51 protein-coding genes and 2 tRNA genes (1 of these 53 running past the window's edge) are annotated in these 55784 nt (G+C 70.8%); 30 read left to right on the forward strand and 23 right to left on the reverse strand.

The annotated features are described in order from the left end of the window. Nucleotides 1-348: 348 nt before the first annotated feature. The 5 genes from ASG59_RS13780 to ASG59_RS13800 all read right to left on the reverse strand — a co-directional run bounded on the left by ASG59_RS13780 (nt 349) and on the right by ASG59_RS13800 (nt 4278). Nucleotides 349-423, reverse strand: a tRNA-Thr gene (locus ASG59_RS13780). A 140-nt stretch (nt 424-563) separates the two neighbouring features. Further along, on the reverse strand, nt 564-1019 hold the full coding sequence (locus tag ASG59_RS13785; protein WP_056281373.1) for an NUDIX hydrolase: 456 nt from the start codon (nt 1017-1019) through the stop codon (nt 564-566). Between the two features lie 322 nt (nt 1020-1341). Then, entirely contained in the window at nt 1342-1818 is a 477-nt protein-coding gene (locus tag ASG59_RS13790) for a MarR family transcriptional regulator (protein WP_055880326.1), read from the reverse strand. A 216-nt stretch (nt 1819-2034) separates the two neighbouring features. After that, entirely contained in the window at nt 2035-2934 is a 900-nt protein-coding gene (locus ASG59_RS13795) for a metallophosphoesterase (protein ID WP_056281374.1), read from the reverse strand. 180 nt (nt 2935-3114) lie between these two features. Continuing rightward, nucleotides 3115-4278: a tetratricopeptide repeat protein gene (locus ASG59_RS13800; protein ID WP_082528765.1), complete on the reverse strand. Its 1164-nt coding sequence runs from the start codon at nt 4276-4278 to the stop codon at nt 3115-3117. Nucleotides 4279-4808: 530 nt separating this feature from the next. Between ASG59_RS13800 and ASG59_RS13805 the strand changes: the two genes are divergently transcribed. Genes ASG59_RS13805 through lpxK form a run of 3 tightly spaced genes read left to right on the forward strand, consistent with a single transcriptional unit; the run spans nt 4809 to nt 7868 of the window. Next, entirely contained in the window at nt 4809-5531 is a 723-nt protein-coding gene (locus ASG59_RS13805) for a lysophospholipid acyltransferase family protein (RefSeq protein WP_056409415.1), read from the forward strand. Nucleotides 5532-5563: 32 nt separating this feature from the next. Next, the gene (locus ASG59_RS13810; protein WP_056409657.1) at nt 5564-6868 is read left to right on the forward strand and encodes a 3-deoxy-D-manno-octulosonic acid transferase; all 1305 of its coding nucleotides are present in this window, start codon (nt 5564-5566) and stop codon (nt 6866-6868) included. A gap of 16 nt (nt 6869-6884) precedes the next feature. Then, nucleotides 6885-7868, forward strand: coding sequence for a tetraacyldisaccharide 4'-kinase (gene lpxK, locus ASG59_RS13815; protein WP_056409417.1), 984 nt, complete (start codon nt 6885-6887; stop codon nt 7866-7868). A 217-nt stretch (nt 7869-8085) separates the two neighbouring features. Here lpxK and ASG59_RS13820 read toward each other — a convergent pair whose 3' ends face one another. Then, nucleotides 8086-8307 (reverse strand): DUF2093 domain-containing protein, encoded by a 222-nt coding sequence (locus ASG59_RS13820; protein WP_055880341.1) that lies wholly within the window; start codon nt 8305-8307, stop codon nt 8086-8088. A 148-nt stretch (nt 8308-8455) separates the two neighbouring features. Between ASG59_RS13820 and ASG59_RS13825 the strand changes: the two genes are divergently transcribed. From ASG59_RS13825 to deoA, 4 genes are read left to right on the forward strand one after another with little or no spacing between them, the layout of a single operon-like run. After that, a complete protein-coding gene (locus tag ASG59_RS13825) occupies nt 8456-8866 on the forward strand; it encodes a cytidine deaminase (protein ID WP_055881239.1) in 411 nt (136 codons plus the stop codon). Nucleotides 8867-8883: 17 nt separating this feature from the next. Beyond that, entirely contained in the window at nt 8884-9687 is an 804-nt protein-coding gene (locus tag ASG59_RS13830) for a purine-nucleoside phosphorylase (RefSeq protein WP_082528783.1), read from the forward strand. Nucleotides 9688-9725: 38 nt separating this feature from the next. Further along, a complete protein-coding gene (deoC, locus tag ASG59_RS13835; protein WP_056409661.1) occupies nt 9726-10430 on the forward strand; it encodes a deoxyribose-phosphate aldolase in 705 nt (234 codons plus the stop codon). After that, nucleotides 10427-11737 (forward strand): thymidine phosphorylase, encoded by a 1311-nt coding sequence (deoA, locus tag ASG59_RS13840; protein ID WP_056409418.1) that lies wholly within the window; start codon nt 10427-10429, stop codon nt 11735-11737. Before deoC ends, deoA begins: the two co-directional genes overlap by 4 nt. A gap of 35 nt (nt 11738-11772) precedes the next feature. Here the strand turns inward: deoA and ASG59_RS13845 are convergent, their stop codons facing one another. Genes ASG59_RS13845 through ASG59_RS13855 form a run of 3 tightly spaced genes read right to left on the reverse strand, consistent with a single transcriptional unit; the run spans nt 11773 to nt 13108 of the window. After that, a complete protein-coding gene (locus ASG59_RS13845) occupies nt 11773-12210 on the reverse strand; it encodes a YeeE/YedE family protein (RefSeq protein WP_055880351.1) in 438 nt (145 codons plus the stop codon). Continuing rightward, complete coding sequence (locus ASG59_RS13850; RefSeq protein WP_347379714.1) at nt 12207-12632, reverse strand: YeeE/YedE family protein; 426 nt, start codon at nt 12630-12632, stop codon at nt 12207-12209. The genes ASG59_RS13845 and ASG59_RS13850 overlap by 4 nt, the downstream gene beginning before the upstream one ends. Continuing rightward, entirely contained in the window at nt 12629-13108 is a 480-nt protein-coding gene (locus ASG59_RS13855; protein ID WP_056409423.1) for a TIGR01244 family sulfur transferase, read from the reverse strand. The genes ASG59_RS13850 and ASG59_RS13855 overlap by 4 nt, the downstream gene beginning before the upstream one ends. Nucleotides 13109-13374: 266 nt before the next feature. Here ASG59_RS13855 and ASG59_RS13860 point away from each other — a divergent pair, with 266 nt between their 5' ends. The 6 genes from ASG59_RS13860 (at nt 13375) to ASG59_RS20950 (ending at nt 19628) form a co-directional block, all read left to right on the forward strand. Next, entirely contained in the window at nt 13375-13566 is a 192-nt protein-coding gene (locus tag ASG59_RS13860; RefSeq protein WP_055880358.1) for a hypothetical protein, read from the forward strand. A gap of 136 nt (nt 13567-13702) precedes the next feature. Beyond that, nucleotides 13703-14464 carry a serine O-acetyltransferase gene (gene cysE, locus ASG59_RS13865; protein WP_244475723.1) on the forward strand — a complete coding sequence of 254 codons (762 nt, stop codon included), beginning with the start codon at nt 13703-13705 and terminating at the stop codon, nt 14462-14464. A 374-nt stretch (nt 14465-14838) separates the two neighbouring features. Next, nucleotides 14839-16230 carry a family 2B encapsulin nanocompartment shell protein gene (locus tag ASG59_RS21455; RefSeq protein WP_056409428.1) on the forward strand — a complete coding sequence of 464 codons (1392 nt, stop codon included), beginning with the start codon at nt 14839-14841 and terminating at the stop codon, nt 16228-16230. Then, nucleotides 16217-18115, forward strand: coding sequence for a cysteine desulfurase (locus ASG59_RS13875; protein WP_056409430.1), 1899 nt, complete (start codon nt 16217-16219; stop codon nt 18113-18115). The genes ASG59_RS21455 and ASG59_RS13875 overlap by 14 nt, the downstream gene beginning before the upstream one ends. Before the next feature lie 562 nt (nt 18116-18677). Next, on the forward strand, nt 18678-19355 hold the full coding sequence (locus tag ASG59_RS13880) for a recombinase family protein (RefSeq protein ID WP_056409432.1): 678 nt from the start codon (nt 18678-18680) through the stop codon (nt 19353-19355). Between the two features lie 96 nt (nt 19356-19451). After that, nucleotides 19452-19628, forward strand: a complete 177-nt coding sequence (locus ASG59_RS20950) for a hypothetical protein (RefSeq protein ID WP_200945962.1) — start codon at nt 19452-19454, stop codon at nt 19626-19628. Between the two features lie 34 nt (nt 19629-19662). Here the strand turns inward: ASG59_RS20950 and ASG59_RS20955 are convergent, their stop codons facing one another. After that, on the reverse strand, nt 19663-19806 hold the full coding sequence (locus tag ASG59_RS20955; protein ID WP_200945963.1) for a hypothetical protein: 144 nt from the start codon (nt 19804-19806) through the stop codon (nt 19663-19665). 523 nt (nt 19807-20329) lie between these two features. Here ASG59_RS20955 and ASG59_RS13885 point away from each other — a divergent pair. The 5 genes from ASG59_RS13885 (at nt 20330) to ASG59_RS13905 (ending at nt 28463) form a co-directional block, all read left to right on the forward strand. Beyond that, nucleotides 20330-20710 (forward strand): hypothetical protein, encoded by a 381-nt coding sequence (locus tag ASG59_RS13885; protein WP_056409434.1) that lies wholly within the window; start codon nt 20330-20332, stop codon nt 20708-20710. 509 nt (nt 20711-21219) lie between these two features. Further along, entirely contained in the window at nt 21220-21345 is a 126-nt protein-coding gene (locus ASG59_RS21460) for a hypothetical protein (RefSeq protein WP_277996117.1), read from the forward strand. 987 nt (nt 21346-22332) lie between these two features. Then, on the forward strand, nt 22333-22956 hold the full coding sequence (locus tag ASG59_RS13895; protein WP_156399244.1) for a hypothetical protein: 624 nt from the start codon (nt 22333-22335) through the stop codon (nt 22954-22956). A gap of 781 nt (nt 22957-23737) precedes the next feature. Next, complete coding sequence (locus ASG59_RS13900; protein ID WP_156399245.1) at nt 23738-24439, forward strand: hypothetical protein; 702 nt, start codon at nt 23738-23740, stop codon at nt 24437-24439. A 229-nt stretch (nt 24440-24668) separates the two neighbouring features. Next, nucleotides 24669-28463 (forward strand): hypothetical protein, encoded by a 3795-nt coding sequence (locus ASG59_RS13905; RefSeq protein WP_056409444.1) that lies wholly within the window; start codon nt 24669-24671, stop codon nt 28461-28463. Here the strand turns inward: ASG59_RS13905 and ASG59_RS13910 are convergent. The 3 genes from ASG59_RS13910 to ASG59_RS20660 all read right to left on the reverse strand — a co-directional run bounded on the left by ASG59_RS13910 (nt 28419) and on the right by ASG59_RS20660 (nt 31562). Continuing rightward, nucleotides 28419-28727, reverse strand: a complete 309-nt coding sequence (locus tag ASG59_RS13910) for a Rha family transcriptional regulator (RefSeq protein WP_056409446.1) — start codon at nt 28725-28727, stop codon at nt 28419-28421. The genes ASG59_RS13905 and ASG59_RS13910 overlap by 45 nt on opposite strands. Before the next feature lie 878 nt (nt 28728-29605). Further along, nucleotides 29606-31387 carry a site-specific integrase gene (locus ASG59_RS13920; RefSeq protein WP_056409447.1) on the reverse strand — a complete coding sequence of 594 codons (1782 nt, stop codon included), beginning with the start codon at nt 31385-31387 and terminating at the stop codon, nt 29606-29608. Between the two features lie 98 nt (nt 31388-31485). After that, nucleotides 31486-31562, reverse strand: a tRNA-OTHER gene (locus tag ASG59_RS20660). 476 nt (nt 31563-32038) lie between these two features. On the opposite strand from ASG59_RS20660, the gene ASG59_RS13925 reads away from it, so the two are divergent. Together ASG59_RS13925 and ASG59_RS13930 are read left to right on the forward strand one after the other, a co-directional pair. Further along, complete coding sequence (locus ASG59_RS13925) at nt 32039-32818, forward strand: DNA-binding protein (protein ID WP_244475714.1); 780 nt, start codon at nt 32039-32041, stop codon at nt 32816-32818. Nucleotides 32819-32826: 8 nt separating this feature from the next. Further along, a complete protein-coding gene (locus tag ASG59_RS13930; RefSeq protein ID WP_056409451.1) occupies nt 32827-34317 on the forward strand; it encodes a M48 family metalloprotease in 1491 nt (496 codons plus the stop codon). 32 nt (nt 34318-34349) lie between these two features. On the opposite strand, the gene ASG59_RS13935 is transcribed toward ASG59_RS13930, so the two are convergent. Together ASG59_RS13935 and ASG59_RS13940 are read right to left on the reverse strand one after the other, a co-directional pair. After that, nucleotides 34350-34691: a hypothetical protein gene (locus ASG59_RS13935; protein ID WP_244475715.1), complete on the reverse strand. Its 342-nt coding sequence runs from the start codon at nt 34689-34691 to the stop codon at nt 34350-34352. Between the two features lie 437 nt (nt 34692-35128). After that, the gene (locus ASG59_RS13940) at nt 35129-36148 is read right to left on the reverse strand and encodes a gamma carbonic anhydrase family protein (RefSeq protein WP_055880410.1); all 1020 of its coding nucleotides are present in this window, start codon (nt 36146-36148) and stop codon (nt 35129-35131) included. 212 nt (nt 36149-36360) lie between these two features. Between ASG59_RS13940 and ASG59_RS13945 the strand changes: the two genes are divergently transcribed. Next, nucleotides 36361-36822: a molybdenum cofactor biosynthesis protein MoaE gene (locus ASG59_RS13945; RefSeq protein ID WP_056409453.1), complete on the forward strand. Its 462-nt coding sequence runs from the start codon at nt 36361-36363 to the stop codon at nt 36820-36822. Between the two features lie 166 nt (nt 36823-36988). On the opposite strand, the gene ASG59_RS20665 is transcribed toward ASG59_RS13945, so the two are convergent. The 4 genes from ASG59_RS20665 to ASG59_RS13960 all read right to left on the reverse strand — a co-directional run bounded on the left by ASG59_RS20665 (nt 36989) and on the right by ASG59_RS13960 (nt 41415). After that, entirely contained in the window at nt 36989-37429 is a 441-nt protein-coding gene (locus ASG59_RS20665) for a hypothetical protein (protein ID WP_156399246.1), read from the reverse strand. A 187-nt stretch (nt 37430-37616) separates the two neighbouring features. Next, nucleotides 37617-38921, reverse strand: coding sequence for a GNAT family N-acetyltransferase (locus ASG59_RS13950; RefSeq protein ID WP_244475716.1), 1305 nt, complete (start codon nt 38919-38921; stop codon nt 37617-37619). Then, complete coding sequence (locus tag ASG59_RS13955; protein ID WP_156399247.1) at nt 38912-40267, reverse strand: hypothetical protein; 1356 nt, start codon at nt 40265-40267, stop codon at nt 38912-38914. Before ASG59_RS13955 ends, ASG59_RS13950 begins: the two co-directional genes overlap by 10 nt. After that, nucleotides 40264-41415, reverse strand: coding sequence for a glycosyltransferase (locus tag ASG59_RS13960; RefSeq protein ID WP_056409457.1), 1152 nt, complete (start codon nt 41413-41415; stop codon nt 40264-40266). Before ASG59_RS13960 ends, ASG59_RS13955 begins: the two co-directional genes overlap by 4 nt. A 213-nt stretch (nt 41416-41628) precedes the next feature. Here ASG59_RS13960 and ASG59_RS13965 point away from each other — a divergent pair, with 213 nt between their 5' ends. Beyond that, complete coding sequence (locus ASG59_RS13965) at nt 41629-42822, forward strand: DUF1972 domain-containing protein (RefSeq protein ID WP_056281427.1); 1194 nt, start codon at nt 41629-41631, stop codon at nt 42820-42822. Further along, the gene (locus tag ASG59_RS13970; protein WP_056409458.1) at nt 42819-44093 is read left to right on the forward strand and encodes a cellulase family glycosylhydrolase; all 1275 of its coding nucleotides are present in this window, start codon (nt 42819-42821) and stop codon (nt 44091-44093) included. The genes ASG59_RS13965 and ASG59_RS13970 overlap by 4 nt, the downstream gene beginning before the upstream one ends. Here ASG59_RS13970 and ASG59_RS13975 read toward each other — a convergent pair. Further along, on the reverse strand, nt 44090-45436 hold the full coding sequence (locus tag ASG59_RS13975) for a VpsF family polysaccharide biosynthesis protein (protein WP_210168511.1): 1347 nt from the start codon (nt 45434-45436) through the stop codon (nt 44090-44092). The two genes, ASG59_RS13970 and ASG59_RS13975, sit on opposite strands and share 4 nt — an antisense overlap. Before the next feature lie 7 nt (nt 45437-45443). Then, a complete protein-coding gene (locus ASG59_RS13980; RefSeq protein WP_056281431.1) occupies nt 45444-47573 on the reverse strand; it encodes an exopolysaccharide transport family protein in 2130 nt (709 codons plus the stop codon). Nucleotides 47574-47894: 321 nt separating this feature from the next. On the opposite strand from ASG59_RS13980, the gene ASG59_RS13985 reads away from it, so the two are divergent. The 6 genes from ASG59_RS13985 (at nt 47895) to ASG59_RS14010 (ending at nt 53394) form a co-directional block, all read left to right on the forward strand. Then, nucleotides 47895-48812 (forward strand): branched-chain amino acid ABC transporter permease, encoded by a 918-nt coding sequence (locus tag ASG59_RS13985; protein WP_055880433.1) that lies wholly within the window; start codon nt 47895-47897, stop codon nt 48810-48812. 91 nt (nt 48813-48903) lie between these two features. After that, nucleotides 48904-50208 (forward strand): high-affinity branched-chain amino acid ABC transporter permease LivM, encoded by a 1305-nt coding sequence (gene livM, locus ASG59_RS13990; protein WP_156387550.1) that lies wholly within the window; start codon nt 48904-48906, stop codon nt 50206-50208. Beyond that, nucleotides 50205-51062 carry an ABC transporter ATP-binding protein gene (locus tag ASG59_RS13995; protein WP_056409462.1) on the forward strand — a complete coding sequence of 286 codons (858 nt, stop codon included), beginning with the start codon at nt 50205-50207 and terminating at the stop codon, nt 51060-51062. Before livM ends, ASG59_RS13995 begins: the two co-directional genes overlap by 4 nt. A 10-nt stretch (nt 51063-51072) precedes the next feature. Beyond that, nucleotides 51073-51855, forward strand: coding sequence for an ABC transporter ATP-binding protein (locus ASG59_RS14000; RefSeq protein ID WP_055880443.1), 783 nt, complete (start codon nt 51073-51075; stop codon nt 51853-51855). Then, nucleotides 51852-52199 (forward strand): DUF6867 family protein, encoded by a 348-nt coding sequence (locus ASG59_RS14005; RefSeq protein ID WP_056409465.1) that lies wholly within the window; start codon nt 51852-51854, stop codon nt 52197-52199. Before ASG59_RS14000 ends, ASG59_RS14005 begins: the two co-directional genes overlap by 4 nt. A gap of 73 nt (nt 52200-52272) precedes the next feature. Then, entirely contained in the window at nt 52273-53394 is a 1122-nt protein-coding gene (locus ASG59_RS14010; RefSeq protein ID WP_156399248.1) for a branched-chain amino acid ABC transporter substrate-binding protein, read from the forward strand. A 49-nt stretch (nt 53395-53443) separates the two neighbouring features. On the opposite strand, the gene ASG59_RS14015 is transcribed toward ASG59_RS14010, so the two are convergent. Then, a complete protein-coding gene (locus ASG59_RS14015; RefSeq protein ID WP_200945964.1) occupies nt 53444-54784 on the reverse strand; it encodes an NAD(P)/FAD-dependent oxidoreductase in 1341 nt (446 codons plus the stop codon). Between the two features lie 150 nt (nt 54785-54934). Between ASG59_RS14015 and ASG59_RS14020 the strand changes: the two genes are divergently transcribed. Then, nucleotides 54935-55651, forward strand: a complete 717-nt coding sequence (locus tag ASG59_RS14020; protein WP_055881266.1) for a sulfate transporter family protein — start codon at nt 54935-54937, stop codon at nt 55649-55651. A gap of 9 nt (nt 55652-55660) precedes the next feature. Here ASG59_RS14020 and ASG59_RS14025 read toward each other — a convergent pair whose 3' ends face one another. Next, on the reverse strand, nt 55661-55784 hold the final stretch of the coding sequence (locus tag ASG59_RS14025) for a complex I NDUFA9 subunit family protein (protein WP_056409467.1). The gene runs 1022 nt beyond the window's last position; only the last 124 of its 1146 coding nucleotides appear in the window; the start codon falls outside the window, past its right edge — the gene reads right to left on this strand; the stop codon is at nt 55661-55663.

Genomic DNA, 55784 nt, shown 5'->3' on the forward strand with positions numbered 1-55784 from the left:
CCCGCTTCGCCGGGCTGATCAGGGGCGCCCCGCCATACCCATCCGGGGGGTCAAAGTTCGACGCCGATCCAGGGTCAATGTTCAACGCTGTTTGACACCCGAGAACAGGCACGCATCGAGCGTCGAGCGAGACGGGGCGGTGAGGATCGCTTCTGGAGCCGGGTCGCTGTCGAGATTGCTCGACGCGAGGGGCGGGCAGGAGAGATCGGCTTGAAGTGAGCGGATCGGTTTCAGGAGCCGCCCTAAGAGGGCTGGGGTGCATTACTCCGCGCTGCACCCCCACTGCACCCCCAAATGAAATGCTGGGGTGCAGATCGGTCTGAAGTGGAGGCTAAGTCATTGATTTAATGGTGCTGCTGGACAGGATTGAACTGTCGACCTCCTCATTACCAATGAGGTGCTCTACCACTGAGCTACAGCAGCGTCCGAACCGGGTGGCGCGAGGCGTCCTTCCCGAACGGGTTGGGCATTAGCGGATCACACCGGGCTTGGCAATCGCCGCGACGCCCCGGTCTCGCCGATTGTCCCGCCGGCCCGTGCGGGCGGCCGCGATGCCGGGCGGTTTATCCCTTCTTGCGCGTCTCGCCCTTGAAGGCCGAGCGGATGATCGCGGCCAGACCCGCCTCCGCCACCGCCTCGGCGGCCTCGGCGGGGGTGAACCAGCGATCCTCGCGCTGGTCCTGCTCGGGCCACGATTTCAGCTGCTTGCGCACCTCGAGGGGGAAGACCTTGACCTGGCACAGCACCGCGTCGCGGTTCTTGAGGCGCTTCTCGTAGAGGTAGAACCCGAGCGGGCGCTTCCCGACCTGGCCGATCAGCCCGGCCTCCTCGTAGGCCTCGCGGGCGGCGGCGTCGTAGGGCTTGCGGCCCTTCATCGGCCAGCCCTTCGGGATCACCCAGCGCCGGCTTTCCCGCGAGGTGATGAGCAGCACGCACAGCCCCCGTTCGGGCAGGCGCTGGAACGGCAGCGCGCCGACCTGGTTCCGGGTCTCGCGCTCCACATCGGCGTAGGTCGTCATGATGGGGCAACGCCGGGATCGCGGCCCCGTTCACCGCGCGACACGAACGGCGTGGCCGGTGCGCGCCGGATCGGTCCGGTCCCGCACGCTCGGTCGGGTGCGACGGACGCCCGGACGGGGCGTCCGCGATCAGTGGCAGGCACGATGCGGGTGTCTCATGATGATGGAGGACGGAGGCGGCGGACGGCCATCGAGGAATAGACGACAACCGACCGGCTTGACCAGCGTCGCTTAGCCGGCAACGCATGATCCGCGGCCGAGGTTCCGGCCGATGCGGCGCCCGGCGCCGTCGTCGCACCGGGGCCGACCGGGCGCGGGGCCGTCAGTCCGCCGCGCTGAGGTTCTCGATGAGGGCGTTGAGATCGGCCCGCAGCGCCTGCACCTCGGGCTCGGAGAGGTTGAGCTGGCACATCACGGCCTTGCGCACCGCTCCCGCCTCCGCCCGCAGGCCGCGCCCGCGGGCGGTGAGGGTGATCTCGACCTCGCGCTCGTCGGTCAGGCGCCGGCTGCGGGTGACGAAGCCCGCGGTCTCCAGGCGCTTGAGCACCGGCGTCAGCGTCCCGGAATCGAGGCGCAGCCGGCGTCCGATCTCGGAAACGGTGACGCCGTCGGTCTCCCACAGCACGAGCAGGACGAGATACTGCGGATAGGTCAGGCCCATCCGCTCCAGCATCGGGCGATAGCTCTTGGTCATGCGGTGGGCGGCGGCATAGAGCGCGTAGCAGAGCTGGTTGTCCAACAGCAGGGGATCGACGAGGGTCGCCTTCTCCTCCCTCGGCGCATCTACCGTACAGGTCATGCCATCCGTCCTCGACACCGACGCCCCTTATGACCCCGACCGGCCGTGGTGGCGACATCCTCACCGGCCCGGAGGGGAAAAACCTGCACGATGCGTTCGGTTGGGCCCGGCACATTGCGAAATCGTCCCGACTGGGCAGAGACATAGTGCCGAACACTTGTCCCAGCGTATAGGGCCTTTGCGCCGCGACGGCCGCCGGCGTCCACGGCGTCGCGCCTACGGCAGGGTCAGGGGCACCGGCCCGAGGTCGGCGATGGCGCCCTCCGGCGTGAGGCCACGCTCGCTGGCGGCGATGGAGAAGCCGTCGCCGTCCCGGGCGATAGCGTAGAGGCGATAGCTCGCCCGGTGGTGGCGGGCGTTGACGCCGGCTGAGGCGGAGGGCGCCCCCACCACCGGCACCCGCCGTCCGCCCGGCCCGGCGACGACGGCGAGGCTGCCGACGTGGTTGTGCCCGTGCAGGATCATCTCGGCGCCCGCCCGCCCGATCATCGCCGTGAAGGCGGCCGCATCGGTGAGCTCGCGCCCGGGCCTGGCGCCGCCGGGATGGGGCGGATGGTGGATCATCACCACCCGGCACGGCGGCTCGGCCTCGGCGGCGAGCGCCGTCAGCACCGCCTCGGCCGCGGCGATCTGCGCCGCCCCGAGCCGGCCGCTGGCGACGAAGGGTTTCGTGGGGATCGCCGAGGACAGCCCGACGAGGGCGACCGGCCCGCGCCGGCGCAGGTAGGGGAACCCGGCGCGGGCCTCGCCGTCGCCGGTGGCCCAGTCGCCGCAGGCCCCGAGCAGCCCCTCGAGGGAGCCGCGCACGTAGGCGTCGTGGTTGCCCGGCACGAAGCTCACCGCCCCGGGCGGGCCCAGGGCCTCGAGGAAGACGCGCGAGGTCGCCCATTCGCTGGGAAGGCCGATGTTGCACAGGTCGCCGGTGCAGGCGATGTGGTCCTGCCCCTGGGCGTGCAGGTCGGCCACCAGGGCGGCGAGCACGTCCATGTCGTGGCCCTGGCCCCGCCCGCGACGCCAGTTGACGTAGCCGGTGGCGCGCTTGCTCAGGAGCTGGCGCAGGCGGGGTCGCGGCAAAGGCCCCACGTGCGGGTCGGTGAGATGGGCGAGACGGAACATCGCGACCTAGGGCATGATGCGGAAACGCGGGGTCGGGTCTTTCCGACATCGTCATGCCGGACCGGCATGACGGCACGTCGAGGCCCCGCCTTCGCGGCAACCCGCCGTCGCGTCAAGCGCGGCCGGTCACCCGCTTCCCGTCACTTGCCGGCTCACTCGCCGGCCCTCGGTTGCCGGCCGTCACTTGCCGATCGTGAAGGGCTGCTCGACGCGGACCGTGCGGTCGCCGCCGTCCTCGCGCAGGGTGTAGGCGAGCACGTAGGCGCCGGCGGGCGCGCCGTCGAGGCTCATGGTGCTGTTGAGGAAGAACTCCTGGTTCTTGAAATGGCTGGTGAAATCCTGCTTCAGGATGGCCTTCTGGCCGCCCAGGATCTCCCCCGACGCCGAGACGATCTCGACGTCGACGGTGACGCCGAACCGGTAGGTGTCCGCACCCACGGGAGTGAAGGCGTAGCCGATCGGCTCGAGGTAGGTCAGGAGCTTCTCCCCCGGCGCGAACACGCTCGAGGGCCGCGCCTCGTAGTCGCCGAAGCTGTTGGCCTTGCGGGTGACGAACATCGCCCGGCGGGCGCCGAACGGCAGCCTCGCCCAGATCGCCGCGGTCGCCGCCTGCTGCGCGTCGAACTCGGCGTAGGTGGCCGCTCCGGTGGCCGGTGCGGCCGGGCTCGCGGCGACCGCCGGGGCGGGACGCGCGGCGACCACGGAGCGCAGCCGCTTGCGCACGGCCTGGACGTCCTCGTCCTCCGGCTCCAGGCGGAACGCCGTCTCGACGTCGGCGAGCGCCTTGTCGGCGGCGCCGGTCTTCTCGTAGGCGAGGGCGCGGCTGTAGTAGGTCAGCCCGCGCTTGGGATCGAGGCGGATCGCCTCGTCGAAGTCCTTGATCGCCCGCTCGGAATCGCCCTTGTTGCCGTAGGCGATCCCGCGATTGACGAAGCTGTCGCCCACGGTCGGATCGAGCTTGATGGACCGATCGTAGTCCTCGATCGCGGCATCGTAGCGTTCCATGTCGTCGTAGGTCGACCCGCGGCTACGGAAGAAGTCCGCGTCGCTGGGATCGACCGCGATGGCCTCGTTGAAATCGGCGAGGGCGCGGTCGTAGTCTTCCTTTTTCCTGTAGGCGAGGCCGCGATTGTAGAAGGCATGCGCGACGCTCGTCGTCGTCTCGCGCTTGCGCTGGCCGAGGACGAGGTTGCAGCCGGCGATGGTCTGTTCGGGCGTGCCGTCGTCGCTGAAGCAGGCGTCGCGGGGCTTGCCCGCCGCCAGGGCCGAGCCCGCCGTCGAGGCCGAGCCCGCCGTCAACCCGAGCGCCAGCGCGAGGCCGACCCGTCCAGACCAAACACGCATGCCGGCGTTCTCTCACGGTTCGCCCACGCCGGCCCGACGGCCGGCTGGAACACGGTTGCACCGGCGTCCGAAGCGGGTTCGCGTCGGCGGGCCAACGCTTCACCCTGCCCAGGTCCTTGGTGTGTCACACCATTTCCGGCTGATCACGTCGTGATGCGGACATGGGCTTCGCTCAGGCGCCGCGCGGGCTCGGCGATACGGTTCCCGCTCGATTACGAGCGGAAACCGTATCACCGGGTTTTGACGCAAAACCGGTGGCCGCTTTCGCGAAACCTCCTTAGGACCACCGATCCGTTTACGGAAGCGGTTTTGCGGACCCGGTCGGGAAGACCGTGCGTGCCGGGACGCGGTTGCGCCCCGGGAGGGATCGGAGCTAGACAGCCCGGCCTTTCCGCGTCTGCCGCCGTGCCAGCGGAGCGCATCCGCCGGCACCGGGAGACGCTCCGCGCGCGGCGCATCCCGGGGGAGCGAGACATGACACCGACCGCTTGGTCCCGACCCGCCCGTTTCGATTCCGCCCGTTCCGCGGCATGAGCCTGGTCAAGCGCATCGGCCGCGCGCCGGCGGTGCAGACCGTCCTCGGAGTCCTGGCCGAGCGCTACCTGCGCCTCGTGCGCCGCACCAACCGCTTCGTGGTCGAGCCCGCCGGCCCCGACCCCTGGCTCGACGGGCTCTCGCCCTTCATCGCGGGCATGTGGCACGGCCAGCACACGATGATCTCGTTCATGCGCCGGCCGCACGACCGCATCGCCACCATCATCTCCCGCTCGGCGGACGGGAACGTCAACACCATCGCCCTGACCCGAATGGGGGTGCGGGTGATCCGCGCCTCGGGTGCCCGCGGCCGCGCCGTGCGCGACGTGCGCGCCAAGGGCGGGGCCGAGGGCCTGCGCGCCATGCTGCGCGCCCTCAAGGACGGCGAGAGCGTCGCCTTCAGCGCCGACGTGCCGAAGGTGTCGCGGCGCTGCGACGCCGGCATCCTGACGCTGGCCCGCTTCTCGGGCCGCCCGATCGTACCGGTGGCGGTGGTGACGAGCCGCCACCTGCGCCTGCGCAGCTGGGACCGGGCCTGCTTCGGCCTGCCGTTCGGGCGCGGCGCCATGGTGTTCGGCCGCGCCTTCGAGGTGCCGCGCGAGATCGAACCGGAGGCGTTCGAGGCGATCCGCCTGGCGGTGGAGGCCGAGATGAACCGCGTCCACGACCGCGCCTACGCCCTGGTCGGGCGCCACGACCGCGTCGGGAATCCGCCATGACGGCACCGGCTCTCCAGAAGGCGCAGGTCCTGATGAAGGCGCCCCCCCTGCCGTTGAGCATCACGGCCTACCGCACCGGCCTCACCCTGGCCGAGCCCGCCCTGTCGGGCCTGCTGGCGTTCCGGGCCCGGCGCGGCAAGGAGGACACCGCCCGCCTGCCCGAGCGCCGGGGCGTGCCCGGGCGGGTCCGGCCACGGGGGCGCCTGTGCTGGATGCACGGGGCCAGCATCGGCGAGGCGCTGTCCCTCGTCGGCCTCGTCGACGGCATGATCGCACGCGGCTTCTCGGTGCTGGTGACCACGGGCACCCGCAGCGCCGCCGAACTGATCGGCGCCCGGCTGCCGCCGGCCGCCTTCCACCAATACGTGCCGTTGGACGCGCCGCGCTGGATCGGCCGCTTCCTCGACCACTGGCGGCCCGACCTCGCCCTGGTGGCCGAATCCGAGATCTGGCCCAGCACCATCGTGGCGCTGCACGCCCGCGGGGTGCCGCTGCTCCTCGTCAACGGCCGGATGTCGGAGCGGTCGTTCAAGGGGTGGGGGCGCACGCCGCGCACCGCCGAGGCGCTGTTGTCGCGCATCGCCGTCTGCCTCGCCCAGACGCAGGAGGACGCGGAGCGGTTCGCGCGGCTCGGGGCGCCGCGGGTGAGCGTCACCGGCAACCTCAAGTACGATTCCGCCGTTCCCGCCGTGGACGAGGCGCATCTGGCGCACCTGCGCAGCGTCGTCGGCGGCCGGCCGGTCTGGGCTGCGGCCAGCACCCATCCGGGCGAGGACGCCATGGTCGCCCGCGCCCACCTCGCGCTCAAGGACCGGCTGCCGGACCTGCTCACCGTCCTGGTGCCGCGCCACCCCCATCGCGGTGCCGAGATCGCGAGCGAGGTCGCCGGCCTCGGCCTGCGCACCGCCCGCCGGGCGCAGGGCGGCTGGCCGCACGGGGCGATCGACCTCTACGTCGCCGATACGCTGGGCGAACTCGGGCTGTTCTATCGCCTGTGCCCGCTGGTGTTCCTCGGCGGTTCGCTGGTGCCCCACGGCGGCCAGAACCCGATCGAGCCGACCCGCCTCGAGGCGGCCGTGCTGCACGGGCCGCACGTCGAGAACTTCACCCAGGTCTACCGCGCCCTCGACGCGGCCGGGGGCGCCCTGGCGGTGGCCGACGAGCGCGATCTCGCCGCGGCCGTCGGCGACCTCCTGCCGGATCCGCGCCGGCTGCGGGCGATGGCCGCGGCGGGAGGGGCCGCCCTGCTGCCGTTCGAGGGTGCCCTCGACCGGACCCTGGCGGTGATCGAGCCGTTCATCGCGCAGATGACCCTCTCGGCCATGGCCCGGCCGTGAGGGTGAACGGGTCCTGATGCGGCCCCCGGCCTTCTGGGACGCCTCCCCCCGCCATCCGGCCGCCCGGCTCCTGGCCCCCCTGGGCCGGCTCTACGGCCGCTTCACCGCGGCCCGCATGGACCGGCCCGGCGAGCCCGGCCCCTGCCCGGTGGTCTGCATCGGCAACCTCACCCTCGGGGGGGCCGGCAAGACGCCGACGGCGCTCGCCGTCGCCGCCCTCCTGCGCGATCGCGGCGCCCGGCCGGCCTTCCTCACCCGCGGCTACGGCGGCCGGCTCGCCGGCCCCGTGGCGGTGGACGCCGCCCGCCACGATGCCGCGGCGGTGGGCGACGAGGCCTTGCTGCTCGCCCGGGCCGCCACGACGGTGGTGTCCCGCGACCGGCCGGCCGGCGCGCGCCTCTGCCGCGACCGGGGCGCCACGGTGGTGGTGATGGACGATGGGCTGCAGAACCCGAGCCTGACCAAGACCCTGTCGCTGGCGGTGGTGGATGCGGGTGCGGGCATCGGCAACGGCCTGCCCTTCCCCGCCGGCCCCCTGCGGGTGCCCCTGGCCCGGCAATGGCCCCACGTTGACGCCGTGGTGCTGGTGGGGACGGGCGAACCCGGCGAGCGCGTCGCCGCCATGGCGAGCGCGCGCGGCCTGCCGGTGTTCCGCGCACGGCTGGTGCCGGACCGGTCCGGACCGCCGCTGGCCGGGCGCCGGCTCCTCGCCTTCGCCGGCATCGGCCGGCCGGACAAATTCTTCGCGACCCTGCGCGAGGCCGGCGCCGAGGTCGTCGGGACGCGCGGCTTTCCCGACCACCACCCCTACCGCGCCGGCGACCTCGCCGCCCTCGCCGCCGAGGCGCAGCGCCTCGGGGCCGGGCTGATCACCACGCAGAAGGACCTGGTTCGGGTGCCGCCGGCCTTCGCGGATCGGATCGAGGCGCTGCCGGTGACCCTGCGCTTCGCCGACGAGGCGGCGGTGGCGGGGCTGCTGCGGCGGCTCCCGAGCCTTTGATCGTCACTCCGGTCGGTGCGGGCGTCCCCTTCCAGCCTACGGAGCCGTGGACCGGGTGTCGGAGGACAGAACCGGTTTCGTCATGGAACCGGCCGGCCCGTCGGTGTTTCACGGGAAACATACTGTCGCCATCGGCGAGGGATTCTGCGGGCTCTCCGCCGCACCTCATGAGAATGAGGAGACTGCTCCCGGCCGCATCGCCGACGCGCGACCGCGTTCACCCCGCCTTCGCACTCCCGGCCAGCCGCTCCATCACCGCCTCCGGCGTGGCATAGGCCTCCTGGCGGTCGACGCTCCAGTAGCGCAGGTCGTCGAGGGGGATGGCGGTTCCGGTCACCGCGCAGCGCACGAAGGTGCCGGGCTTGATCACCCGCATGGTGCCGTCGCCGTATTCCACCACCGCCTCGCCGGATCCGCTCCGATCGTATCGCCCCAGCATCGCTCTTGCGTCCTTCGTCCGTCCTCGCCGTGATGACGTGTCTTAGGAGTGCGGCCGACGCTTGTCGACGCGGCCGGCCTCGACAGGCGCGAAGCCTTGGTGCCAATGATCGGCGATGCCCGCCTTTCCGCCCGACGCTTCCGCCTTGATGAGCGAGCCCGCCCCGCCCCTCGACGCGCTGTTCGCCGCCGCCCGCCTGGCGCGGGAGCGGGCGCATGCCCCCTATTCGACCTTCCGGGTCGGGGCCGCCCTCGTCGACGAAGCCGGCCGGGTCCATGCCGGCTGCAACGTCGAGAACGCGGCCTATCCGGTGGGCACCTGCGCCGAGGCCGGGGCCATCGCCGCGATGGTGGCGGGCGGCGGGCGGCGCATCCGCGCGATCCTGGTGCTCGGCGACGGCCCGGCCCTGGTGACGCCCTGCGGCGCCTGCCGTCAGCGCATCCGCGAGTTCGCCGAGCCGTCCGCTCCGATCCACGTGGCCGGGCCGGAGGGAATCCGGCGCAGCTTCACCCTCGACGACCTGTTGCCCGCCTCGTTCGGGCCGGACAACCTGGCGTGACGGCCCCCTCGCCCGATGTGGCCGTGGCGGCGGCCCGCGACCACCTGATGCGGCAGGGATTCGCCGGCCCCTACGCCTGCGCGATCGTCACCGGCACCGGGCTCGGCGCCCTGGTCGGCGGCCTCGGGGAGGCCCGTGCCCTGCCCTACGCGGAGATCCCGGGGTTTCCGGCCCCCGGCGTCAGCGGCCACGGCGGGAGCCTGCACAGCGGCCTTCTCGCGGGCCGGCCGGTGCTGGTGTTCGAGGGCCGGGCCCATGCCTACGAGCGCGGGCACGCCGCCGCGATGCGGGTGCCCGTCGGCCTCGCTCGCGCGCTCGGGGCGGGTGCCCTGCTCCTCACCAACGCCGCCGGCTCGCTGATGCCTCAGGCCGGCCCCGGCAGCCTCGTCGCCCTCACCGACCACATCAACCTGTCGGGGCTCAACCCCCTCGTGGGCGAGGCGAGCGACGCCCGCTTCGTCGGCATGGTCGGGGCCTACGACGCGGCCTTGCGCGGGCATCTCCACGCCGCCGCCGAAGCCTGCGCCGTCCCGCTGTTTGAGGGCGTCTACGCCTGGTTCTCCGGCCCGAGCTTCGAGACCCCGGCGGAGGTGCGCATGGCCGGGCGCCTCGGGGCAGACCTCGTCGGCATGTCGACGGTGCCCGAGGTCATCCTCGCCCGGTTCTACCGTCTGCCGGTGGCCGCGGTCTCGGTGGTCACCAACCTCGCCGCCGGGATCGAGGGGGGTGACCCCGACCATGCCGAGACCAAGGCGGCGGCCAGCGCCGCGGCCGCCGACCTTGCCCGCCTCGTCGAGGCCTTCGTCGCGAGACTGCCGTGACCCGTTTGCCCGAAGACGCCGCCTTCGCCCGGCGCGCCATGCCGCTCCTCGACCTCACCGACCTCTCGGAGGGCTGCACCGCCGCCGCCGTGGCGGCCCTCTGCGCCACGGCGCGCGACAGCAGGGTGGCGGCGGTCTGCGTCTGGCCGCGCTTCGTCACGGAGGCCCGCGGGCACCTGGGGACGAGCGGCGTGCGCGTCGCGACGGTGATCAACTTTCCGGGCGGCGGCGAGGACGTTGCGAGTGCCGTGGCCGACACCCGCGCGGCGCTGTCGGACGGCGCCCATGAGATCGACCTCGTCCTGCCCTACCGCGCCCATCTGGAGGGGCGCGCCGACCCGGTCCGGGCGATGGTCGCCGCGGTACGGGCGGCCTGCGGCGGGGCCCTGCTCAAGGTGATCCTGGAGACCGGGGAGCTGACGACGCCCGAGGCCATCGCCGGGGCGAGCCGCCTCGCCCTGGAAGAAGGTGCCGACATGCTCAAGACTTCCACCGGCAAGAGCCCGGTCTCGGCGACGCCGGAGGCCGCCCGCATCATGCTCGCGGCCATCCGCGCCCATGCCGGGCCGCGCCCGGCCGGCCTCAAGATCTCGGGCGGGGTGCGCACCATCGCCGACGCCGCCCCCTACCTCGCCCTGGCCGACGCCGCCATGGGGGCGGAATGGGCGAGCCCGGCGACCTTCCGCTTCGGCGCGAGCCAGCTGCACGGGGCGCTGGCCGCCGCCCTCGGAGAGACGCGATGAGACTCCCCCAGGAGATCATCCGGCACAAGCGCGACGGCCACGACCTCGCGCCCGCCGAGATCGCCGGCTTCATCGCCGGGCTCACCGACGGGCGCGTCACGGAAGGCCAGGCGGCGGCCTTCGCCATGGCGGTGTTCTTTCGCGGGCTGTCCCTGGACGAGCGGGTGGCGCTGACCCGGGCGATGACCGAGTCGGGCACGGTGCTGGCCTGGGACCTGCCCGGCCCCGCCCTCGACAAGCATTCGAGCGGTGGCGTCGGCGACACCGTCAGCCTCGTGCTGGCACCGATGGTGGCGGCCTGCGGCGGCTACGTGCCGATGATCTCGGGCCGCGGCCTCGGCCACACCGGCGGCACGCTGGACAAGCTCGCGAGCATCCCCGGCTACGACGTGGCGCCCGACCTCACCCGCTTCCGCCAGGTGGTGCGGGAGGCCGGCTGCGCCATCATCGGCCAGACCGCCGACCTCGCCCCGGCCGACCGGCGCCTCTACGCCATCCGCGACGTCACCGGCACGGTGGAATCGCTCGATCTCATCACCGCCTCGATCCTGTCGAAGAAGCTCGCCGCCGGGCTCGACGGCCTGGTGATGGACGTGAAGACCGGCTCGGGTGCCTTCATGACGAGTCTCGACGAGGCGCGCGCGCTCGCCACCAGCATCGTCACGGTGGCCAAGGGGGCGGGGCTGAACACCGTCGCCCTCGTCACCGACATGGACGCGCCGCTGGCCAGCGCCGCCGGCAACGCCGTGGAGGTGGCCTATGCGATCGACTACCTCACCGGCCGCCGCCGCGAACCGGCTTTCCACGCGGTGACCCTGGCGCTGGCGGCCGAGATGCTGGTGCTGGGCGGCCTCGCCGGGGATGTCGCGCAGGCGACCCGACGGCTGGAGGCGACCCTGGCCGACGGCCGCGCCGCCGAGGCTTTTTCGCGGATGGTTCGCGCGCTCGGCGGCCCCGCCGACCTCGTGGAGCGCCCCGACCGTCACCTGCCGCGGGCGCCCGTCGTCCGAACGGTCCTGCCAACGGAACAGGGCCACGTCGCCGGCGTGGCGACCCGGGCGCTCGGCCTCGCCGTCATCGCGCTGGGCGGTGGCCGGACCCGGCCGCAGGACGGCATCGACCCGGCCGTCGGCCTCACGAACCTCCCCCGCCCCGGCGACCCGGTCGGCCCCGACCGCCCGCTGGCCGTGGTCCATGCGGCGAGCGAGACGGCTGCGGACGCGGCCGAAGCGGCGGTGCGGGCGGCCTATCGGATCGGGGCGCAGGGGCGTGAACCGAGGCCGGCCGTGATCGAACGGATCGGGTGATCGGTCGGATCGCGCGGACCGGGATCGCCCCCCCATCACGATGCGCCTGTCGCCCTGCGTCCGGCGACCCGGGCATGCACCCCCATCCCCACCGCCATCGCGCCCACGAACACCAGCACCGGCACGGCGCCCGTGGACAGCGCGGCCACCGCCGGGCCGGGGCAGAGGCCGGCCAGCCCCCAGCCGATGCCGAACAGGGCCGAGCCGATCACCAGGGGCGGGTCGATCCGGCGGCCGGCGGGGATCTCGAAGCGGGCGTCGAAGGCCGGCCGGGCGAGGCGGCGCTGGATCAGGGTGCCGAGGGCCGAGACGGTGACGGCGCCCCCGAGGACGGCCATCAGGCTCGGGTCCCAGGCGCCGCCGACGTCGAGGAAGCCGCGCACGCGCACCGGGTCGAGCATCCCTGAGAGCGACAGCCCGAAGCCGAAGACGAGGCCGGCGGCCAGGGCGGACAGGAGGCGGGCCGGGCTCATGCAACGAGCCTCATGAGGGTGACGGTGGCCATGCCGCTCGCCAGGAAGGTCGCCACCGCGACGAGGGAGCGGGGCGAGAGCCGCGCCAGACCGGCGACCCCGTGCCCGCTGGTGCAGCCCGAGCCGAGGCGGCTGCCGAAGCCGACGAGCAGGCCGGCGACGGCGAGCAGCGGCCACGACGCCTCGATCCGCATCACCGGCCAGGCCCCCGTGGCCACCGCGAACAGCGGCGGGCCCGACAGGAGCCCGAGCACGAAGGCCAGATCGGTCAGGCGGCGCTCGCCCCGGTCCCTGCCGAGACCGGCCACGAGGCCGCTGATGCCGGCGATGCGGCCGTTGAGGAGCAGCAGCATCGCGGCCGACAGCCCGATGAGGAGGCCGCCCGCGAGCGAGGGGAGCAGGGCACGCGCGATGTCGGTCACGGGGTCTCTCCGGTGTCGGCGTCCCCGGTGCCGGCGTCTCCGGTCCGGTCCGGCGCGTGCCGGCGCAGCCAGGCGAGGACGCCCGTGAGATCGAAGCCGAGGCCGGCGCCGTAGGCGAGCACGTCCTCGCGCCGCATCCGCCCGTCCAGGACTTCTCCCAGGACGTGCAGGGTGAGCGAGCGGGTGCCGCCGCGGCAATGGGCGAGGACCGGCCCGGGGGCGGCCGCGACCGTCTCGCGGAAGCGGCGCACGTCGTCGCGGGTGATGGTGTCGCCCGTCACCGGCAGGTCGGCGTAGGCGAGCCCGGCCGCCTCGGCCGCCGCGCGCTCGGCCGCCGCGCCCGGCTGGCCTGGCTCCTCCCCGTCGGGCCGGTTGTTGAGGAGGCCGGCGACGCCGTGGGCGGGCAGATCGGCGATCTCGGCCAGACTCGGCTGCCCCGACACCAGGAGCTTGGGGGTGACGCGCGTGAGCGGCATGGGCTGTCCTCTTCGTCGTTGCGGCGGGCGAACGCGACGCCGCCCCCTTGTGTTTCGCTGATAGATCGTCAAATATGCATTGTAAATCAATTACTTATAGAATTTTGAACCGCCAATCCAGCCCCACGGAGCAAGAATCGTCCATGAAATGGGATCGTCGCAGAAACCTCCATCCGCGGCCTCACCGACTGCGGCGGGCCTGACCGTTCGACCACCAGAACAGACGCGATTGTCAAGAATAGCAGCATCGGCAGGAGGGTTAGGCCATGGCACCAGGGGATCAGGTGGTGTTCGCACGGCTCGACGTCGCGGAAGCCCTCGGCATCTGGCGGCACGCCACGGGTCGCGTCGTGGGAATCCACCCCGCGACCGACGGGCCGCTGGCGGTGGACGTGGCCTTCGACGGCTACGGCGTCCTCGTCAGCTACATCGCCGCCCTGTTCACGCGCGTCGCCTGACGGCGCGGCCCGCATGACAGCGTCATCGCACCTCCAGGAGCGGCCGCCCGTGACGGCGGCCGGCACCCTCGACGGCCTCAAGCCGCCTCTGCGCAGCATCAGCCACAGCACCACCGAGGCCGACGTCTGGCGGGAGATGCGGGCGGAGGCCGAGGCCGCCATCATCGAGGAACCGCTCTACGCGGGCATCATCCAGGCGACGATCCTCGACCAGCGGTCGATCGCGCACGCCTTCGCCTATCGCCTCGCCCATCGCCTGGGCGACGGCGACCTCGCGCGCCTGGCGATGCGCGACCTCTGCCTCTCGGCGTTCGAGGCCGACCCGCACGCCGGGGCGCACGCGGTGCGCGACCTCGTCGCCATCCGCGAGCGCGATCCTACCTGCCGGCGCTACCTCGACCCGTTCCTGTTCTACAAGGGCCTGGCGGCGCTGGAGGGCTACCGGGTCGCCCACTGGCTCTGGCACCAGGGCCGCGCCACCTTGAGCCTCCACGTCCAGAGCCGGATCTCGGAGGTGTTCGGGGCCGACATCCACCCCGCCGCCCGGATCGGCTCGGGCGTGTTCATCGACCACGCCACCGGGGTCGTCATCGGCGAGACCACGGTGATCGCCGACGAGGTCTCGATCCTGCAGTCGGTGACGTTGGGCGGCAACGGCAAGGAGAGCGGCGACCGCCACCCCAAGATCGAGCGCGGGGTGCTGCTCAGCGTCGGCGCCAAGGTGCTCGGCAACATCCGGGTCGGCGAAGGCGCCAAGGTCGCCGCCGCCGCGGTGGTGCTGCACGACGTGCCCGCCCACAGCACCGTGGCCGGCGTCCCGGCCCGCGTCGTCTCCCGTCTCGGGACCGGCGAGGCGCCCGCCCTCAGCATGGACCAGTTTTTCGCAGACGGGATCTGACCGCCTCCGCGAGAGGCGTTCCTCGTTCGCTTCCACTGCGGCGGCGTTCTCGAGGATAAATCTCTCCCGATTGCGGCGCGGAAAGACCGTTCCCGCAGTCTACCTCCGGATCCGACAAGTCTGTTCTGAGAATTTATGTCAATATAGAATTTATTTCTATTGACGGCTGCGAAATATAAAGACTAAATACGGAGCGCTGACGCAATTTATGCTTGCGTTAGACAGTCGAAATCACACGAATCGGGGTGATTTTTCCCTGTCCGACAAGGTTCGGGCGGTGCGTTTGCTTGCGGCCATAGCCCGACGGGATGGCAACCGCCCGTCACCCGCCCTCCCGATCACGACCCCCGACGACAAAAAGGAAGCTTGAGACGATGAGTGGACCGGGTCTGAGCGTAAGCGCCTCTGCGGCGCGCAACCTAGCGACGGCGACCGTCACCGCGGTCCAGAACGCCGCCACCACCCCGCGCTGGTTCCACCGGCTCCTGCCCTTCGTGGACGTGCCCGGCGGCGTCTACCGCGTGAACCGCCGCGCGGTGGTGCTGGCCAAGCCCGGCCGCCTGACGCTGGTCAACGAGGGCGAGGAGCGCACGATCCGCTCGGCCTCGCTGCGCGCCGTGCCGCTGTTCAGCCGGCTCGGCGACGCCGAGCTCGCGACGCTGGCCCAGACGTTCACCCTCAGCCACCACAAGGCCGGCGACGTCATCGCCGAGGAGGGCTCCACCGGCCGCAGCCTCGCGGTGGTGGCCGACGGCACCGTCGAGCTCAGCCTGTCGGGTCCGTTCAAGAACCGCCTGCGCCAGCGCCTGGCCACCCGCGGCGACTACTTCGGCGACGACGACCTCGTGGGCGAGAACGGACCGGCGCCGGCGGTCAAGGCGCTCTCGGCGGTGACGCTGCTCACCCTCGACCGCGCCGCCATCGACGACGAGGCCATCCGCTCGCGCATCACCCAGTACCAGGAGGAGCGCGACCGTCTGAAGGGCCACACCAACTCCCATGGCGAGCAGGGCATCGAACTCCTGGCCGTCCATACCGGCGAGCCGCGCCTGCCAACCACCTACGTCGACTACGAGATCGACCCGCGCGAGTACCACCTCTCCACCATCCAGACGATCCTGCACACGCACACCCGCGTCACCGACCTCTACTCCAACGAGATCGACCAGCTGCGCGAGCAGATCCGCCTGACGGTGGATGCGGTCAAGGAGCGGGAGGAGTGGGAGCTGTTCAACAACTCCGAGTTCGGCCTGCTCCACGAGGTCGGCCCGCGCCAGCGCATCCCCACCCGCGGCGGCCCGCCGACCCCGGACGACCTCGACGAGCTGCTCACCCTGGTGTGGAAGAAGCCGGCCTTCTTCGTGGCGCATCCGCGCGCCATCGCCGCCTTCGGCCGCGAGGCCACCCGGCGCGGCGTGCCGCCGGTGGTGATCCACCTGTTCGGTTCGCCCTTCCTCACCTGGCGCGGCGTCCCGATCGTGCCGAGCGACAAGCTGCCCATCGACATCGACCCGGTCACCGGCGCCCAGACCACCTCGCTCCTGCTCCTGCGCGTCGGCGAGCACGAGCAGGGCGTGGTCGGCCTGCAGAAGTCCGGCGTCACCGGCGAGGTCGAGCCCGGCCTGTCGGTGCGCTACATGGGCACCAACGACCACTCCATCGCCTCGCACCTCGTGACCCGCTACTTCTCGGCCGCCGTGCTGGTGGAGGACGCCATCGCGCGCCTCGATAACGTGCTCCTGGGCAACTACCATGACTACGCCTGAGACCGGGTTCCTCCACGCCGCGCCGGGATTTTCCGGCGAGGCCTCCCACGCGGATCTGGTGGCCCGGCTGGCCAACGAGATCTACGGCCGGGGCCATGGGCCGAGCGCTCCGTTCACGCCAGCGCAGGCGCCGGGCGTGAGCCGGGAGGCGGGCGTGGGCTCGCGGTCCTTCGGCACGCCCCCCGTGGGCGTGCCCGGCATCACGCACACCCCGCCGCCCGACACGGCGACGATCCCCTCGGTGCATCCCCTGGCCGAGCCGCAGGCTCTTCGGCCGCTGCCGGAGTTCTTCGTGCCGAGCCTGTCCGAGGCAGCGGCCGGCCTGCCCGGCGGCCCCGACCTGCACCGCCGGATCGCGGGCGACCACCCGCGCGCCACCGCCTTCGCGGACGCGCTCGCCGGCGCCTTCGCCCTTCCCTCGGTCCACCCCCAGGGGGCCGGACCGGCGACCGAGCCGGCCCGCCACGACGGGGGCCGGCCCTCGTCCCGGCACGTGCGCACGGTGGAGTATCCGGGCGACTATTACTTCCTCACGTCCGAGACGAGCCGCACCGCGCCGCGGCCGGCCGCCTCGCACCAGATCGACGAGCCTCTGCTCGACGAACATCGCGGCTCGCGGGCCGGCGGGACGCCGACCCACGTCCACGCGCCGGCCTCGGCCCCGCCGGCCGCCGCCTTCGACGTCGAGACGGTTCGAAAGGACTTTCCGGCCCTGCACCAGACCATCAACGGCCATCCGCTGGTCTGGCTCGACAACGCCGCCACCACGCACAAGCCCCGGAGCGTCATCGATGCCACGTCCGAGTTCTACGGCCGCCACAACTCGAACATCCACCGGGCCGCCCACACCCTGGCGGCGCGCTCCACCGACCTGTTCGAGGGGGCGCGCGAGACGGTGCGGCGCTTCCTCAACGCGCCGAGCAAGGACGACATCGTCTTCCTGCGCGGCACCACCGAGGCGATCAACCTCGTGGCCAATTCCTACGGCCGCGCCAACATCGGTCCGGGCGACGAGATCATCGTCAGCCAGATCGAGCACCACGCCAACATCGTGCCCTGGCAGCTCCTGACCCAGGCCACCGGCGCCACCCTGCGGGTGATCCCGGTCAACGACCGGGGCGAGATCGTGTTCGAGCGGTTCGCCGCCCTGCTCTCGGGCCGCACCAGGATCGTGTCGGTGACCCATGTCGCCAACGCGCTCGGCACCATCAACCCGGTGGCCGAGATCATCGCGCTGTCCCACGCCTACGGGGTGCCGGTGCTGGTGGACGCGGCCCAATCCTCGCCGCACATTCCCCTCGACGTGCAGGCCCTCGACGCCGACTTCCTGGTGTTCTCCGGCCACAAGGTGTTCGGGCCCACCGGCATCGGGGCGCTCTACGGCAAGACGCACCTGCTCGCGGCGATGCAGCCGTGGCAGGGCGGCGGCCACATGATCGAGGACGTCACCTTCGCGAAAACCGTCTACAAGGGCGCGCCCGAAAAGTTCGAGGCCGGCACGCCCGACATCGCCGGCGCGGTGGGGTTAGGCGCCGCCCTCGACTACCTCGAGGGCGTGGGCCTGCCCGGCATCGCGGCCTACGAGCACGACCTCCTGGAGTATGCGCAGGCCGGCCTCGCCGAGGTGCGGGGCGTGCGCCTCATCGGCACCGCCCGCCGGAAGGCCAGCGTGATGTCCTTCACGGTGGCCGGCCACGACAACGAGGCGGTGGCCAAGCACCTCGACGCCCGCGGCATCGCGGTACGCTCAGGGCATCATTGCGCCCTGCCGGCCCTGCGCCGCTTCGGCGTCGACCAGTCGGTGCGCGCCTCGCTCGCCTTCTACAACACCCGCGAGGACGTGGACGTCTTCCTCAAGGGCCTGCACGCCCTGGCGCGGCGATAGGCGGACCGCGGGAGACGGGTCCACCCGTCTCCCGCCACGGCCGTGCCGATTGTCTGGAGGTGGCGTCCCCGGCAGGTTGAACCGATGAGGCGAAATTCTGCTTGTTAATCAGTATTCTAGCGCCGCCCTTGAGGCAAACTTTGTATGACCATCCTGCCTGGACGGTCAAGCCGGATCACTAGGTCACCCCGACTACCCAAGGGGTCAACCATGCGAGACCTCACACGTAGAGGCCAGCGCAGGCGTTTCCCCCCGTAGGGGTACTCGCGCACGCCCTAGCGCGTGGAGTAGCACCCCCGCCTACCCGCGTGACCATCTCCGGGCGCCCGCGCGAATGAGTCACCGGGCCGGCAGCCCTGGCTGCATCCCGCCGTCCGCCTCAAGTCCAGGCGCAGCATCATCCTTCGCAACTTAAGTCGGCATCGGCGAGGGGTGAGACGTGGCCGCACCTCGGCAGCGGCGAGCCAAGACCATATCACCACTCATCGACGAGCGTTGATGGGTATTGACACAGGTCTATCGAGGACTCAGCTTAGGGCGAGCGCCACCGAGGCCCGCCGCCATGACCACCTACGTTGCCTACTGCCGAGTGAGCACCGACAAGCAGGGCCGCTCTGGGCTCGGCCTGGAGGCCCAGCAAGCCGCCATACAGTCCCACCTCCGGCCAGGAGACCTCCTCCTCCAGCCGCCCTACGTCGAGGTGGAGAGCGGCAAGCGGGCCGACCGGCCGCAGCTCCAGGCCGCCATCGCGCGGTGCCGGAGGACGGGCGCCACGCTCCTCATCGCGAAGCTGGACCGGCTGGCCCGCAACGTCGCCTTCATCTCGAACCTCATGGAAGGCGGCGTCGAGTTCGAGGCGGTGGACTTCCCGAAGGCCAATCGGCTCACCGTCCACATCCTCGCTGCCGTGGCCGAGCACGAAGCCAAGATGATCTCGGAGCGGACCAAGGCAGCCCTGGCGGCCACGAAGCGCCGGGGCACGAAGCTGGGAGGGGATCGGGGGTATCGCCCATCTGCACCGCCTTCCGCAGAGGACGTGGCGCAGGCAACGGCTGTGAGGCAGCGCAAGGCGGACCATGCAGCCTTCGCGGTGCTGCCCGTGCTGGAGGGGCTTCAGGCCAGCGGGGTGGTGAGCCTCAACGCCCTCGCCAAGCGCCTCAACGAGATGGGCCACCAGACCCCGCGCAAGGGCGCCTGGACGACCACGGCGGTGAAGCGGGCCTTGGCCCGGGTAGCTTAGGGGCCCCTCGGCACTTTACTGCGCAACCCAAGCCTATCTGGCAGCATTGTTCCCGATCACCCCTTCGTCCAGACGGGGCCAACTGGAGCAAGACCGATGAGTGCTGGCTACCCACTTCTGTTCCTGGCGCTGGGAACGCTCGGAGGTATCCTCTTCCTGGCCATCGGCGCACGCAAGCAGGTCGCGGACCTGAAGAACGACCCAGAACGCTCAAGCATCGTGAAGGATCACGGTGGCGCCCCGAGGCCCAACATGCCCGGCACCGAGCACTGAGGCTTCGCCGCAAAGCAGCCCCGGGCCGATCCCATCAGGTCGACGCCCGCTTGGTCGTTAGCACGAGCCGCCCATGGCCTGCCTCGGCATCCGGGTTGCGCAGTTCGCGTATGCCCGGTGCCTTGCCGGTCATCAGGAAGGCCAGCACGGTCATTGCCAGGATCACCTTCGAGCCCATCGCCCTTGCCTCATGTGTCATGAAGGCGGTCTAGGCCCGAGGGCTCCGGGGCGGCATGCGGTAGCGCACAGCCACGGGCCAGGGTCGGCGCAGTGGTGGCCTCATGGTGAACGAAGGGTTCACGCGGGGAAGCGGGGAGGCCTGGGATTGCGTTGAGGAAGGGGTCTACTCGCCCTCGGTTGGCTCTGCGCCTGCCGGGGGCTTTGCCGTTGAGGAGCCCGCCTCTCGACGCTCCAGCTCGGCGACTACGGCATCCCGGATGAACTCGGCCATGCGCCTCTCACCAACTAGCACCGCGATCCTTTCAAAGACGGCTTCGGGCAATCGCACCGTTGTCTTGCGGACCTGGAGTGGTGGCCGTCCCATAGCAGAGGGCTCCGGTTGGGCCGCGCGAATGCGAAGCCTGATAAAGGATGGCGTTTATTGACAGCCTAAAGGATGGCGTTTATCCCATGGATCGTTAAGGAGCTGCCACGCACAGCAGCCCTTCTCACACCCCGCACCCCGATCCTGGAGCCCATCCATGAGCGAGCAGCTTGCCGCGCTTTGCGCCGACCCGTGCCTTATCGCCACCGCCTCCCGGCCGCCCCACTCGCCCGTCCTGAAGGGCCTCGGCGTGCCCGGTCCGGTCGACCTCCAGGCGGCGTGGCGGGGTCTTCCAATCGAGACCCGGGACCGCATCGGCGCCATCGCCCTGGAGTTCGCGCTCTACACCATTGTGGACTGCCAAGGTGTCACCGAGAATGACTTCGAGGTGCTCGGGCGGACCAAGGCGGTAGCTGTGCAGGCAGCCGCAGAAGAGCAATCGAACGTCGCGATGGATGATCTCTTCAACGCCGCCGAGGCTGCCCTGCCGGCAGTCTTCGGGCGGCTTGGTGGTGGCGCCGAGCTAGGGAGCGCGTAGCCCATGGATGACACGAGGCCTCTCTCTGGTGTGACCGTGCGGGGCTTCTCGATCCCGTGCCCTGCACCGCTCGCCGCCGTCTTCGAGCGGCAGGCCACCATCACGCTTGCCGAGCTGGCCCGCCTGCTGCCTATGGACCCGGAGACCCTTCGCGGGCACATTCGCCGGGGCCACATCAGCTACGTCCAGATCGGCTTCGGGGAGAGGGCGCCTCGTCGCGTCTTCACCCTCGATGCCGTCCTACGCTTCCTCGAAGATCGGAGCCGAACCGAATGTCTGTCTACAAGCGGGCCGGCGCGGAGACGTACAGCTACGACTTCGAGCGTGGAGGGCGGAGATTTTCTGGCTCTACTGGAGAGGGAAGCCGCCGAGCGGCAGAGGCCGTCGAGCGGTGCGGGCAACTGCTTTCTGGACCGATTGGATAGAGAGGCCGCCGAGCGGCAGAAGCAGTCGAAGGGCACCGTGCCGCCGAAGCCATCACCGGGCACAAGGCCACGCGCGGCCGGCAAGTGAGCGTCCAGGACGACGACCTTGCGATGCGGCTGGTGGAGTGGGGCCAGCGGGGGTGGGACCTCGCCGCCCTCGCCTTCACGGGGGCTGGGTGGTTCCGCGTGGTGTTCAAGCGGGCGCTCTAAGGGCCCCATTGAAATCATTGAGGAAATAGCCCGAAATACCCGCCGTATATGAGGGGACACCTAAAGCCTCCTCCGGGTGTTATACCATGCAGTGTAGACCCCTCATCACCTAGACCCCTAGGACCCTGGTGCATGTGCGTATGGGCGCAATGCTTGGGTCCCTACCACTAGGTCTGTGCTCCACCTCTCCCACTAGCCTTCCCTACCCCAGGCCCCACCCCAAGCCACCCCGATGCCCACCCCAAGCCCGACAAGAGGGAGGCGAGGGAGCAGGGCACTACCCCGGGGTAGGCACTGGGCAGGCACCGGGAACCCGATGATCTCCACCACCCCGGCTGAGGTCACCCCAAGGACCCCATCAGGGCACGGCACCGAGTCGGCTCGGGGGTGGCGTGGTGCCGGCTCCAGGTCCCATGCGGGTGCCCCCAAGTCAGCGAAGGGGAAGGCCATAGGTAGACCCGGGGTTGGCCTAGAGTAGGCGGTGGAGAGGGGTGATAAAGCGTGTCAAGAGGGGGTTAGCGAAAAGCTCTCGTTGGGGTTTCTTCAAGCGACTTCGCGGGTTAAAAGCATTCATTTGCAAAGGTCTGTGAAATCGTGCGACAAATCATCTCAGAAATACCAGTGGTATGTGAGAGGAGATAGCTCAAAGCCGCCTCCGCCGGGGGCCTCCAGCAGCACACCCTCCGGCACCCCTGCCCCCTAGACCCCGACAAGTCCCCTACCCCCACCCAGACACCCAGCCCACCCTTGAGCGATACCACCAGTGCTCTCCTACTCGGCCACTCTGTTTCCGGTGACCGGCGGGAGGTCTTCGAGCACCGCACGAGGTCGCCACTGGGTCACCCCGTGAGGCGCCCCCACATGCCCGCCACCAGGACCAAGGCCCCGCCCCCACCGCCACCCCTATCGGCAACGAGACCGCCCAAGGCCACCCCGAAGCCCCGCACGGTCCGGCAACAGACCACCCCTCCGACCCCCGAGATGGTGGTGGGTCTGGTCGCCTACTTCGATGAGGTGGTGGCCTACCTGTGCCCACCGAACACGGCGCCCACTCCAGACACTCGCCATCTACTCGCGGGGTTGCCCTGCGGCCCCATCACCTTTGCCCGCCCTGCCGGCGAGGGTGAGGGGGTCCCCGAAGCACCTGCCATCTGGTTCACCATCGACAAGGGGAACCCCCGCCTCCTCACCCATGCCGGGTTCTTCCTCCTCCGGGTCCTCTCGCTCCCTGGAGGCCTACCCTACGAACGCGAGGCGTCCCACGGTATCGAGGTACTGGAGCCGGGGTTCACTCTCACCCGCCTCATGGCCGATGCTGACGATGGCGAGGTGGTCCGGCTTAAGGGCAAGCATGTCGACCTGCGCCCATGGTGTCTGTCGATAGAACCGGGAAGGCCGGGTGGCCGGAGGCAGCGCAAAGATGCCATCGAGTGCGCGGTGCGTCGCTACCGGGACCACGTTGAGGATTGGGGTCTCACTGCCCTCCTCTCTCCCAAAGGCTACGAGGCCATGCTCAAAGGGGCATTCCGCATGTTCGACGTTGAGCACGCAATGCATTTCCTCCGGCCGTTGGGCGGGGAGGAGGCAAGGTCAATCGGATCAAAGCCTTAGAATTAGCTGTCGTCTTGAAAAGACCTAGCGCCGCCTTGGAGTCTGCCTAACGCTTCGCTGCCGACATGCTCTCCGCCTACCGCAGCTCCCGCGCCTGCCCGCGCGTGGAAACCTCGACCTCGGCGACGCGCTCTCCTCCGACTATTTCTTCGCGTAAAATCAAGAGGTTAGAATTACACGGGGATATGAGAAGACCTAGCGCCGTACGCTCGGTGTTTCCCGCCGCGTTCTCAATGGCTTAGAATTAGGTCCCGTTACCAGAAGACCTAGCGCCGCCCATACGGTGGTCCCTCCAGGAAACTACGGGTCCCGAATTACCCTCCGTTACGGTAAGACCTCGCGCCGCCCGCCCGATGGTAGTCCCCGAGCACGACGCCTCGGGAAATACATCGGGATATGAGAAGACCTGCCGCCACCTGCCTGCCCTCTACCTCCCGGCAAAGACCCACCAGCCCCTCATCCGGCAGATAGGATCGGTCGGGGTCTACTCGGTCACCATGGGCGCACGGCCGCCCTGCCCAGCGCGGCACCTCTAGGCGCGTAGCAGCCCCACCGGGCTCCCGCCGCTCGCTGCCCAACCCCTTCGGCTACCTCCCGCACACCCGAGAGCGGTAGCCCACTCCCATCACAGCCCCGCCCCTACCGCCGCCAACCCCGCCCCGGGAACGAGAACCCGTGCCCGCATGGGGCCCCGGGCCGTGCGGTGCTGGGCGGAGAGAGCTGTGTGCCCCCGGACCGGAACCCCACCCGGCCGCTACCTCCAGCAAGGACCAGCCACCCCATGGCAGACGACACGACACCCCCGCGTAAGGCGAAACGATCCTACGGCTACGCCCCCATGAGCGCCGAGGCGTGGGAGACCCGCATCACCTATCTCCGCCAAGCCCTTGCCAAGATCAAAGACCCCTCCACCCCCGAGCCCGACCCTGCGCTCCTCGCGGTTGGACCCCATGGCCCCCTCACGGGCATGCGGGTGGCCCCGGCGCCGAACAACGGGCCGGTCTCGATCTACTTCACCGTCCAGAACTCGGAGCGCGGGCCGAGGTGGTCTCCCCCCGAGGTCTTCCTCATGCTCGACCTGTTGCTGGCCTTCGGAGGCGGAGCCTCGGTCAACGACGCCGGCAATGGTTGGGCCTACCTCCGCCCCTGGGGTGGCAACGACCGACACACGTTGGGGCGCCTCGTCGCCAACCCCAGGCCCGGCCAGGTGGTGAAGCAGTGCAAGAGGTCCGACCACCACGACCAGCACCCGCAGCACTTCCAGGCAACCGGCGGCGAGGGGTACGACCCGGCGGCCCTCGGCACCCCGCGTCGGGACCGCGAGGACGCCATTGCGACGGCCCTCGGGTACTGGGACCGCAACCACCACCGTCGCCCTGACATCCGGGTGACCCGGGCCGAGTACGAGGCCGTCCTCCGGGACTGCTTCCGCCTCGTGGACGCCTACTATTCCGAGGACCCCGCCGACGCCGACGAGGCCTGAGGTCTGACACCAAGTTCCCCGCCGAGAGCAGCCTGACGGGGCGCCTCGAAGACGGGGTACGCCGGCCGGAGGGGGAACACGTGGGGTGGCACCCCTCCGGCCTATCCCCTCATCACCGCCACCCCGAACATACCCACCACCACCGCACTACCCAGCGCCCGGCATTGAGCACCCACGCTCTGCCGGGTGTCTCCGCATGCATCCACCCCTCACCAGGAACGCCACCCCCATGTCGCCTGAAGAACTCTTGGCCCTCGACGCAATGCCCACCCCCGGCCAGACCACGCCACCCCCGGCCGCTCCCAAGGCCCCCGGAGAGATGACCCCGGCGGACCTCGAAGCACTCATGGACGCCGCACCGGCTACTACCCCCGCCCCGGCACCGGCCGCCCCCTCGGGGGCCTCTACTATGTCGCCGGCCGAACTCCTGGCCCTGGACGCTGCCCCCGCTGCCCCGCTCCAGGCTCCCGCCCCCGTGTCGGCCCCGGTCGCCCCCGCCGAGCTGGCCCCGCGTGACTCTGCGGCCCGCTATGACGCCTCCGGGCAAGTCGGTGCGGCCATCGTCACGGGTGCCGCCAAGTCGATCTACGAAACTTCTGACTTTGTGTTTGGCAAGACGGCCCAGGCCGACAAGACCTCCCTCCGCCAGTCCGTCGAGAAGCTCGACAAGGAGCTGGGTGAGAGCAGCATCGCTAACTCGTTCGTCTCCGGCCTCTCCCAGTTCGCCACGGGGATGCTGGGAGCCGGCAAGATCGTCGGGGCGGCAAAGCTGGTCCCCGGTGTCGGAGGCGCTGTGGGGGCCCTGGAGGCCACCAAGGCGGGCGCCACCGTGCTCTCCTCCGGCAAGGCGGCGGCGGTGGGCGCGGTGGCCTTCGATCCCAACGGGCCCCGCCTGTCGGACCTCGTGCAGAAGTTCCCCGCCCTCCAGAACCCGGTGACGGAGTTCCTCGCGTCGGCTCCAGGGGATAGCGCGGCGCTGGGCCGGGCCAAGAACGCCCTGGAGTCCATCGGAGTGGACGCGGCAGTGGGTGCGGTCTTCGCGGCCAGCATGGCGGGCTTCAAGGCCCTGCGGTCGGGGGATCAGGCGGCGGTGGCGGCGAGCCAAGCCGAGCTGGCCCATGCGGTCGCCTTCAAGGACGCCAAGCTGGCGGCGAGCAAGGGGGACCTGGAGGCCGTCGAGCGCCTTCGGGCCGACCAGCCCGAGGCCGTGGCGCTGGTGGAGGCGGAGACGCTGGCGAAGGTGCAGCCGGAGGTCCCGCTGGCCACTCCCGGCGCCGACATCACGGTGAAGCCGGACGGGACCGCAGAGATGCAGCTCCCGGAGATGGCGGTGCGGGGCGGCGACGAGGTGGCGGCAGGCAGCATCACCGAGCCCAACCTCCCGGCCCGGCCCGAGATGCTGGAGGTCTCCGATGAGCAAGTCTCGCGCCTCATCGCGCATAGCATCGCCGACACGGAACAGCTCCTCTCCCCCGGTGGCTGGGAGGGCGCCCTAGAGCGGGGCTACACGTTCGGCGACGGTGGCCGCATCCCCTGGCAGAAGTTCGCCCTGGAGGCAGGCCAGGAGCCCGGCACCTCGCCCCTGGACCAAGTCATCCGCCGCGTCTCCGACGAGTTCGCCACCGAGATCGCAGCCGCCAAGGGAGGTGACGGGCAAGGCGTGAGGTCCGACGCCATGCAGGACCGCATGGTCCGGCAGCGGGTCGCCCTCTACGGCGACGACCCCGAGGCCCTGATGGGCGCCATCGAACTCGCCGGCCGGGATGCCGATGGTCTCGTGGCGAACGTGGCGGCGGCAGACCTCATCACCCTCCGGGCGGCCACCGACGCCAAGAACCTCGCGGACCGCATCAAGCTCGGGATGCTGGAGGAGTTCGGGGGGGACCTGTCGGCGGCCATGAAGGCGCTCCGGGCCCACTATCAGGTGGCAGCCACGGCGCGGGCTCACGGCTCCGCCATAGTGGCCAACGCGGCGCGGACCTTAAGGCGGCAGCGGGCCGACTTCGCCTACAGCCTGGAGGACGTGGCGGCGATGGGCCGGCTTTCGGATACCAAGATGCTGGCTCTCATCGACGGCGCCGGAAGGGACCCGAGGGTGGCGGACCGGCTCCTCCGGCGGGGCTTCTGGTCCCGCGTCCAGGACGACGCCTCCTTCCTCTACGTCAACAACCTCCTCTGGGGACTGCGGACCCACTTCGTGAACTTCGCCACCAACGCCTACATGCTCGGGGGCCGTCCCCTGGAGCGGATGATCGGTGGTGCGATCCAGGGTGACCGGGTGCGGGTCGCCGAGAACGCCAAGCAGTACGCCTACATGGCCGCCTCGGTGCATGAGGCGTGGCGGGATGCCGTGCGGACCTGGACGACTGGAGACAGCATCCTCTCCCCGCAGGCCTCGGAGCTGAGTGCCGCCTCCGCCAGCCGGTCGGTCAACTGGGTGGCCGAGGACTTCAAGCAGTGGGACTCCACCGCCAACGTCCTCTCCAACGCCTACACCGGCTTCATGAAAGCCGCCGGCCTGCCCACCCGGGCGCTGGGCACGGTGGATGAACTGGTCAAGCAAACCGTCTACCGGTCCAAGGTCATGTCGGCGGCCCACGCGGAGGGCATCGTGGCTGGCCTGGAGGGGCCGGCGCTCACCGAGCACGTCACCAAGACCCTGCACGCGGCCTTCGATGATGCCGGCCGCGCGGTGGACGTGAAGGCCCTGGAGGAGGCCAGCATCGCCACCTTCCAGCAAGACCTCCTCCCGGGCACGCTGGGCAGTCTGGTGCAGACCGGGACCAACACCATCCCGGCCATGCGCTTCATCATCCCCTTCGTGCGAACGCCCACCAACGTCCTGCGGCTCGGCTGGAAGATGACCCCCGGCCTCAACATGCTCCAGGGGGAATACCGGGCGATGATCCGGGGCGAGATGGGCGCGGAGAAGCAAGCGCAGGCCATAGGCCAGTTCGCGATGGGCTCGCTCTTCATGGGCACCGCCGCGATGCTCACCCACGCGGGGCGCATCACCGGGGGCGGACCGCTGGACCCGCAGCTTCGCAAGGACCTGATGGCCACCGGGTGGCAGCCCTACTCCTTCGTGGTCCCCGGGACGGACGGGGTGCCCACCTACGTCAACTTCGGGCGCTTCGATCCCGTGGCGATGCCGCTGGGCATCATGGCGGACGTGGTGGATATCCTGGAGCGAGACCAGGATGGAGACGGCGCGGGCGAGAGGGCGGCACAGGCGTTGGGCGGGGTCTTCCTCTCCCTGGTCAAGCAGCTCGGGCAGAAGACCTACCTCACCTCGCTCAACGAGACTCTCCAGGCGATCACCAGCCCGGAGCGGGGAATGGCGAAGACGGCCGGGGGCATGGCGGCCAACTTCGTGCCCTTCGCCTCCGGCCTCCGCTTCGTGAACCCGGACCCGCACATGAGGGAGACCCGGGGCATCGTGGATAAGATCATGGCCACCGTGCCGGGTCTGTCGGAGACGCTCCCGGCCAAGCGAGACCTCTTCGGAGACCCCCTCACGGTCCACAAAGGACTTTGGGTCCACGGCGCCGGGGGCCTCGTGGACGCCGAGGTGCGCCGCATGATCGACGAGGCGGGGGTGGGACCGTTCGGCCCGCCGTCACCGAGACAGCGTGAGGTCGACCTCCGAGAGGTGACCATGAAGGACGGCCGGAACGCCTACGATGCCTTCCAGCACCTCGCCGGGCACCCGCCCCGGGGGCCGAGCATGAAGGAGACCCTGGCGAAGATCATGGCGACCAGGGCCTACCAGAAGGCGCCGGACGGGGAGCCCAAGACGAAGGGCACCAAGGCGGCCATGCTGACGGGCACCGTCTCGAAGTACCGTGACGCGGCGTGGCGCCAGATGATGGCGGACCCGAAGGTGCGTGAGGCGGTCTCCCGGCAGAACATGAAGGCGCGGGGGGCAGTGGCTGGAAGGGATGGTGCGGGGACTGGCGGGGGCGCTGAGGCTTCGGCGCTAGGCCAACTGGGCAAGGCCTTCGGGGTGGGCTTGGGCGACTGAGCGGCACCGCGTAGATGCGTTGAGGAGGCCGGGGGTGGGCATCAGGTGCTTGCCCCCGGCCATGCCCATGGCCAGCAAGGCGAACCCGTCGCGGTCCATGATGAAGTAGCGGGTTTCCCGGTTGGCGGTCGGGTTGAAGGCGCTAAGCTGTTGAAACATAAAGCCGTCCAGAACAGGACCCAGCTTCGCGATTAGGCCGTCTATGTCGCAGAGGACGTGTTTGTGGTCCTTCTCGAAGGCCGCCGAAACCGAGGGCTTAATCATCGGCCGCGCCGACCCGCAGCTACTATGATAAAATAATAAATTTGAACATTTGTAAGTGCGGAGCGAAGCCTTTTATGCCCTAATATTTTATCGGCGGAATTTAATCCAGGCTCTGACGACAGAGAGTTGGTTACGCTCTCGCCTACTGCGCGGAACAAAAATTGCCCCGGTATTACTTCACCATTTTTGATGGCCATAGCAGTCCTGATACGGATGGCACTGACCTGCCTGATTTATCTGTTGCCCGGCGAGAAGCCATTCGTTTAGCGGGCCACGTCATACGCGATGAAGCAGACCGGATGGCGCCTGGAGGGGAATGGAGGATGGAAGTGACGGACGCGAAAGGCCTCATGCTTCTTCAGATCGATTTTAGCGCCACAGACTCGAAGACCGTACAATAGCGCTCATCAACTTCTAACCTCACGGTTAGTCGAAAAGTAGCAAAACCGGCTCTCCTTTGGCGTCTCAGCAAGGGGGCGGGGGTCTGATCGGCAGCTGAGTGGCCGGCACGCGGCCCGCTTTAAGCAGCCCATGTTTGCGAGCGGGGGCGCGTAGCGGCCCACAAGCGCGAGCGTCGCAATGGGCGAAGCCCGCTCAAAGCCCTACCGCGCTTTGTCTGCCTCCAGTTGCTGCATCAGCTCAGCAAGCCGGGGGTCCAGAGGCTCATCAATGATCGGCTCGTACAAGGCCTGTAGCTCTCTGCCGAGCCGCACCCTCGTCTCCTCGCTGAGCAATGAAACGGCCGGCTCGGGGCGAGCGAGGCCCGGGACCCGGTATTCGTTACGGAGCATCATCAATCCTTAGCCGGGGTGCGGAGGATGAACGCCAGCGGCGGAGACATGTTCAAATGCAGACCGCACCACAGCAAACCCGGCCGGTCACACCTTGGGCTCCGGCGCCGGCTCCCATCGCAGACCCGTCACGGCCTCCGGCGCTTCAATCCGCGCCAGCTCCTCCGCAAGCGCCTTTAACCCGAAGCCGCTCCCGTAGCCCCGCCCAACGCTGCTACCGCCACTGTGCCCTGTGAGGGCATCGTGCACCTCTTCCCCGAGCCGTGCGTCCCTCGCCATGCGTTTGAAGCTGTGGCGGAAGGAGTGGAAGACCTTCGTCCGGTCCTCAATGCCGGCCTTCTCGCGGAGGTGCCGGGTGAACCACTTTGACCATGCACCCGCCGGCTGGACCTCGCGGCTCGCCTGGAGCCCCGGCCAGAGGGGGCTTTCGGGCCCCGCGCCTGCATCGAGTAGGGACTGGCGGTAGCGAAGCAGACCGATCCGCTCCAGCTCGGGGTGCACCGGGACCTTCCGGCGGGAGGAAACCGTCTTGATCGTCCGGCCGCCCGCCGTGCCGATGTTGAAGAACCAGACCCCCGTCTCCGCATCCTGGGCCAAGTCCGCCACCCGGAGCTGGGCTAACTCGGCCTGTCGGGCGCCGGAGAGCAAGGCGAGAAGGGGGAGCCAGAAGGCCGCCTCCTTGCATCCGCCTACCGGCCGATCCCCGGCAGTGAAGACCCCCGTTGCGAAGAGGCGGCCCAGGTCAGCCTTGTCGAAGGGTTGGCGGCCCTCCTCGCCTCGCCCGTCCACCACCAGCTTGGCGCCTCTGCCGAAGGGGTTCCGGTAGCCCGCCACCGCGTCGAGCCGCCCGGCCGCCTCCTCATGGCTCACGATGGCGGCGAGGATGTTGAGGGACTTGTTGACGGTCACCGCCTGGACCGCTGGGAAGCCCTTTAGGTCGCGCTTGAGCAGCTCGCGTAGGGGAAGCGCCCGGAGGTCTCCGGCCAGCCGCGTTGGCGCCCTCGCGAGCGCATCCCGGAAGTCGCGAGCGATCTCCCGTGTGATGTCACCGAGGCGGATATCACCCTGCCACTCGATGAAACGCCGCACCGCGTGGCCGGCTTCGAGCAACGTCTTTGGGCTGGGCTGCCGGCTGCCCTTTGCGCCACTACCCTTGGTCCAAGCCTCCAGCGCCTCGGAGAGCTTCGGGCCCCGGCGGGCACTCGGTGCGGGGGTGGTGACGATCTCGCCCTTCTGCCTCTCCAGCATCAGAGAGTAGGCCTTCACGTGGGCCTGGAGCACCGCAAGGCCTGCCTCGTGGTAGGCCTCGGAGGCAGGATCTATCGGTATGTTTTTTCGGCGCAGGTAGTCGCGGCACTCCACATCGACGGCGCTGGTGTCTGAGCGTGAGAGGGCTTTACGGTAGTCCGCAAGGAGCAGCTCGATGCCCTCTCCCATGGCGTGATGGTAGTCCTCCGGGATGCCTCTGCGGTCGAAGAGCACAGGGGCCAGCGCAGGCCAGCGCTGCCGGTCTTCGCGTGTCTGATGCTGCTTGCGGGCGTCTCCGTCCGACCGCTCCGCTGCGTCGTCAGCGAGCAACTCTACCAGCACATCGTGGGCGATCTCGTCGGCGGTGGGCATGAGCGGCGGCCGATTGCTCGGGCTCGGTGCCTCGCCACGCATCGCCCGCTCGGCTGCCTCGAAGTCTGCCATGCAGTCCCGCAGCATGCGGGCGCCTGCTTTCTTGGCGGCTGCCGGCTGCTTCGTCCCGAGGCTGCGCTTCCAGCTCCCCTTGCGGGTCCAGGGGGCGGGCATGAAGGGCCTGAGAACCTCCGGGATGACCCGGCGGAAGTAGTAGGTCCCAAGCCTATCCCGGATCAGGTACGACATCAGAGCCATCGCGTTTGTACCGCCCGTTTGTATGACCGGCGGCGCTTAAGCTACTGATATCGGCAGATTTTCAGCCCCGACAAGGGCTTAAAGAATGGTGGCGTCCCCGGCAGGTCTCGAACCTGCGACCCCAGGTTTCATCCCACTTCGGCTTCCGCCGCCGCTGCGGCAAGACGCAGCGTTCGTGGTCTGGACTATCCCTTCACCATGGGCCTGTCCGAAGAAGGCCTTTAGGTGCCGCCCGTCTAGTCTCTACACCTTCCGCGGAAAGCGCTGATGCGCATCCCTGGCTTGGCTCGGGATCGGCCGGGGCCCGCGAACGGGCCCGTGGGCGTTCCCCGAATTTGAGCGGATCCGCCGCGTGGTTTCCCGGCGCGACGCCCAATTTACGGTCTTAGGAAACCTGTGCTCTGTCCAGCTGAGCTACGGAGACTCACCGTGGGCAGCCATAGCACCAACCGCCCGCACGGCCAACCGCGGGATCGCGGCCGGGACAGCCGCTGCGGCCGTCGGGATACGCCGCATCATCGACCCTCGGGTTGTGACGATCCTGCCGCAGGGTGCCGGGAAAGGCGCCGCCCGGCCGCGCGGCCCTGGCCGATCGCACCGCAGCGGGCCAGGATGGCGACGGTCGGATCGGAGGGCGGGCGGTTGCGTGGGAAGGTCGGCCCGGTCCTCGCATGGCTCGCTGCGACCGCCGTCGCCCCCGCTGCGGCCGCACCCCGGCCGGTGCCCGAATGCCGGACCGCCCCGGTGCGGAGCGACCGGCTGACGGACTTGGGCGCACGCGGCGAACTCGTCCTCGCGTCCGGCACCCGCGCCGTGCTCTCGGGCCTGAACTGGCCGGAGGAGGCGAGCGCGGCGACGGCCTGGCTGCTGGGCAAACGTGACAAGGCGCTCGCCCTCACCGCGCGGGGCGAGCCGGACCGCTGGGGCCGCATCCGGGTCGATGCGGTCGTCGAGGGCGAGGCGGTGGATCTGGCCGGCGGCCTCGTGGCGGACGGCCTCGCCATGGTCGATGCCGGCGAGGGCGATTCCCTGTGCCGGCCGGGCCTGCTCGCCTTGGAGGAGACCGCGCGCCGAGGCGGCCTCGGCCTGTGGCGGACGGCCTCGCCCGAGGCGCGGGACGGGGCCGGCCTGCGCGCCAGGGCCGACCGGTTCGTGGTGGCGCAGGGGCGCCTCGTGAGCGTCGGGGAGCGGGCGACGCGCACCTATCTCGACTTCGTGCCGCGGGGGCAGGACGGGCTCACGGTCACCGTGTCGAAACGCACTTGGCGCCGGTTGCAGGAACGTGGTTTGAGTGCGGCGAGCCTGAGGGGGCGCCTCGTCCGGGTGCGCGGGATCGTCACGATCGGCCGCGGGCCGGTCATCGACCTCGCGAGCGCGGACATGATCGAGGTTCTGGACGAGGAGCGGGCGCTTCGGCGCTGACGAACGGCATGCAGGGGTCCGCATCTTTCGCCATTCGCGCGCGGCATCCCCGGGCGCGCGCAGACCGGTCGCGCGCGGGCTGGGTGTCCGCGCTGGCGCTGCTGTGCCTGTCGGCCTGCGCCGGCGACCAGGCCAGCGCGGTCCTCACCCCCATCGCGATCCCCCCCGAGGCGCCGCGGGTGACGGGCCGGGAACGCTCCGCCCCGGACGCCGACCACACTCAGCTCGTCGCCTCCTTCGGCGGCGAATACCGGGCGCCCGTCACCCAGCGCGCGGTCGGCGAGATCACCGACCGGCTGGTGCGCGCCACCGAGCGGCCCGACGAGACCTACGCCGTCACCCTGCTCGATTCGGCGGTGATCAACGCCTTCGCCCTGCCGAGCGGCCGGCTCTACGTCACCCGCGGCCTGCTGGCGCTGGCCACCGATACCTCCGAACTCGCCGCGGTGCTCGCCCACGAGATCGCCCACGTCACCCTGCGCCATGCGAGCGCGCGGAGCGAACTGGCGCTGCGCTCGCAACTCGTGAGCAAGGTCGTGGCCGACGTGCTCAACGACCCCGAGACCGGCGCCCAGATCCAGAGCCAGTCGCGCTTCGCGCTGGCCCGGTTCTCCCGCGACCAGGAGCTGGAGGCCGACCGCATCGGCGTGCGCACCCTGGCGCGGGCCGGCTACGACCCCTTCGCGGCCGGGCGCTTCCTGACGGCCCTGAGCCGGACCACCGCCATGAAGACCGGCACCGGGGTCGCGGGGGAGCCCGACATGCTCGCCACCCACCCGGGCACCGCCGAGCGCATCACCCTCGTCACCCGCGCCGCCCGGCTGATCGGGGCGCCGGGCCTCGGGGTCGACGAGCGCGCCCGCTACCTCGCGGCCATCGACGGCATCGCCTACGGCGACAACCCCACCGATGGGGCGGTGCGGGCCAAGCGGTTCCTGCACCCCAACCTCGGCATCGCCTTCGATGTGCCCGACGGTTTCTCCGTCGACAACACCCGCAGCGCGGTGCTGGGCACCACCAACGAAGGCAGCCGCCGGCTCCTGTTCGACCAGGTCGACACCACGATCGGCCAGGGCCTCGACGAGGTGCTCAAGGCGACCTGGAACGACGGGCTCGAGGGCAGCGAGAACCGGATCGTGGCCGGCAACCCGGCGGTCACCGCGGTCTCGCGCGGCAAGGAGTGGACCTTCCGCCTGGCGGCGATCCGGGTCGGCGAGCGCACCTTCCGCATGATCATGGCGGCCAAGGGCGCCACCGACCCCGATCCGGCCTTCCGCCGCTGGATCGAGAGCCTCGCCCCGGTGAGTGCGGCCGAGACGCAGTCGCTGCGCCCCTCGCGCATCCAGGTGGTCACGGCCGCCCCCGGCGAGACCGCCGAGGTGCTGTCCCGGCGCATGGCGGTGCAGGACCGGGCGCTGGACCGCTTCCTCGTTCTCAACGGCCTCGAACGGGGTGCCGGCCTGAGGCCGGGCCAGGGCTACAAGCTCGTGGTGGAATGAGGGATTGCCGCTCGGACGAGCGGCAAGCCGTATCACACTGCCCGCAGGCCCTGCCCTCCGGGGCCGGCCTGAGGCCGCGTCCGCGCGCGGAACCGGGTCCGGACCGCCCTGGCTGCTTGCTCGACGCTGGGGAAGACGGTGCCGTCGAGGGGGTCGAAGTCCCGGCGTGACGAGAAGAAGCGCACGCCGCCGTGCTCGGGCACGGCGATGCCGGCGGTGATCTCGCCGATCTCGATCACGCGGGTGGGGGCCGGCTCGCGGTGCAGCCGGTTGCCGGCGCGGCCGGCGAGATGGTCGACGAAGGGATCGTCGAGCTGGGGGGTCAGGCCCGGGTTGGACCGGGACGGGGCGAAGGCGAACTGAAGCTGAGGCATGACGAAAACTGCTCTTCGATGAGAGCCGACTGTCGCGTCGGACCGGGGCGGGGAACGGGTTCGGCGGTGGCGGCGTCGATCAGCGTCGACAGCAGCCCTGCGAACGGCCCCGGCCACGGGACAGTCTCGGTCTGGGGAAGGAGGAAGCCACGGCAAGTCATCCTTTATCCGACAAGGACCACGAGCGGTCTTGAGCCTCGTGATGCTTTAGCGTTTGGTGACGCGGCGCAAGCGATCCACTTCAAATCACCGCGGTGGCCGTAAGGCAAGACTGATGTCTTGCCTGTCAGACCACGCAGGAAAGATGCGTTGCGGAGCCTTGTCCGTCAACGGAGCGATCTTTCGTATTTCACGTGAAACAGGGCAGGACCGCCCCCGTTCGGGCCCCGCGGCGACCCCTTCGTTCGGCGGCGGCGGTTTTCGGCCTTCCCGCGCGGCTACAGGCCGGCGTCCTGCGTCTGGCGGAAGACCTGCCCGTGGGCGCAGTAGCCCTCCACGATCTCGCGCATCAGCGCGCGCTTGCCCGCGTCGAGGGGCGCGAGGATGCGGGCGGGGCGGCCGCCCCAGAGGTGGCCGCCGTCGAGGAGCTGGCCCGGGTCGGTGGTGGCGCCGCCGGCCAGCATCACGTCGTCGGCGATCACCGTGCCCGGCGCCACGACGCAGCCGATCCCGATGAGGCTGCGCGCCCCGATCCGGCAATCGGCCAGGCGCACGTTGTGGGCGATGGTGGTGTCGCGCCCGATGACGATGCCCTCGCCCCGGCTGCGCAGGACGCTGTTGTCCTGGATGTTGGTGTCGGCCCCCACCACGATCGGCCCGACCTCGGCGTCGAGCAGGCAGGAGAACAGCACGCTCGATCCCGCGCCGAGCGCGATGCGGCCGCGCAGGCGGGCGGTGCGGGCGACGAAGACGCTGTCCTCCACCTCCGGCGTATCGCCCTGCGGCGGCGCGGGCGTCTCGCCCGAGGCCTCGCGCAGGCGCTCGGCCCGCTCGGCGAGTTCGGGGGCGTCGATCGGGCGGATCGGCTTGGCCGGGCTGCCGCCGTAGACGAAGCCGGCTGGCAGGCGCGCGCGCGGAAACACCGTGGCACCCGCCTCGATCACGACGCCGTCCTCCACCACCGCCCCGTCGAGGACGATCACGTCGTCCTCGATCACCACGTCCGAGCCCACCGTGCAGGCATGGACCACGGCGTTGCGGCCCACCGTCACCCGGTCGCCGACCGTGGTCCCGAGGGTCTTGGTGGCGATGTGGACGGTGGAGCGGTGGCCGAGCCAGAACCGGTCGCCGAGCACCACGGTCTGGCCGTCGGCGCGGATGACGCTGTCGTCCCCTAGCCAGGCCTGCGCCCCGAGGGTGGCCATGCCGATGACGGTGCTGGCACGGCCGCACCACACCGGTCGCGCGGAAAACACCGGCCGGACGCCGTCGTGGGGCAGGATCAGGTCTGGGCTCACGCGAGCGTTTCCTCGAAAAGGCCGATCAGCCGGGACCTGCCGGGTGCCGCAGCGTGAATTCGCCGCTCCGGTCTGACAAGCCATGGAGGGCAGGGTATGTCCCGTCGATGCCGGGTAAAATCGGCCCCTTGCCGAAAATGGCAAGTTCGCAAGCCCGGATTTCGCGAACCCGGATTGCGCGAGCCCGTCTTTCGACACGCACGAGGTCCACCGTGACGACGTCCCCGGTCAGCATCCAGAGCGCCCCCTTCGACACCGCCGCCGAGATCGCGGCCCTGTCGGACGCCCTGCACGGGCGGGTCGGGGCCATCGTCACCTTCTGCGGCCTGTGCCGGGACGAGGGCGGGCGCCTCACGGCGCTGGAACTCGAGCATTACCCCGGCATGGCCGAGGCCGAGATCGGGCGGGTGGTGGAGGAGGCGCGCGCGCGCTGGCCCCTCGACGGGGTGCGCGTCGTCCACCGCCACGGGCTCGTGGCCCCCGGCGACGGCATCGTGCTGGTGGTGACGGCCTCGTCCCACCGCATCGCCGCCTTCGAGGCGGCGAGTTTTCTGATGGACTACCTCAAGACCCGCGCGCCGTTCTGGAAGCGCGAGCACCTCGCCGACGGCACCACCGGCGGCTGGGTCGAGGCGACCCGGGCCGACGACGACGCGGCCGGGCGTTGGGCTTGAGGCGATGCGCGCCGGCGAGCAAACGCGTCATCCTGCCGGGGCTTTCGGGGTCGCGCAGGTTCTCGATGCAAGACCGGTGACCACGTCTGCTCCGGTCAAAACCCGATCCGCTTGCCTGTTCGAGGGGCTGCTTACGACCCTGAGCGGAAGCTCTTCCTCCACTGGTTCAAGGGGGCGCATCGGCATAGCTCTGCGCGGACGGCGGGTAATTGATTTGCTGTTCTTCGCCTCGCCAGATGCCCCAAAACACGGGGCGCTTTCCAAGACGATGGATAATCTTGCCTGCAATATAAAAAGGATACCCTACATTATTTGCATCTGGACCATTGTCACAACTTCCGCCACCGCGATTACCAATGATGATAAACTCCGACACGCCGTCGAAGCCTTTTAATGCCGAAATGACCTTTGCCTCCGAATAAACGTGATTGTAGTATCGCTCTATTTTGATATGAGCGATATCTGTGACGTGTTCGATATTTTTTGGTGGCTCATTGAGCAACACCCTTGTTCCCCCGTCATTGCTGAAACAAGCCTCCGCGGGACCGAGCGGATTGCAGATTGCCACGAAGGCAAGGCTTCCAGCGAGGAATAGCTTTGTTGGCATGTCCGATCCTAAAGGAGAGCACTCCAAGTAGGGCTTATAGTAGCGCCACCCGCTTGGGTCCGCTTCCCACCCTGAGCAGCCCTTCGCGTGGTCGAGCGGCTCGGGTTCCGACCCCCAGACCTGCCGAGGGTTCGTCCGCCAGCGCCGCCCGCGCAACCCGGCGCCGCTGCCGCCTCGTGCGATCCCCCTATGCGTCCCGAGCGGTCGCCTGCGTGTCGGGAGCGGGCGCCTCGGGGGCGCGTCTGCCGATCCGGCGCAGCATCCGGCGGCTTTCGCGCAGGCGGTCGAACAGGGCCGGGTGGCGCTGGAGGGTGGCCTTGGCGCCGCGCAAGGCCCGTTCGGCGGCCAGGATGGCGTGGCCGCGCAGGCTGCGGGCGTGGGCGACCTCCATGAGGTCGTGGGCCACGGGCCGGAAGCCGTTCTTGTAGGGCAGGTCGCCGATGGTGAAGTCGAGGTAGGTCAGGCCCTGGCGGCGGGCCCAGACCATGATCTCGGCCACGATCAGGATGCCCGGCGAGCAGCCCTTCCAGGGCTCCCCGGCCATGGCCAGGATGATGCCGTGGAAGGCGCCGTGGTGGCACAGGCCGTAGGCGGTGGCGATCCATTCGCCGCCGACCGCGATGCCGAAGACGCGCACGAGGCCGTCCGGGCCGCCGTTGAGCGCGGCCGCGCGGTAGAAATCCACCACCTCGGGCCGGTCGAGGAGGTCGAACCGGCCGAGCTCGCGAAACCGGTCGCGGCGCTGGCGCAGGAGGGCCTCGAACAGGTCGGTCACCTCCGCCTCGGTGCGGGCCTCCACGAAGCGGGCCTCGCCGATGGCGGCCAGGCGCTTGCGCCGCTTCTCGATGTCCTTGGCCATCGACTTGCTGCAGACGCGCTTGATCAGCGTCTCGGGGTCGCCCTCGATGACGAGCCCGGAGGCGCGCATGGGGATGACCTGCGCCTCGGGCAGGAGGGCCAGGGGGTTGGGGGTGCCGAAGATCGATTGCGTGATGCGGGTGATCCGCACGAGGTCGGCCTTCGGCAGCACGGCGCGCACCGCCTCCCAGGCCAGCACCGCCTCGGCGGGGGAGAGCACGACGCCCGGGGCCATGATCGGCGCGGCGTAGTCGCAGACGCCCAGATCGAGCCACTGGATGGTGGTGGTGCCGCGCTTGCGCAGGCGCGCGAGCGGCAGGAGCATCACCGGGCGGCCGCTCTCGGCCTCGTCGACCTGGACGATGAGCGGGGTTGCGCCCGAGCCCGGCACGAGCTTGTCCGTCACCGCCTCGGCCCATTCGAGCCGCTGGTAGGCGGTGCAGGCGCCCTCCGCCTGCAGCCTGCGCCAGAGCGGCGCCGCCGCCGCGAGGTCGGGGTGGAGGCGGGCGCGGTAGGCGGGCGCCGCCGCGCCGCGGGGGCCTGCCGCCTCCGTGGGGTCGCCGGCGGCGAGGGTCGCGCCCGGCCCGGCGGGGATGGGGCCGTCGGCCGCCTGGACGTCGAAGGTCATCGCCATGAGGGTGCGGTCGCCGGATGGAGGGGCCCGTCCCCGGAACGGACGGGAGGGAGGGCAGCGGCCGACAGGATCGCCCGCCGGCAGTAGAGGAGGACCACCAGTTCCGAGGCGACGACGCCCAGCAGCGACCAGGCCGGGGTCGCCAGCCACAGCAGCAGGCCGACGAGGCCGATGCCGAAGGCGGCGCTGGCCAGCGCCACACGGGCCAGCGCCCGGAACTCGCCGCGGGTCTCGAGCAGGGTCTTGGGCCCGACGTAGAGCATGGTCGCCGTCACCGTCGCCCAGACCAGGAGCGCGATCAGGCCGAGCGGCTCGCCCGCGAACCGCCCGGCGAACAGTTGGCTCTCGATGAGCCGCAGGGTCGCGGCCAGGAAGACGCCGTAGCCGAGGCAGCCGGCCAGCAGCAGGCCGGTGGAGAGGGCCATGAGGTGGCGCAGGCGGGCGCCGTCGCCCCAGGCGAGGCTGGCGGCCATCTCCGGCTGCATCAGGTTGACGACGACGGAGGCCGAGAGCCGCAGAGGCGAGAACAGCACCAGGGTCGCGGCGATGGGGGCATAGGCCGCCGGCCCGGCGAGCAGGGCGACGAGGAGGGTCTGGCCCTGCGCCTGGATATTGGCGGTGGCGACCCCCGCCACCGACCAGGCGAGGGAACGCCACAGGCCGCGGTAGCGCCGCAGCACGTGGCGCCCGAGGCTGATGCGGACCGGCTCGCGGAACGCGGCGAGGCCCGCGAGGATGGCGATGCCGTGGGCGGCGGCCAGCACCGCGAGGCTGCCGGGCAGGACGAGGTCGGCGCGCGCGCCGGCGAGGAGGCAGGCGAGCAGCACCGTCCCGGTCCCGGCGAAGGTGGCGTCGCTGATGCCGGCGATGCCGGGCCGGCGGCAGGCGAACAGCATGTTGCGCAGGTAGCTGCGCAGGCACCACAGCCCGACGAAGGCCCCGCCCGCCGCCGCGGTGGCGGCCCCGAGGGGAATCGCCAGGACGAGGGCGGTGCCGAGCCCCATGGCCAGGGACAGCAGGGCCGCGCCGGAGCCGAAGGTGACGGCCTGGGCCCGCATCGCCCGGGCGCCGCGGGCCTGCGGGATGAAGACGCTCGCCGGCATGCCGGCCACCGCCCGCACGAAGGTGAGCGCGATGCCGCCGATCAGGAAGACGATGGCGAACAGCCCGTAGTCGTGCGGGACCAGGGCATGGACCAGGGCGATGTTGAGGCCGAAGTGAAAGACGCTCTGGAGCACCTCGCCCCCGAGCATCAGGACGAAGCGGCGCCCGAGCCGGACGAGGTCGCGCCGGCCGCCGGGTTCGGCGGCGGCACCCGCGAGGGAGGCGGTGTGTTGGCGGATCATGGGTGGACCACCGCCGGGGCGGCCGCGCGGGGCTTGCGTGCGAGGCGGGGGGCGAGCATGGCGGAAAAGGCCCGGCCCACCGCCGCCTCGCTGAACAGGGTCTCGAAGCGCCGGCGGGCGGCGGGCGCACGGGCGGCGAGCGACCCCGGGTCGGCGACGATCGCCGCCAGGGCGGTACTGAGCGCGGCGGCATCGTCGGGGGGCACGGTCCAGCCGGTGCGCCCGGCCTCCACCACCTCGACGAGGCCGCCGATGGCCGAGACCACGGGCGGGCGCCCGTAGGCCATCGCCTCGATCGCCACCCGGCCGAGCGATTCGGGCAGGCGCGAGGGCACGACGACGACATCGGCCCAGCGGTAGTGGGGCGCCGGGTCGGGGTCGAACGGGCGCAGGGTGATGCGCCCGTCCATGCCGGAGTCACCGATGCGGGCGGCGAGCGCCGCCTCGCGGGCGGCGTCCTCGAAGGCGCTGCCGACGATCCTGAGTTCGATCCGCGCCCGCACAGCCGCCGGCAGGGCCGCGATGGCGTCGAGCAGCACCTCCTGGCCCTTGATGCGGCTGATGCGGCCGAGCATCAAGAGGCGCAGGGGCCGGGTGCCGTCGTAGGTGACCGGCTCGGGCGCGGCCGGGCCGGCGATGCCGTTGTAGATCACGCGGGTGTCGGCGCAGGCCGGCAGGGCGAAGGCCGCCCGCGTCGCCTGCGAATTGAACACCACCTCGGCCCCGCTCCAGCGCACGAGCAGGCGCAGGACCCTGCGCACCAACCCCTCGGGGATCTCGTGGACGTGCAGGATGGTCCGGCCGGGAAACAGCCGCGCGGCGATCAGGTAGTCGGCCACCACCGTGGTGTTGACGTAGACGAGATCGCAGGTCGCTAGCCGCCGGGCGGCCCTGGCCAGCGCCAGGGGTAGGCGCAGCAGGCCGAGGGTGGCCAGACGCGCCAGGCCGCGCCGGCGCAGGATCCACAGCGGCTCGTACAGGATCTCGTCGGCCAGGCCATGCAACAGGTCGAGGATCGGGCCGGGCCGGGGCAGGACGACGGTGATGCGCGCATCGGGGGCCAGCGCCCGGATCGTGCGGACGCTCTCGGCGAAGCACCGGTCCGAGCCGTAGAGTTCGTAGCCCTGATGGATGCAGGCGATGTGCATCGGTGTCCCCGTGGCCCCATCCGGAGCGGATGCGGGGCTCGAATTCTCTACCCGACAGGTCGTGAGCAAATCGTAGCTTTGACGGGAAACATGCGATCGGAACGAATGCATCGCGGGCGGTAAGGATGATTTAGGCGTTGCCGGTGCAGGGTTTGATGACTGCCGGCGCGAATTCCACGGGTCGCGGCGGCGCCGAACCAGAGCCACGCCGCCATGACGACCACGCGCCGGCCTTCCATGCTGATCCTCGGGACGCGTGGCGTCCCGGCGGCGCACGGGGGTTTCGAGACCTTCGCCGAACGCCTCGCCCTGCACCTGGTCGAGCGCGGCTGGGACGTGGGCGTCTACTGCCAGCGCGACGTGAGCGCGGTGACGGAGCGGTTCTCCAGCACCTACTGGCGCGGCATCGAGCAGATCCATGTGGAGGTGGCCTCCACCGGCCCGGCCGGGACCCTCGACTTCGACGCCCATTGCGTGCGCGACGCCGCCGACCGCGACGGCGTCTGCCTGGTGCTCGGCTACAACGGGGCGGTGTTCCTGCCGTATCTGCGGCTGGCCGGCTCCAAGATCATGACCAACATGGACGGCATCGAGTGGCGCCGCCCGAAATGGAGCCGGGCCGTGAAGGCGTGGTTCTGGATCAACGAGTGGATCGCCGCCTGGTCGTCGCAGCGCCTGGTCGCCGACCATCCCGTCATCGCCGACCACATCGCCACCCGGCGCCCGCGCAAGGCCATCGCCACCATCCCCTACGGCGGGCAGGAGGTGCTCGGCGCCCCCCTCGCCCCGGTGGAGGCCCTGGGCCTGACGCCGGGCCGCTACCTGATCTCGGTGGCGCGCATCGAGCCCGACAACAGCATCCTGCCCATCGTCGAGACGTTTTCGCGGCGCCCGCGCGGCATGACGCTCGCGGTGCTCGGCCGCCTCGACGACGCCAACCCCTATCACCGGGCGGTGCGCGCGGCGGCGGGCGGGGAGGTGCTGTTCCCCGGCCCGATCTACGACCCGCCGTCGCTGCAGGCCCTGCGGTTCCACGCCCGCGCCTACGTGCACGGGCACACGGTGGGAGGCACCAACCCCTCGCTGGTCGAATCCCTGTGGGCGGGCAACCCGGTGATCGCCCACGCCAACGCCTACAACGCCTGGACGGCGGGGCCCGAGCAGCTGTTCTTCTCGGATGCCGACGACCTCGACGCGGCCATCGCCACGGCGCTCGGCGACGACGCCTGGGTCGCCCGGGCCGGTGCGGCCGCCCGCGTGCGAGCCTCGCGGGATTTCGCCTGGAGCGACATCCTCAAGGCCTACGAGCAGGAGCTGCTCGTGCTCGGCGGCTACGCCGCCGCCCCGGCGCTGGCGCCGGTCATGGACGGCGCCCTCGGCCTGCCGGCGGAAGAGATGGTGCGGTGACCCCGGAGGGAACGCTCGGCCGCCGGGCGTTTGTCACGCAGGGGCTGGCGGCTGGGCTTTCGGCGGCGGGGTTTGCCGCCCTGCCATCCCACGCTTTGGCGCAGGCCCGGATGCCGCGGCTGCGGCGGGGCATCAACGTCTGGCCGTGGTTCTCCCTCACCAAGGAATATCCCGCCCCGCGCACCGACTACGCCTGGCCGCCCTACCAGGACCAGCGCCCGGTGCCGCGCCCCGCCGACCTGCGCAGGCTGCGCACGGCGGGGTTCGACTTCCTGCGGATCCCGGTGGACCCCGGCCCGTTCCTGGCCTTCGGCCAGCCGCAGCGGGGTGCCCTCCTCGGGCTGCTCACGGACGCGGTGACGCGAAGCCTCGACGCCGACCTGTCGGTGGTGGTCAACCTGCAGATCAACGAGGCGACCCACCATTTCACCTCATCCCGCCTGATCGCCGGCACGCAGGCCCCCGATTTTGCCGGCTACGGGGCGCTGGTCGGCGAGGTCGCCGGAGCCCTGGCGCGCATCGGGGGCGGGCGGGTGGCGCTGGAACCGGTCAACGAGCCGCCGCAGGGCTGCGGTTCGGCCGAATGGGACGGCGTGCAGCTCGCCCTGCTGCGCCGGGCCCGCGCGGCCGCGCCCGGCCTGCCCCTGGTGGCCACCGGCGCCTGCGGCGGCATGATCCCCGGCCTCGAAGCGCTCGATCCGGCCCCGATCCTGGCGCTGGCACCGGTGTTCTTCACGTTTCACTATTACGAGCCCTACCTGTTCAGCCACCAGGGCGCGCCCTGGATGCGCGAGCCGGTCTACCGGGCGCTCAACGCAGTGCCGTGGCCGGCCTCGGCCGGGTCCCTCGAGGCGACCCTGGCGGCGGTGCGCCGGCGCATCGCCGCCGACACCGTGCTGTCGGCGGCGGCCAAGGCCAGCGCCTACGCCGAGACCGAGCGGGTGCTGACCCAGTATTTCGACGCCTGGCCGGACCGGCCGTTCGTGGACCACGCGATGGCGCGGGTGAGCGCCTACGCCCGCCGCCACGCCATCCCGCCCGAGCACATCGTCCTCGGCGAATTCGGGGCCCTGCGCTCGGACGCCCGCTACGTCGCCGCCCCCGCCCCGGACCGCGCCCGCTACATCCGCGACGTGCGCCTGAGCGCGGAGGCCGCTGGCTTCCCCTGGGCGTTCTGGAACCTGTTCGACGGCATGGGCCTCATCGACGACACCACGCGGGTGTTCGACCGCGCCATCGCGGATGCGCTCGGGGTCGGCGCGCCGGATTAACGCCGCCGTGCCGAAACGACCCGATCCCCCGGCGGCAGCGGCCGGAACATCACCAGCATCAGAACCGCGAACTTCATCATCAGCGTGGTCTTGCCCGCGATGCTCTCGGAGGTGTTGAGGAGCAGCGCGAACACGATCACCGGCAGGGCTGTGCCGGGCCGGCAGCGGCGGATCACCTCGGTCATGAACAGGACCACGGCGATGGTGAGCAGGGCCGTCATGAACACGCCCTGGTAGAGCACCATGCGGATGATCGGGTTCTCGATGCCCCATTCGAGGCCGCTGATGCGGCGCAAGCTATCGACGAGCGCCGTGTCGGGGCCGAACATCAGGTCGCGCAAGGGGATGCGGCCGAACAGTTCGAACATCTCGACGCGGGCGTTGGCGCTGCCGCCGTCCGAGACGAAGCGCTGCAGCAGCTTGTCGAAGAAGCCGCCCACCGCCAGGCCCACCACCGCCACCGGCGCCACGGCGAGGACGACGAGGAAGATGCCGGCCCCCAGGAGCGGCACCCTCCCCGAGCGCAGCACGCGAAGGCCCTGCACGAGGGCGTAGGCGCCGCCGAAGACGAGGCAGGCGACGATGGCCGAGCGGCCGCCGAAGGTCACCAGCGCCACGAGCTGGAGCGCGATCATCGGCAGGCGCAGGGCGGCGGGGATCGCCGAGCCGCCGCCGGCCTGGAGCGCCATGAGATAGAGCCCGGTGACGGTGGCGTTCACCAGCGGGTGCCCCTGCAGCGCCGCCGAGCGGGTGTCGGTGGGAAACACCGCGCCGTCGAAGCGGTAGGGGAACACCAGGGTGCCGGTGAGGAATTCGGCGAGCCCGAGCAGGGCGTTGGCGAGCATGACGAGGTGGAGCGCCTGCTCCATCCGGCGCAGGCCCCGGCCGTCGAGGTTGGCCATCACCGGCACCAGCAGGGCCGGGCCGACGTAGGTGTCGATGGAGCCGGCGAGCCCGCTCGCCCCGCGCAGGGCGATGTGGGCGGCCATCGACAGGGCGACCACCAGCAGGAACAGGCTGGCCGGGCAGGCCTGGACCGAGCGCACCAGGAACCCGACCGGGTCGCCGTTGGTGAGGAGCGACCAGGCGAACAGCAGCACCGCGCAATAGGTCGCCGGGTGGATCTTGGCCGCGGCACTGCCCGAAAGGCCGTCGTAGTTCAGGCCGGCGTACCAGAGCATGCCGCCCGAGACGCCGAACAGCAGCACGGTGGTCAGCACCAGGGCCGCCACCGGCGCCGAGCGTCGCACGCTCACCGGCCGCGAGGCCTGGGCCGAAAAGACCGGCGCTTCGAAGGCGGGCGTCCGGTTCGGCCCGGCGGGGGACGCGGTGCGGCTGCGCATCGGCCCCTCAGGCGGCCCGCGAGACCAGGACGCCGGCCGAGATCGGGCGCCCGTTGAGGATGGCCGCCTCGGTGGCGTCGAGGAGGTCGCGCTGCGTGGTCACGCCGGCGTCGGCCACCAGCAGCACCGCGTCGGCCAAGACCATCAGCGGGGTCGCCTGCAGGCTCTCCACCAGGGCGCCGCCCTCCACCACCACGAGGTCGAAGCGCCGCCCGACCTCGTCGAGGAAGCGTTCCTTCGCGTCGAGGTCGGTGACCTCGCCGCGCTTCTGGCGGCCGAGCCCGAGGGTGCGGATGCCGCTGGCGGGCTGGGCCCGGATCACCGTGTTGAGGCTGCGCTCGCCGCGCAGCACGTCGAGGAAGCCCGGCGAGGCGCCGCCCTCGCGCAGGTCCGTCTCGATGTAGAGCACGCGCAGGCCGCGGGCCTCGGCCACGGAGGCCAGGAGATGCGCGATCCGGCGGCGGGCGGTGTCGTCGCCCCGGCTCGAGGTGACGAAGACGCTGCCGATGGTCTCGCCGCCGCGGCCGCGCAGGGCGAGCATGCGCCCGAGCAGCAGGCTCACCGCATGGACGTCCGGCCCCCCGGCGGCGGCGGGTTTGGCGCTCCCCGCCCTGGCGGTGGTGGCCTTCAGCGGAACCACCCCGAGGACGGGGGCGTCGGCCAGGGCCTGCATCTGGTTGCGCGAGAGCACGGTGGGGCTGAGGTACTCGCGCACCACCGCGAGCCCGGTGCCGAGCCCGAGGCCCGCCGCCAGGGCGCCGAGCGCGAACACGCCGGGCAGCGGCCAGCTCTTCTCCTGGGGCGGGTTGGCCAGCGAGATGATGCGGGCGTTGGTGGAATCGATGCCGGCCTGGTCGCGGATCTCGCGGGCGCGGGTGAGGAACGCGGTGTAGACGGTGCGGCTCGCCTCGACGTCGCGTTCGAGCTCGCGCAGGCGGATCGAGGCCTGCGACGTGGTGTTGGTCTCGCCCTGGAGGCGTTTCAGGCTGGCGGACAGGGACTTCTCGTTGGCCAGCGCCCGCTCGTAATCGGCCCGGGCCGAGCGGGCGAGGCGCCCGAGCTCGCCGGAGATGAGGTTGCGCACCTCCTGCATCTGCGCGCCGATGGAGACGATCGAGGGATGGCGGCCGCCGAGCTGGGTCGAGAGGTCCGCCTGCCGCTCGGAGAGTTCGGCGAACTGCTGGCGCAGCCGGGCGATCACCGGGGATTGCAGCGCCTCCGCCGTGGCCTCGGCGCCGCCGCCGGCCCTGCGGATCTGCTCGATCTGCTCGATGCGGGCCTTGAGCTCCGAGGCCTTGCTCTGGGCCGCGCTGAGCTGGATGTTGATGTCGCTCAGCTGCTGCTCGGTGACGAGGCGGCCGTTGGAGCGCACGAGGTCGTTCTGCGCGCGGAAGGTCTCGGCCCGGTCCTCGGCCTGGCGCACCCGCTCGCGCTGCTCGTCGAGCCGGCTCGTGAGTTCGTCGGAGGCCCGCCGGGAGGCCTGCACCCGGGCGTCGGCGAGGTCGGCGAGATAGGCGCTCGCGATGGCGTTGGCCAGGCGCGCGGCCTTGGCGGCGGATTTGGCCGTGATGATGATGTCGATCACGAACACCTTGTCGGCACGCTTGATGGCCAGGCGCTTCTTGAGGGCGCGCAGGGTGCGCTCGTTCAGGTCGGCTGGGCTCTCGGCGGCCGGCGTTTTGCCCACCAGCCCGGCCAGGGCGTCGGTGACGGCGGAGAAATCCCCCCGTCCCGCGAACTCGGGGTCGGCGGTGAGGTCGGTGGCGGCGATGGCGCGCCCGAGCACGCTGGCCGATTCGATCAGCCGGACCTGGCTCTCCACCTGCGTGATGCCGCCGTCGGGCGCCACCGAGACCGGATTGATGTCGTTGGTCATCACCGTGCGGTCGCGCGGGTCGATCAGGATCTGCGAGGTGGCGGTGTAGAGGGAGGGCGTGGTCAGCCCGTAGGCGAGGGCCACCGCCACAAGGACGAGGGGGGTCCACAGGATCCAGCCGCTGCGGCGCCGCAGGATGCGCCAGAGGTCGCCGATCTCGGCGGTGCGGTCGAGCTCGGGCCCGGCGAAGTTGACCGCCGGCCCGCCGGCCACCGCCATGGCCCGGCCCCGCGCCCCCATCGTGCTTTCGAACTGCGTCATGGCCTACCGGTCGCCTGTGACACGGCTCCGGCGCGGACGCTCCCGAGGGAGGAACCGCCGCCGGACCGAGGTCGCCAACCACCCGACGCTACGAGACGATTCACCAAGCCGAGGTTTCCGGCCGGCGCGGATCTGCCGACATGGTGAATGCGGCGCTAACGGCGGTTTCGCGCGGCGACCCGCCGAACCTTTGTGCGGCCGCGCCGGAAACTTGTGCGGCCGTTGGCTCGTGCCCGGACGAAGGTGCATTGACCACCGGCCCGCGAATGGGACATTCCAGCAGGGACCGAGCACGGGACGCGACGAGGGCAAGGCCGCCGCATGGAATTCTTCGCCCAGCAGCTCATCAACGGCCTGACGCTGGGGTCCATCTACGGCCTCATCGCCATCGGCTACACGATGGTCTTCGGCATCATCGGCATGGTCAACTTCGCCCACGGCGACGTCTTCATGCTCTCGGCCTTCGTCGCGCTGATCGTGTTCCTGGCGCTCACCACCTGGGTCGGCCTCGTCTCGGTGCCGCTGGTCTTCGTCATCGTGCTGGTCTGCGCCATGGCGGTCACCGCCCTGTGGGGCTGGGCGATCGAACGGGCCGCCTACCGCCCCTTGCGCGGCTCGTTCCGCCTCGCGCCGCTGATCTCGGCCATCGGCGTCTCGATCTTCCTGTCGAACTTCGTGCAGGTCGTGCAGGGCGCGCGCAACAAGCCGGTGCCGCCGCTCGTGCGCGACGTCGTGGTGCTCTACCAGCGCGACGACTACATGGTGACCCTGTCCTACAAGCAGATGCTGATCATGGTCACCACGGCGGTGCTGCTCGCCGGGTTCTGGTACCTCGTCCAGAAGACGCCGTTCGGCCGGGCCCAGCGCGCCTGCGAGCAGGACCGGCGCATGGCCGCGCTGCTGGGCATCAACGTCGACCGCACCATCTCGCTGACCTTCGTGCTCGGCGCGGCCCTGGCCGCCGTCGCCGGCACTCTCTACCTCCTCTACTACGGCGTGGTCTCGTTCTCGGACGGCTTCGTGCCCGGCGTGAAGGCCTTCACCGCGGCCGTGCTCGGCGGCATCGGCTCGCTGCCGGGCGCCGTCATCGGCGGGTTGATCATCGGCCTCATCGAGACGTTCTGGTCGGCCTATTTCTCGATCGAGTACAAGGACGTGGCCGCCTTCCTGATCCTGATCATCGTGCTGATCTTCAAGCCGTCGGGCATCCTCGGCCGGCCGGAAGTGGAGAAGGTCTGACGTGGCGCAAGCCTATCCTTCTCCCGCCTCCCCTTCCCCCGCCCTTTCCGCCGGAGCGCCCCCCCGCCGGGACGCCTCGCCGTATCCGGAGATCCTCAAGGACTGCGCGCTGTTCGCCCTTGTGACCCTGGGGCTCTCGATCCCCATCGTCGCCATCCGCACCGACCTCGGCCAGGGCACCGGCCTCTTCCTCACCACCCGCTGGGGCGCCGTGGCGGTTTTGTGCGCGGCGGTGTTCGCCTTGCGCCTCGTGCAGCGCCTGATCCTGCTGCGGGTCGGGCGGCGCCGGACCGCGGCGCAGGCGCGCCAGGCCGCCAGCGGGCTCGCCGCCCCCGTGAGCCGGCTCGCCGCGATCCTGTCGCCCCTGACGCTGGGCCTCGCGCTGTTCCTGCCCGTCCTGGCGGTGGTCGGCGGCGGCGGCCTCAGCGAGGGCCGCTACTGGATCGATCTGGGCATCCTCATCCTCACCTACGTCATGCTCGGCTGGGGGCTGAACATCGTGGTCGGCCTCGCGGGCCTGCTCGACCTCGGCTACGTCGCCTTCTACGCGGTGGGGGCCTACACCTACGCCCTGTGCGCGACGGTGTTCGGCCTGTCGTTCTGGGTCTGCCTGCCGCTCGCCGGCCTGTTCGCGGCGGCCTTCGGCGTCCTGCTCGGCTTTCCGGTGCTGCGCCTGCGCGGCGACTACCTCGCCATCGTGACCCTGGCCTTCGGCGAGATCATCCGCCTCGTCCTCATCAACTGGGTCGACTTTTCCGGCGGGGCCGCGGGCCTGTCCTCGATCCCCCGCGCCAGCTTCTTCGGCATTCCCTTCACGGCCGGCGAAGGCGGGTTCGCCGCCACCTTCGGGCTCGACTTCAACCCGATGCACCGGGTCGTCTTCCTCTACTACCTGATCCTGGTGCTCGCGCTGATCACCAACCTCGTCACCCTGCGCATGCGCCGCCTGCCGCTGGGGCGCGCCTGGGAGGCCCTGCGCGAGGACGAGATCGCCTGCCGGTCGCTGGGCATCGACACCACCATGACCAAGCTCACCGCCTTCGCGCTGGGCGCGATGTTCGCGGGCTTCGCCGGCTCGTTCTTCGCCGTGCGCCAGGGCTTCGTCTCGCCTGAGAGCTTCAACTTCCTGGAGAGCGCGATCATCCTGGCCATCGTGGTGCTCGGCGGCATGGGCAGCCAGATCGGGGTCGCCATCGCCGCCATCGTCATGGTCGGGGCGCCCGAGATGCTGCGCAACCTCGGCTTCCTGAGCGCGGTGTTCGGCGAGGGTTTCGACCCGAACGAGTACCGCCTGCTCCTGTTCGGCCTCGCCATGGTGGCGATGATGGTGTTCCGCCCGCGCGGCCTCATCTCCGAGCGCGAGCCCTCGGTGCGCCTGAGCGAGCGGGCACGATGAGCAGGCTCGTCGATCCCATCCTGGTCGTCGACCACCTCACCATGCGCTTTGGCGGGCTGGTGGCGGTGGACGACCTCTCCTTCGCGGTCGGGCGCGGCGACATCACCGCGCTCATCGGCCCCAACGGGGCCGGCAAGACCACGGTCTTCAACTGCATCACCGGCTTCTACAAGCCGACCGAGGGCATGATCACCCTGCGCCGGGCCGACGGGTCGACCTACCTGCTCGAGCGCCTGCCCGGCCACGACGTCAACCGTCGCGCCGGGGTGGCGCGCACCTTCCAGAACATCCGCCTGTTCCCGCGCATGACCGTGCTCGAGAACCTGCTCGTGGCCATGCACAAGCCCCTGATGAAGGCCTCCGGCTTCAGCCTCGCGGGCATCCTCGGCTTTCCCGGCTACGCCCGCGCCGAGCGGGCCGGCATCGAGAAGGCGCGGGCCTGGCTCGAGCGCATCGATCTCGTCGAGCGTGCCGACGACGAGGCCGGCGACCTGCCCTACGGCGACCAGCGCCGCCTGGAGATCGCCCGCGCGATGTGCACCGACCCGGTGCTGCTCTGCCTCGACGAGCCGGCCGCCGGCCTCAACCCGCGCGAATCGGCCGACCTCAACACCCTGCTGCGCCTGATCCGCGACGAGCACGACACCTCGGTGCTCCTGATCGAGCACGACATGTCGGTGGTGATGCAGATCTCCGACCGGATCGTGGTGCTCGACTACGGCCTCAAGATCGCCGACGGCACCCCCGACCAGATCCGCACCGACACCCGCGTCATCGCCGCCTACCTCGGGGTCGACGACGAGGAGGTCGAGGCGGTGGAGGCCGAAGTCGGGCTCACGGGGACGCAGGCATGAAGAGCCCAGCATGAGCGTCGCCGGCATCAACGTCCTCGTGGAGGAAACCCGGGCCGCCCAGGCCAGGGCGGCGCTGCCGCTGCTGAGCGTGCGCGGGGTCTCGACCTACTACGGCAGCATCCGCGCCCTGAAGGGGGTCGACCTCGACGTCAACGAGGGCGAGATCGTCGCGCTCATCGGCGCCAACGGGGCCGGCAAGTCGACCCTGATGATGACGATCTTCGGCAGCCCGCAGGCGCGCGACGGCTCCATCACCTATGCCGGCCGCGACATCACCCGGCTGCCCACCCACGAGATCGCGCGCCTCAACATCGCGCAGTCGCCGGAAGGGCGGCGCATCTTCCCGCGCATGACCGTGCGCGAGAACCTGCAGATGGGGGCGGCCGTCAACGGCGGGCGCCATTTCGCGGAAGACCTGGAGAAGGTCTGCACCCTGTTCCCGCGCCTGGCCGAGCGGATCGACCAGCGCGGCGGCACCATGTCGGGCGGCGAGCAGCAGATGCTGGCCATCGCCCGCGCCCTGATGAGCCGGCCGCGCCTGCTGCTCCTCGACGAGCCCTCGCTCGGCCTCGCCCCCCTGGTGGTCAAGCAGATCTTCAACGCGGTGCGCGACCTCAACCGCACCGACGGGCTCACCGTCTTCATCGTCGAGCAGAACGCCTACCACGCCCTCAAGCTGGCGCACCGCGGCTACGTCATGGTCACGGGCACCATCACCATGAGCGGCACCGGCAAGGCGCTGCTGGACGATCCGCAGGTGAAGGCGGCCTATCTCGAAGGAGGCCAGCATTGACCGAGGACATCCCCCACGATCTGCCCACTCTCTGGGTGTTCGTCCTCGTCACCGTGATCTTAGGCGGCGGGGCGGCCTGGATGACGGGGGCCGGCATCGCGCGCGGGTGGCGGCCGTTCTGGCAGTGCCTGCTGGCGCTGCTGCTCGTGGCGGCGGTCGCGCGCTTCCTGCACTACGCGCTGTTCGAGCAGCCGCTGCTCTCAGGGATGGGCTTTGCCCTCGACGCCATGGTCATCCTCGCGATCGGGGCGGCGAGCTATCGTGCCACGCGCACGCGGCAGATGACGACGCAGTACCGCTGGCTCTACGAACGGACGGGCCCGCTGACTTGGCGGGTCCGCTGATCTGACGCCCGCGCACAACTTCGCTTTCACGCGGCCGGCGGGTGAGCCCGACCGGCCCAGAGGGGAAACACCGATGAGAACATTGCTCCGCACCGGCGTCGCACTCGGCCTCCTGATGTCGGCGACCCATGCCATGGCCGACATCAAGATCGGCATCGTCGCGCCGATCACCGGCCCCAACGCGGCCTTCGGCGCCCAGATCAAGAACGGCGCCACCCAGGCGGTGGAGGACATCAACAAGGCCGGCGGCATCAACGGCGAGAAGATCGTATTGTCGGTGGGCGACGACGCCTCCGACCCCAAGCAGGGCGTCTCGGTGGCCAACAAGTTCGCCTCGGAGGGCGTGAAGGCCGTGGTCGGCGCCTTCAACTCCGGCGTCTCGATCCCGACCTCCGACGCGCTGCAGGAGGCGGGCATCGTCCAGATCAGCCCCGCGTCCACCGCGATCAAGTTCACCGAGCGCGGCAACTGGAACACCTTCCGCACCTGCGGCCGCGACGACCAGCAGGGCGGCGTCGCCGGCGCCTACCTGGCGGACAAGTTCAAGGGCAAGAAGATCGCCATCGTCCACGACAAGAGCCCCTACGGGAAGGGCCTGGCCGACGAGACCCTGAAGGCGCTCAAGGCCAAGGGCGGCTCCAACGTGATCTACGAGGGCATCAACCCGGGCGAGAAGGACTTCTCGGCCCTCGTGTCGAAGCTCAAGCAGGCGCAGGTCGACGTGGTCTACTACGGCGGCCTGCACACGGAGGCCGGCCTCATCATCCGCCAGATGCGCGACCAGAGCCTGAACGCCCCGCTCATGGGCGGCGACGGCATCACCGACCGGGAGTTCGTGCAGATCGCCGGCCCGGGCGCAGAGGGCACCTACATGACCTTCTCGCCCGACGCCCGCAAGAACCCCAAGGCCAAGGCCATCGTCGACGCCTTCAAGGCGCGCAAGATCGATCCGGAGGCCTACACCCTCTATTCCTACGCCGCCGTGCAGATCCTCCAGGCGGCGATGACGGCCACCAAGTCTTCGGACGGCAAGAAGATCGCCGACTACATGCACCAGGGCAAGCCGTTCGACACGGTGATCGGCGACATCTCCTTCGACAAGAAAGGCGACATCACCCGGCCCGACTACGTGATGTACGTCTGGAAGAAGGCCCCCGACGGCTCGATCAACTACGCCGGCAACGAGATCGAGTAGTCGATCGCCAGCGGCGCCCCCCCTCCCCGCAAGGGGAAGGGGAGCGCCTTCAGGTGGGACGAGGCGGGGCGATCGAATCGCCGATCGCCGCCATAACGCCTTGCGCCGCCCGCGCGCCTTCCTCGTAGGCGCCGCCGGCGGTGCCCCATTGCAGGCGCGAGAGTGCTTCGCCGGCAAACCAGATCTTGTCCCCCACCGGTTCGGCGAGGGTGGCCCGGGCGCCGGCATGGCCCGGCGGCACCACCGCCCAGGAGCCGCGCGACCAAGGGTCGTGGCGCCACTCGCTCACCGCGGGGATCGCGAGGTCGTGGATGGCGCGGTGCCCGACGTGCTCGGCGAGCACGCTGCGGACGTAGCGGCGCACCCCGTCCGGCCCGCTCCCCGTCGCGTCGAGTTCGGCGGCGGCATGGACGTCGAGTTCGAAGAAGTGGAACGGCGTGCCGTCGATGCGGGTGAGGAGACCGGGGGGGTTGCGCCGCCCGCCGACCACGCTCGCCAGCCGGTCCGCCCCCCGGAACGGGCAGGACGGCCAGTGCAGCACCGCATGCTCGTAGATGCCGGTGGAGAACCCGTCGATGGCCGCGCGATGGGCCGGCGGCAGGGCCGGGGCGAACAGGGCGCCGCCGCGCAGGACCATCATCGGCACGGTGACGATCGCCGCCCTGGCCCGCAGGGTCTCTCCGCCGGCGGTGGCGATCGCCACCCCCTCCCCGCTCCAGTCGATCCCGGTGACGGCGGTGCCGAGCGCGATCGGCAGCCCCTGCGCGAGACGGGCGAGATAGCCGCCGAAGCCGCCGGCGATGAAGCGGTTGTCGCCGTATTCCATGCTGGGAAAGTCGTGCAGGGACACCTCGCTCAGGGCCTGGCCCGAGACGAGACCGTGGACGAGCGTCACCCGCTCGCCCCACGGCCCGAGGCCGGGGGGCAGCACGCTCGCGGCCGGCCGGTCGGGTCCGGGGCGGGCGGCCCCCTCGGTCATCGCCCGGTCGGCCAGGGCGAAGGCGCGACCGAGCGCGCGCTCCTCGTTGCGCCGCGCCCGGCGGCGCCCGACCCAGAGGTGGCTCTCCTGGGCCGCCACCCGCAACGGCTCGCCCCGCGCCTGCCCGAGGCGCACCAGCGGGTTGATCGGCCCGGCGTGCAGCCAGTGGCCGCCCAGATCGACCGGGTGGCCGCGCAGCCGGGTCGTCACCAGCCGGCCCCCGACCCGGTCGCGCGCCTCCAGCACCGCCACCGCGACGCCTCGTTCCGTCAGGGCCCGCGCGGCGGCGATGCCGGCCGCCCCCGCCCCGACCACCACCACCTCGGGGTCCGGCGGCAGGGCGGAGAGGCGCGGGGACACGCTCGGCCGGAAGTGGGCATGGGCGGGGCGCGCGGAACGGATTGGGATCATGAAACACCCTGGACGGGACGAGGAGCCGGCCGGGGTCCTCCAGCGCATGGGGAGGACGGGCGGGCCGCGGCCTTGCCCCGGCGCCGGGGCGAGGCCAGATGCTGGGCGCAGGCGGACGCCGCCATCGGCGTCCGCATCGGGGATTCGTCCATGCTGATCAAGGCCTCCCTCGCCGCCCTGAGACAGGTGTTCTCGCCGCCCCTGCGGGCGATCCTGTGGAAGTCGCTGGCGCTCACCATCGGCATCCTGGCGGTGATCTGGTTCGCACTGACGCGGCTCATCGCGTGGTTCCTCGCCAACCACCACCTCTCGGCGGATTATCCCTTCCTCGACACCCTCGCCTTCTTCTTCGCGGGGGCCGGCCTGTTCGTGGCGCTGGCCTACCTGATGCCGGCGGTCTCGATCCTGGTGGCGGGCTACTTCCTGGACGACGCCGCCGCCATCGTCGAGGCCACCGACTTTCCCGGCGAGCCGCCCGGCCGGGCGATGCCGCTCGGCCAATCGATGCTCTACACCGCGCGCTTCGCCGGGCTGGCGCTGCTGGTCAACCTCGTGGCGCTGATCCTGTTCTTCGTGCCGGGGGTGAACCTCGTGGCGTTCTTCGGCGCCAACACCTACCTGCTCGGGCGCGAGTATTTCGAGCTCGCCGCCGCCCGCTTCCGCGGGCTGGACGAGGCCGGCGCCATGCGCCGCCACCATTCCTTCACCGCCATGAGCGCGGGCGCGCTGCTGGCCGGGCTGATGGTGGTGCCCATCCTCAACCTGCTGACCCCGCTGTTCGGCATCGCCCTGATGGTCCACGTCCACAAGGGCCTGAGCCGGCGGGCGGAGCTGACCGGGCCGGAGGTGCAGGGGCGGCTGCGGTAGGCGCGAGGTTCAGTCCCGCGTGCCCCAGCGCGTGCCCATCCTGCTCGGCGCCGAGGCGTCGGGGCCGATGGCCGGACCGCTGGGGCGCTGCACGCCGGACGCGGGCATCGGCTCGGGCGCGGAGGTGGGCGCC

The sequence above is a fragment of the Methylobacterium sp. Leaf466 genome, assembly GCF_001425565.1.
Taxonomy (GTDB): Bacteria; Pseudomonadota; Alphaproteobacteria; order Rhizobiales; family Beijerinckiaceae; genus Methylobacterium.

Excerpts from the sequence above, each read along its gene's own strand:
- lpxK (WP_056409417.1), top strand. The coding sequence starts at position 6,885 with ATGCGGCCCCCGGCCTTCTGGGACGCCTCCCCCCGCCATCCGGCCGCC.
- ASG59_RS13960 (WP_056409457.1), bottom strand. The coding sequence starts at position 41,415 with ATGCACATCGCCTGCATCCATCAGGGCTACGAACTCTACGGCTCGGAC.
- ASG59_RS14015 (WP_200945964.1), bottom strand. The coding sequence starts at position 54,784 with ATGATCCCAATCCGTTCCGCGCGCCCCGCCCATGCCCACTTCCGGCCG.
- ASG59_RS13955 (WP_156399247.1), bottom strand. The coding sequence starts at position 40,267 with ATGATCCGCCAACACACCGCCTCCCTCGCGGGTGCCGCCGCCGAACCC.
- ASG59_RS20955 (WP_200945963.1), bottom strand. The coding sequence starts at position 19,806 with ATGGGCTCGAAGGTGATCCTGGCAATGACCGTGCTGGCCTTCCTGATG.
- deoC (WP_056409661.1), top strand. The coding sequence starts at position 9,726 with ATGCCGCTCCTCGACCTCACCGACCTCTCGGAGGGCTGCACCGCCGCC.
- ASG59_RS13855 (WP_056409423.1), bottom strand. The coding sequence starts at position 13,108 with ATGCCGCTCACGCGCGTCACCCCCAAGCTCCTGGTGTCGGGGCAGCCG.
- ASG59_RS14000 (WP_055880443.1), top strand. The coding sequence starts at position 51,073 with ATGAGCGTCGCCGGCATCAACGTCCTCGTGGAGGAAACCCGGGCCGCC.
- ASG59_RS13980 (WP_056281431.1), bottom strand. The coding sequence starts at position 47,573 with ATGACGCAGTTCGAAAGCACGATGGGGGCGCGGGGCCGGGCCATGGCG.
- ASG59_RS13950 (WP_244475716.1), bottom strand. The coding sequence starts at position 38,921 with ATGGCGATGACCTTCGACGTCCAGGCGGCCGACGGCCCCATCCCCGCC.
- ASG59_RS14020 (WP_055881266.1), top strand. The coding sequence starts at position 54,935 with ATGCTGATCAAGGCCTCCCTCGCCGCCCTGAGACAGGTGTTCTCGCCG.
- ASG59_RS13935 (WP_244475715.1), bottom strand. The coding sequence starts at position 34,691 with ATGCCTCAGCTTCAGTTCGCCTTCGCCCCGTCCCGGTCCAACCCGGGC.
- ASG59_RS13900 (WP_156399245.1), top strand. The coding sequence starts at position 23,738 with ATGGCAGACGACACGACACCCCCGCGTAAGGCGAAACGATCCTACGGC.
- ASG59_RS13805 (WP_056409415.1), top strand. The coding sequence starts at position 4,809 with ATGAGCCTGGTCAAGCGCATCGGCCGCGCGCCGGCGGTGCAGACCGTC.
- ASG59_RS13985 (WP_055880433.1), top strand. The coding sequence starts at position 47,895 with ATGGAATTCTTCGCCCAGCAGCTCATCAACGGCCTGACGCTGGGGTCC.
- ASG59_RS13790 (WP_055880326.1), bottom strand. The coding sequence starts at position 1,818 with ATGACCTGTACGGTAGATGCGCCGAGGGAGGAGAAGGCGACCCTCGTC.
- ASG59_RS13820 (WP_055880341.1), bottom strand. The coding sequence starts at position 8,307 with ATGCTGGGGCGATACGATCGGAGCGGATCCGGCGAGGCGGTGGTGGAA.
- ASG59_RS13800 (WP_082528765.1), bottom strand. The coding sequence starts at position 4,278 with ATGCGTGTTTGGTCTGGACGGGTCGGCCTCGCGCTGGCGCTCGGGTTG.
- ASG59_RS13975 (WP_210168511.1), bottom strand. The coding sequence starts at position 45,436 with ATGCGCAGCCGCACCGCGTCCCCCGCCGGGCCGAACCGGACGCCCGCC.
- ASG59_RS13810 (WP_056409657.1), top strand. The coding sequence starts at position 5,564 with ATGAAGGCGCCCCCCCTGCCGTTGAGCATCACGGCCTACCGCACCGGC.
- ASG59_RS13885 (WP_056409434.1), top strand. The coding sequence starts at position 20,330 with ATGAGCGAGCAGCTTGCCGCGCTTTGCGCCGACCCGTGCCTTATCGCC.
- ASG59_RS20665 (WP_156399246.1), bottom strand. The coding sequence starts at position 37,429 with ATGCCAACAAAGCTATTCCTCGCTGGAAGCCTTGCCTTCGTGGCAATC.
- ASG59_RS13845 (WP_055880351.1), bottom strand. The coding sequence starts at position 12,210 with ATGAGCCCGGCCCGCCTCCTGTCCGCCCTGGCCGCCGGCCTCGTCTTC.
- ASG59_RS13880 (WP_056409432.1), top strand. The coding sequence starts at position 18,678 with ATGACCACCTACGTTGCCTACTGCCGAGTGAGCACCGACAAGCAGGGC.
- ASG59_RS14010 (WP_156399248.1), top strand. The coding sequence starts at position 52,273 with ATGAGAACATTGCTCCGCACCGGCGTCGCACTCGGCCTCCTGATGTCG.
- ASG59_RS13875 (WP_056409430.1), top strand. The coding sequence starts at position 16,217 with ATGACTACGCCTGAGACCGGGTTCCTCCACGCCGCGCCGGGATTTTCC.
- ASG59_RS13825 (WP_055881239.1), top strand. The coding sequence starts at position 8,456 with ATGAGCGAGCCCGCCCCGCCCCTCGACGCGCTGTTCGCCGCCGCCCGC.
- ASG59_RS13910 (WP_056409446.1), bottom strand. The coding sequence starts at position 28,727 with ATGATTAAGCCCTCGGTTTCGGCGGCCTTCGAGAAGGACCACAAACAC.
- ASG59_RS13795 (WP_056281374.1), bottom strand. The coding sequence starts at position 2,934 with ATGTTCCGTCTCGCCCATCTCACCGACCCGCACGTGGGGCCTTTGCCG.
- ASG59_RS21455 (WP_056409428.1), top strand. The coding sequence starts at position 14,839 with ATGAGTGGACCGGGTCTGAGCGTAAGCGCCTCTGCGGCGCGCAACCTA.
- ASG59_RS13930 (WP_056409451.1), top strand. The coding sequence starts at position 32,827 with ATGCAGGGGTCCGCATCTTTCGCCATTCGCGCGCGGCATCCCCGGGCG.
- ASG59_RS13920 (WP_056409447.1), bottom strand. The coding sequence starts at position 31,387 with ATGTCGTACCTGATCCGGGATAGGCTTGGGACCTACTACTTCCGCCGG.
- cysE (WP_244475723.1), top strand. The coding sequence starts at position 13,703 with ATGCGGGCGGAGGCCGAGGCCGCCATCATCGAGGAACCGCTCTACGCG.
- ASG59_RS13965 (WP_056281427.1), top strand. The coding sequence starts at position 41,629 with ATGACGACCACGCGCCGGCCTTCCATGCTGATCCTCGGGACGCGTGGC.
- ASG59_RS13860 (WP_055880358.1), top strand. The coding sequence starts at position 13,375 with ATGGCACCAGGGGATCAGGTGGTGTTCGCACGGCTCGACGTCGCGGAA.
- ASG59_RS20950 (WP_200945962.1), top strand. The coding sequence starts at position 19,452 with ATGAGTGCTGGCTACCCACTTCTGTTCCTGGCGCTGGGAACGCTCGGA.
- ASG59_RS13785 (WP_056281373.1), bottom strand. The coding sequence starts at position 1,019 with ATGACGACCTACGCCGATGTGGAGCGCGAGACCCGGAACCAGGTCGGC.
- deoA (WP_056409418.1), top strand. The coding sequence starts at position 10,427 with ATGAGACTCCCCCAGGAGATCATCCGGCACAAGCGCGACGGCCACGAC.
- ASG59_RS13995 (WP_056409462.1), top strand. The coding sequence starts at position 50,205 with ATGAGCAGGCTCGTCGATCCCATCCTGGTCGTCGACCACCTCACCATG.
- ASG59_RS13905 (WP_056409444.1), top strand. The coding sequence starts at position 24,669 with ATGTCGCCTGAAGAACTCTTGGCCCTCGACGCAATGCCCACCCCCGGC.